We start from the raw sequence: 55,436 nt of genomic DNA on the forward strand, positions 1-55,436 counted from the left end.
GATTCCTGCGCCGCTGGCGAGCCGCCCACAGTGTCGCTGCAAGGGGGCATCAAGCCCGCGGTCCACCGGCAGTCTATCGGTAGGCTGCCGACATGACCGAAACCTCACCTCAGGACGCCTCGCCACCCCCTGCCATCGAGCAGGGTCCTGAGGGTGATTCCGGACACCAGGATTCGGTCGCCTTCGAGGATCCGGCCTACCGCGCTGCCGCGGTCGACCTGCTCGGAGCGATCACCTACGGGGAGATCTCCGCCTTCGAGCGGCTCGCCGACGACGCCAAGCTGGCGGTGGAGCTCCCCGACAAGCTGGCGCTCGCCAAGATGGCCACCGTCCAGTTCGGCCACGTGGAGCCGCTCCTGGAGCGGATCGCCTGGCTCGGCGCCGACCCGCTGGAGGCGATGGCGCCGTTCGTGAAGCCGTTCGACGTCTTCCACGCCGCCACCGCGCCCAGCGACTGGCTCGAGGGCCTGGTCAAGGCCTACGTGGGGGACGGGCTGGCGGCCGACTTCTACGTGGAGATCGCGGCGTTCCTCGACTCCGGCACCCGCGAGCTGATCGTGGACTCGCTCGCCGACGCCGGCCACGCGGACTTCGTGGTGGCCCGGGTACGCCGGGCGATCGAGCTCGACCACCGGGTCAGCGGCCGGCTCGCGCTGTGGGGGCGCCGCCTGATGGGGGAGGCGCTCTCCCAGGCCCAGCGGGTGGCCGCGGAGCGCGACTCCCTGGCGGCCCTGCTCGCCGGCGGGGTGGACCGGCCGGGGATGGACTTCACCGCGCTGGCCCGGATGTTCGCCCGGCTCACCGAGAACCACACCCACCGGATGGCCGAGCTCGGCCTCGCCTCCTGAACCGCCGCTGACCGCCCGCTGATCCGCCCGGCCGATCTCGGGCCGATGTCGAGCCGTGCGTGCGCCGTACACGCGTTCGCCGAGACTAGTTGCATGTATCAACCAACTAATCTAGAATGGACGCCATGTCCGGAGCCACCAGTGAGTCCACCCGCGCCGAGGCCGTGCAGGCCCTGTTCGACGGCCTGCTGCGGTTCACCCGATCGCTGCGCTCCCGCTCGGGGGCGTGGAACCGGGGCCTCGGCGACCTGAGCCGCGGGGACATCGTCACGCTCGGCGTGCTCGAGCGGCAGGGCAGCGCCCGGCCCGGGAAGATCGCCTCGAGGCTCGGTGTGGACCCCTCCGTGGTCAGCCGCCAGCTCGCCGCGCTCGAGCGGCTCGCGCTGGTCACCCGGTGCGCCGACCCCTCGGACCGGCGCGCCGAGAAGATCACCATCACCGCCGCGGGCCGGCAGCGGCTCGCGCAGAACCGCTCCGCGATGTGCGAGGTGCTGGCCGACCGTGTGACGGACTGGGACCTCGACTCGATCTCCCAGGCGGTCGCGGTCGTGGAGGACCTCGCCGCGCTGCTCAACGACCCCACCGACAACGAGAACACCACCAGCCAGAACGCCCAGGAAGCACAGGAACTACATGTCTGACTCAACGACGTCGGCCCGTCCGGTCGAGTCCCAGCCCGAGATGACCCACCGGGAGATCATCGAGGTCCTCATCGGCCTGATGTCGGCTCTCTTCGTGGCCATGGTGAGCACCACCATCGTCTCCACGGCGCTGCCCACGATCATCGGCGACCTCGAGGGCACCCAGTCGCAGTACACCTGGGTGGTCACGGCGTCGCTGCTGGCGATGACCGTCACCAGCCCGATCTGGAGCAAGCTCTCCGACCTCTACAACAAGAAGACGCTCGTGCTCGTCGCGATCGGCATCTTCCTGATCGGCTCCCTGGCCGCGGGCGCGGTGCAGAACGTGCCCCAGCTGCTGGGGGCCCGCGCGGTCCAGGGCCTCGGCATGGGTGGCCTGATCGCGCTGACCCAGTCGATCCTCGGCTCGATCATCCCGCCGCGCCAGCGGGGTCGCTACAGCGGCTACATGGCGGCAACGATGGCAGTGGCCACGGTCTCCGGACCGCTGCTCGGTGGCCTGATCGTGGACTCGATCGGCTGGCGCTGGTGCTTCTGGGTCGCGGTGCCGTTCGCCCTGGCCGGCATGGTGATGCTGCAGAAGTTCCTGCACGTGGAGACCGTCCGCCGCCCGGTGCGCCTGGACTACTGGGGCGCCCTGTTCATCACGGTCGCCGCCGCCCTGCCCCTGCTCTGGGTCTCCTTCGCCGGGGACAGCTACGCCTGGTGGTCCGTGGAGACCGCGGCGTTCCTCGGTGCCGCCCTCGTGGCCCTGGGCATCGCGGTCGTGATCGAGCGCCGGCACAGCGACCCCCTGGTCCCGCCGCGGATCGTCGCCGACCGGGTCACCACGCTCTCGATCATCGGCAGCCTGGCCGTGGGCATCTCGCAGTTCGGCGCCTCGGTGTTCCTGGCGCAGTACTTCCAGGTCGCCCGCAACCACACGCCCACCGAGGCGGGGCTGCTGATGCTCCCGCTGATCCTTGGCAACATGGTCGGCGCCACCGTGTCGGGCCTGCTGATCACCCGCACGGGACGCTGGAAGCGGCTGATGATCGGCGGCGGCGTGCTCCTGGTGATCGGCCTGTGCCTGATGGGCACGATCGACCACCACACCCCCCTGTGGCACCTGAGCGTCTACATGGTCGTGATGGGCCTCGGCACCGGCGTACTGATGCAGAACCTCGTGCTGGTCGTGCAGAACACCGTGGACGTGACCGACGTCGGCGCGGCAAGCGGTGTGGTCACCTTCTTCCGCTCCCTGGGCGGCACCATCGGTGTCGCGGCCCTGGGTGCGGTGCTGGCGGCGCACGTGGCCGACAAGATCGCCGCGGGCCTCGCCAAGGCGGGCATCCCCGTCACCAGTGGCGGCGCGGGCTCCCTGGACCTCGACCAGATGCCGCCCGCGGTCGCAACGATCGTGCGCACGGCGTACGCCGACGCGACCGGCCGGATCTTCCTGATCGCCGGGCTGATCGCGATCGTGACCGTGATCGCCGTGGCCCTGATGCCCGTCACCGAGCTCCGCACCACCATCCACAAGGAGGAGGACGAGCCGGTCAAGGACGCCAGGGAGGACGTCCTGGCCTAACCGCCGAGACGTCGCACCTGAAAGCTCAGAAACCGCCGAGACGTCGCATCTGAAAGGCCCAGGCCTTTCAGATGCGACGTCTCGCGGGGTTCAGGAGCGGAAGCCGACCTGCCCGGTGACGCTGGTGGAGATGTCCACGTAGGCGAGCTTGGCACCGGGTACGACGACGCGCCGTCCCTTGGCGTCGGTCAGCGAGAGCACGCCGCCATCACCCAGGGCCTCGGACACGGCCTTCTCGACCCCGTCGGCGTCGAGGGTGGTGTCGATGGTCAGCTCGCGGGAGACGTTCTGGACGCCGATCTTGACCTCCATGGGAGGACCTCCTAGTTGGCGGGGATCTTGCTCGGGACAAACTCTGTCAGGCACCGCCGTACGCCGCACGCCGGGTCGGTCGATGGACCGGTCGCTCAGCGGTGCTCGTCGGTGCGCGGGTAGCCGCCGATGCCCCGCCAGGCGAGGCCGGCCACCAGCGAGGCGGCGTCCTGCTGGCTGATGGAGCCACGCTCGGTCAGCCAGAAGCGGGCGCTCACCTGGCCCATCCCCACCAGCGAGACGGCCAGCAGCTGGGACTGCTCGGGCGGCAGCCCGGTGTCGTCGGAGATCACGTGGGCGATCAGCTTGGCGCACTCGACGGTGACGCGGTCGACGCGGGCGCGCACGGCGGGCTCGTTGGTCAGGTCGGACTCGAAGACCAGCCGGAAGGCTCCCTCGGCGCTGGCGACGTAGTCGTAGAACGCGTGCATCGCGGCCTTGACCCGCAGCTTGTTGTCCTCGGTGGACTCCAGCGCCTTCGCGCAGCTGGAGATGATCGTGTCGCAGGACTGGTCGAGCAGCGCGAGGTAGAGCTCCAGCTTGCCAGGGAAGTGCTGGTAGAGCACCGGCTTGGACACCCCGGCCCGCTCGGCGATGTCGTCCATGGCCGCAGCGTGGTAGCCCTGGGCGACGAAGACCTCCAGCGCCGCGGTGAGCAGCTGGGCCCGTCGCGCTCGGCGGGGGAGACGGACGCTCCTGGCGGTGGAGGCACGGCCGGTGCCCTCACCGGGTTCCACGGACCCGAGCTCGCGTGACTCCTCGTACGTACTCACGTCCGCAGCCTACAAGCAGGACTCCGTCTCACTGTCCGGATGGCGGGGCCTCGGGAGGGCCGCTGGAGAGGACTGGGAACATGGGGGCGAACGATGGTGTTCCCCAGGGGACCCACCGGGTCGTTCGTCCACACTTGTTCTGACGAGGAGTCGTTGTCGTGTCCCTTCCCGCACTGGTCGAGCCGGCCGCCGAGCTGACCATCGACGAGGTCCGCCGCTACAGCCGGCACCTGATCATCCCCGACGTCGGCATGACCGGCCAGAAGCGGCTGAAGAACGCCAAGGTCCTGGTCATCGGCGCCGGTGGTCTCGGCAGCCCCGCGCTGCTCTACCTCGCCGCCGCAGGCGTGGGCACGCTGGGGATCGCGGAGTTCGACGAGGTCGACGAGTCCAACCTGCAGCGCCAGATCATCCACGGCCAGTCCGACGTGGGGAAGCCCAAGGCGATCTCGGCGCAGGAGTCCATCGCGGAGACCAACCCGCTGGTGAACGTGATCGTGCACAACGAGCGCCTCGACAACGACAACGTGCTCGAGATCTTCAAGGGCTACGACCTCATCGTCGACGGCACCGACAACTTCGCGACCCGCTACATGGTCAACGACGCGGCGTACTTCCTGAACATCCCCTACGTCTGGGGCTCGATCTACCGCTTCGACGGCCAGGCCAGCGTGTTCTGGCCGACGCTGACCAAGGAGGACGGCTCCAGCGCGGACGCGCCGTGCTACCGCTGCCTCTACCCCGAGCCGCCGCCGCCCGGGATGGTGCCGAGCTGCGCCGAGGGCGGTGTGCTGGGCGTGCTGTGCGCCAGCATCGGCTCGATCCAGGTCAACGAGGCGATCAAGCTGCTCGCCGGCATCGGTGAGCCCGCCGTCGGCAAGCTCGTCATCTACGACGCACTCGAGCTGGAGTGGCGCACCCTGAAGGTCCGCAAGGACCCCAACTGCGCGCTGTGCGGCGAGAACGCCACCGTGACCGAGCTGATCGACTACGACGCCTTCTGCGGCGCCGTCTCGGAGGAGGCCAGCGAGGCCGCCGCCGGTTCCACGATCTCGGTGACCACGCTGGAGTCGATGCTCAAGGAGCGCGCCGAGGGCACCCGCGACTTCACCCTCGTCGACGTGCGCGAGCAGAACGAGTTCGAGATCAACCGGATCCCGGGCTCGGTGCTGATCCCCAAGGGCGAGTTCCTCAACGGCAACGCCTTCGAGCAGCTCCCGCAGGACAAGCCCGTCGTGCTGCACTGCAAGTCCGGGGTGCGGTCCGCCGAGGCGCTGGCGGTGCTCAAGGGCGCCGGGTACGCCGACGCGGTGCACGTCGGTGGCGGCGTGGTGGCCTGGGTCGACCAGATCGACCCCTCGCAGCCGACGTACTGAGCCTCCAGCATTCGGGACGCGCGCCCCGGATCGGTCCGAAAAGGGACCGGCCCGGGGCGTAACCGGTCCGGGAACGTGTCGTTGGACACAGCGACCGCTCCCGCGACCGAAGGGCCCACCCGATGCGTCTTTCCCGACCACTGCTGGCCGCAGCCGCCGCCACGGTGCTGGCCGTCACCGGCCTGGCCGTCACCACGACCTCGGCGCAGGCTGCGCCCACGTGGGCGCCCGCGGGCTCCGCGGTGATCCACCCCGGCACGATGATGTACACCGCAGGCGGCCAGTGCACCGCCAACTTCGTCTTCACCGACTCCTCCGGCGGGGTCTACCTCGGGTACGCCGCCCACTGCGCCGGCAAGGGCGAAGCCACCGACACCAACGGGTGCAACCAGGACTCGGTGCCGCTCGGCACCAGGGTGACCTTCACCAACGACGGCAACCTGCTCTCCGAGGGCACGCCCGTCGGGCAAGGCAAGCTGGCCTACAGCTCCTGGATCACTGAGAACAAGCTCGGCACCACGGACGCGAACACCTGCGCCTACAACGACTTCGCGCTGGTCAAGGTGGACGCCGCCGACGTCGGCAAGGTCAACCCGTCGGTGCCCTTCTGGGGCGGGCCGACCGGCATCGACACCGATGGCACCAAGCTCGGCGACCGGGTGTGGACCTACGGCAACTCCAGCCTGCGGGCCGGCCTGACCGTGCTCGCGCCGCACACCGGGATCAGCCTGGGTGACAGCGCCGCCGACGGTGGCTGGAGCCACCCGCTCTACACCGTGACCCCCGGCGTCCCCGGGGACTCCGGCTCGGGCTTCCTCTCCGCCGGTGGCAAGGCCGTGGGCACCCTGTCCACCCTCGGCCTGCTCCCGCTGCCCGCCTCGAACAACATCGGCGACCTGGCCAAGGAGCTCGCCTTCGCCAAGGCCCACTCCGGCATCGCCGGACTGGAGCTGGTGAAGGGCACCGAGCCGTTCAGGCCCATCCTCTAGCCGGACGGGAGCCGGGGGGCCGGGGGGCCGCGGGGTCGTGGGGGCCCCGCAGCCCGCCGGCCGGGCCCCACAAATGTCGGGTTGTGACGTTCGTCTGAGGCAGATGGACGTCCCGATCCCACATTTGTGGGGTCGCGGCGCGCCCCACCGGCCTCAGCTGATCAGGTGGTCGATCGAGGAGAAGTGGTCGGCGTTGCCGGAGCGGACCACGCTGCGGCGGCCGTCGAGGGAGACGGGGATGTCGCCGGCGACGGTGATCCGGCGCATCTCGCGGGGCTGCTCGTCGAAGTCGGCCACCGCGTAGTGCTGGGTGGCGCGGTTGTCCCACATCGCGACGTCGCCGTGCTCCCAGGTCCAGCGCACGGTGTTCTCCAGCTTGGTGATCCGGTCCTGGAGCACCTTGAACAGGGCGGAGGACTCGGAGCTGTTCAGGCCGACGAACTTCTTCACGAAGTGGCCGAGCACCAGTGAGCGCTCGCCGGTCTCGGGGTGGACCCGCACGACCGGGTGCTCGGTCTCGTAGTGGATCGACTCGAACTCCTCCCGCTTGAAGTCGGAGTCGGCGTCCTCCTCGCCCGTCTCGGTCTCGCGCGCGTAGTCGTAGGCGTTGGTGTGCACGGCCCACAGGTTCTCCACGAGCGCCTGGAGCGGCCGCGGGAGGTTCTCGTAGGCGGAGACGGTGTTGGCCCAGTTTGTGGTCCCGCCGTACGCCGGGAGGGTGACGCCGCGCAGCACGGAGATCGCCGGGACGCGGTCGACGAAGGTGACGTCGGTGTGCCAGGAGTTCGCCGCCATGCCCCGGTCGGCCTTGACGCTGAGCACGCGGGCGCTGCCGGTGTTCACCGTGGGGTGCGCGGTGGTGAGCGGTCCCAGCAGCTCGGCGAACGCGATCTGGGCGTCGTCGTCGAGGTGGTGCTGGCCGCGGAAGAAGAGCACCTTGTGCTCCAGCAGGGCGGCCCGGACCTGGGCGACGACAGAGGCGTCGAGGTCGCCGCCGAGGCGGACACCCTCCACGACCGCGCCGATCCGGCCCCCGACCTTGCGGACCCGCACCGGGCTGCCCGCAGCGGGAGGCGAGACGTGCTCGGTGTGTGCGTCGAACTGGATCGTCATGCGCTCGCCCCTCTCGTGCGTGGACAGGATCACCTGTTGATTCAACTTAGTCTATCAAACTACTTGGATTTGTGGGTGAGCCCCGCTTCCGGGGCAGTTTGCGAGCATGTGCGCGTGGAGTTCGAGGAGTACGTCGAGGAGGTGCTCGTCGTCGTGGAACAGGTCCCCCCGGGACGGGTGACCACCTACGGCGCGATCGCCGACCGCGTCGGTGGTGGCGGTCCCCGCCGGGTCGGCCGGGTGCTGTCCCAGTTCGGGGGGCCGGTGCCGTGGTGGCGGGTGGTCCGCGCGGACGGTTCCCTGCCGCCCAGCCACGACGACGAGGCCCGGGCGCGCTACCTCGACGAGGGCACCCCGATGCGGCCGTCGGGCCGGGTGCACATGGTGCAGGCCTTCTGGCAGCCGTGACCCGGTCCGGGGAGAGGACTCGCGCCGAGACCTGGAATGGGCGGTTGTCGGTCCCGGATGTTTGGCTGTCCCCGTGAGACACCCAGCCGCCCAGCCGGCCACCCAGCCGGCGTACACGCTGGTGCGCCGCGAGCACGGCCCCGGCCCGGCGCCGATCCTCGACGAGACGCAGCAGGCAGTCGTCGACCACGAGGGCGGCCCGCTGCTCGTGCTCGCGGGCCCGGGCACCGGGAAGACCACCACCCTGGTCGAGGCGATCGTGGACCGGATCGAGAACCGCGGCGCCGCCCCGGAGTCGGTGCTGGCGCTGACCTTCAGCCGCAAGGCGGCCGAGCAGCTGCGCGACCGGGTCGCCGCGCGTCTGGGCCGGACCACCTCGACGACGATGTGCTCGACCTTCCACTCCTTCGCCTACGGCCTGATTCGCAAGTACTCCCCGCCCGAGCTCTACGCCGGCCCGCTGCGGCTGCTCAGCGCCCCGGAGCAGGACGTGGTGCTGCGCCAGCTGATGGATGACAACCCCGAGGCCGTGCGGTGGCCGGAGTCGCTCCAGCGGGCCTCGCGGACCCGCGGCTTCGCCCACGAGGTCGCCGCGGTGCTCGGGCGCGCCCGCGAGAAGGGCCTCGAGCCTGAGTCGCTGCGGCGGCTGGGGGAGGAGAACGACCTTCCCGAGTTCGTGGCCGCGGGCTGGTTCCTGGAGCAGTACCTCCAGAACCTCGACGACCAGAGCGCCACGGACTACGCCGACCTGATCCGCCGCGCGGTGATCGAGGCGGTCGACCACCAGGCCGACCTGCGCGCGCAGTTCAAGCACGTGTTCGTCGACGAGTACCAGGACACCGACCCCGGCCAGGTCAGGCTGCTGCGGGCGCTGGCCGGCGACGGCGCCGACCTCACGGTGGTCGGCGACCCGCACCAGTCCATCTACGCGTTCCGCGGCGCCGAGGTGCGCGGCATCCTCGACTTCCCGGCACAGTTCCGCCACCGTGACGGCAGGCCGGGCGACGTGCTCGCGCTCTCTCGCGTACGCCGCTTCGGGCCCCGGATGCTCCTGGCCAGCCAGCGGGTCGCCGCGCGGATCCCGCTGACCGGCGGCATCGACGCGCAGGCCAGGGCCGCGTTCACCAGTCCCGAGTCGACCGTGACCGGCGGGCGGGACCGGGTCGAGGTGGTCACCTACGACACCGAGCGGGCCGAGGTCGAGCGCGTGGCCGACCTGCTGCGCCGGGCCCACCTCGAGGACGACGTCCCGTGGTCGGAGATGGCGGTGCTGGTGCGTTCGGGGCGGGGGTCGATCCCCGCGCTGCGCCGTGGGCTGACCGGCGCCGGCGTCCCGGTGGAGGTGGCCAGCGACGAGACGCCGCTGGGCCAGGAGCCCGCCGTACGCCCGCTGCTGGACGCCCTGCGAGCCGTGGTGAACCTCGACAACGAGGACCCGCACGACCCCGACTACCTCGACCCGATCGCGGCCGAGGGCCTGCTGGTCTCGCCGATGGTCGGCCTCGACGCGACCGACGTGCGCGCCCTGTCCCGGTTCCTGCGCGAGCGCGACAAGCGGCTCGCCGCCGAGGAGGGACGCCCTGCCCGGCCCTCGCCGTACCTCCTGCGCGAAGCGGTCCTCGGCGCCGGCCTGACCGGTCAGAGCGGTTCCGCGGCCGAGGAGCGTGCCCTGGACCCGGTGGTGAAGCGGGTGCGGGCCCTCAGTGACCTGCTGCGCACCGCCCGAGAGGTGCTCGACGGCTCGGGCACGGTCGAGCAGGTGCTCTGGACCCTGTGGTCAGGCACCGCCTGGCCCGAGCACCTGCGTGTCCGGACCGGGCGAGGTGGCGCGACGGCACGGCTGGCCAACCGGGACCTCGACGCGATCTGCGCCCTGTTCGAGACCGCAGCCAGGGCGGAGGAGAAGGTCGGCCACAAGCCGGTCGGGGAGTTCCTCGCCACCATCGAGGCGCAGGAGATCCCCGCGGACACCCTGGCGGACAGGGGGATCCACGGGGAGTCGGTGCGCCTGCTGACCGCGCACCGCTCCAAGGGGCTGGAGTGGCGCCTCGTCGTGGTCGCGCACGTGCAGGAGACGGCCTGGCCGGACCTGCGACGCCGCGCCACCCTGCTCCAGGCCGACCGGATCGGCGCCGAGCGGTACTCCGTGCCGGTCATCGAGCCCGAGACCACCACCCGCGAGCTGCTCGCCGAGGAGCGGCGGCTGTTCTACGTCGCCTGCACCCGCGCGCGCGAACGGCTGGTGGTCACCGCTGTCGCCTCGCCCGACGACGAGGGCGAGCAGCCCTCGCGGTTCCTCACCGAGCTCGGGGTCGAGGTCCGGCACCAGCAGGGTCGTCCGCCACGGCCGTTGTCCCTGCTCGGACTGGTCAGCGAGCTGCGCCGTACGGCCTCGGACCCCGAGACCACCCCGACCCTGAGGGCGGCCGCGGTGCAGCGGCTGGCGCGGCTCGCCGCCGAGCGCCGCCCCGACGGCCGCCACCTCGTCCCTGCCGCCGACCCCGCCAACTGGTGGGGCACCCGCGACCTCACCCACGCCGAGCAGCCGGTGCGACCGGACGACGCGCCGGTCGAGCTCACCGCCAGCGCGCTCGCCGGGCTGGTCGAGTGCCCCGCGAAGTGGTTCCTCGAGCGCGAGGCCGGGGGAGCGGCGAAGTCCAGCCAGGCGCAAGGCTTCGGCAACCTCGTCCACGCGATCGCGGACCGGGTCGCCAAGGGAGAGCTCGGGACCGGGCCAGGGGCCGTGGAGGAGCTGATGACGCACGTGGACGAGGTGTGGGACCAGCTCGGCTTCCGCACCCCCTGGTCGCGCGGGCGGGAGCACGAGGAGGTCCGCAAGGCGTTGAGCCGCTTCCTGGACTGGCACGGCAGGCCGGGTGCCCGCACGGTGCTGGCCACCGAGAAGGACCTCCGGGCGCAGGTGACGCTGCCAGACGGGCAGCAGGTGGTCCTGCGGGGGTACGCCGACCGGCTCGAGTTCGACGAGGACGGGCGGGTGGTGGTCGTCGACCTGAAGACCGGGAAGTACCCGCCGACCAAGATCGAGGAGAACCCGCAGCTCGGTCTCTACCAGCACGCCGTCGACCACGGGGCCGTCGACGACCTCGTCGAGGGTGCCGCCTCGGGTGGCGCCGAGCTCTGGCAGCTGCGCAAGGAGACCAAGGGCGAGCTGAAGGTCCAGGGCCAGCGTCCCCAGCAGCCCGACGACGAGGGGGTCCGCCCGGTGGAGCGCCAGCTGATGCAGGCCGCCTCGGCGCTGCGACTCGAGCAGTTCCCGGCACGGCCCGAGCGGACGCGCTGCGACCGGTGCCAGTTCGTGGCGTTCTGCCCGGCCCAGGTCGCGGGATCGGTGCTGTCATGAGCACGCCGCTCCTCAGCGAGGCCGGCCCCGGGATCCGGCTGGAGAGTCCCGCCGACCTCCAGCGCCTGATGGGCACGCCCTACCAGGTCAGCGACCAGCAGTGGGCGGCGATCAGCGCGCCGCTGGAGCCGGCGGTGGTGATCGCCGGTGCCGGCTCGGGCAAGACCTCGGTGATGGCCGCCCGGGTGGTCTACCTGGTCGCCACCGGGCAGGTCCAGGCCGACCAGGTCCTCGGGCTCACCTTCACCACCAAGGCCACCGCCGAGCTCGCCGCCCGCGTCCGGGAGGCGCTGTCCGCGGCCGGGCTCGACGAGGGAGTCGCGTCCGCCCCGCAGCCCGGTGACGAGCCCGGCGAGCTGCCGGAGCGGGTGGAGCCGATGGTGGTCACCTACAACGCCTACGCCGCGGCGCTGCTCACCGAGCACGGCCTGCGGATCGGTCACGAGCCCGACACCCGGGTGATGGCCGACGCCTCGCGCTACCAGGTGGCGGCGCGGGCCATCGAGCGCCACACCGGTGCCGTCGAGCTGCTCAGCGAGCACCCGAAGACCGCGATCGAGTACCTCCTCGCCCTTGACGCCGAGCTCAACGAGCACCTGGTCACGGTCGCGCAGGTCCGTGCGTTCCACGCCCGCACCCGGCCCGGTTTCGAGGAGGCGCTGGCCACCTCCCGGGCGAAGGCCGACATCACCAAGGCGATCGCCAAGATGGCCGAGCGCGAGGAGGTGCTCGACCTCGTCGAGGGCTACCGGGCCCTCAAGGCGCAGCTCGGGCTGATGGACTTCTCCGACCAGGTGGCCCTCGCCGCGGAGCTGGCCGGGAGCCAGCCGGAGGTCGGGCGGGTGGAGCGCGCCAAGTACCGCGTGGTGCTGCTCGACGAGTACCAGGACACCTCGGTCGCCCAGGCCCAGCTGCTCAGCGCCCTGTTCTCCGGGCCCGACGTCGCCTCGGGTCGTGGGCACGCGGTGACGGCGGTCGGGGACCCCAACCAGGCGATCTACGGGTGGCGCGGCGCCTCGGTCTCCAACATCCTCGGGTTCGGGTCGTTCTTCCCCTCCGCGGACGGTGCCGCGGTCCCGTCGTACGCCCTGACGGTGAACCGGCGCTCCGACGCCCGCATCCTCGAGGTCGCCAACGCCCTGGCCAAGCCGCTCTACGACGAGTTCGACCAGGTGGAGCCGCTGCGCGCCAAGGACGGCGCCGCGCAGGGAGCGGTGCACGCGGTGCTGCACGAGACCTACCCCGAGGAGCTGGCCTGGCTGGCCGACCAGGTCCTCGCCAGCCACGCCGCGATGCCCGAGCCGCTGTGGAGCGAGATCGGCGTGCTCACCCGGGACAACTCCCACGCCGCCGACGTGTTCGACGCCCTCACCAGCCGGGGGATCCCGGTGGAGATCGTGGGTCTGAAGGGCCTGATGCGCCTGCCGGAGGTCTCCGAGGTCGTCTCCACCCTCGCGCTGCTCCAGGACCTCACCGCCAACGCCGACCTGCTGAACCTGCTCAACGGGCCGCGGTGGGCGATCGGGCCCCGCGACCTCGCCCTGCTCGGCAAGCGGGCGCGCGCCCTGACCGGCGTGAAGCTGCGCGAGGAGGGGATCTCGGTCGGCGAGGAGCTCCAGCGCGCGGTCGAGGGCGCCGACCCCACCGAGGTGCTCTCCCTCAACGACGCCCTGGCCGACCCGGGGGACCTGCCGTACTCGCCCCAGGCACTGGCCCGGTTCGCGCTGCTCTCCGAGGAGCTGCGCCAGCTGCGGGCCCACGCCGGGGAGCCGCTGCTGGACCTGGTGCGGCGGATCGTCGACGTGACCGGCATCGACGTCGAGCTGGCCTCCTCGGTCTCGCTGGCGGCCTCCGCCCGTCGCGACAACCTCGACCTGTTCGTCAAGGCGGTGGCCGACTTCCAGGCGATCGACGGGAGGGTGAGCCTCGCGTCCCTGCTGGCGTGGCTCGACGCGGAGGACGAGATGGGCAGCGGCCTCGACCAGGCGACGCCGTCGGAGGCGGACTCGGTCAAGCTGCTCACCGTCCACCGCGCCAAAGGGCTGGAGTGGTCCTCGGTGTTCCTCGTCGGGGTGTGCGCCGAGAAGTTCCCGGTGACCACCGCCCGCAGCCAGTGGACGACCGTGTCCAAGGTGCTCCCGGCGCCGCTGCGCGGCGACGCCGCGGACGTGCCCCAGCTCCGCGGGCACGACAAGGCGGCGATCGAGGAGCTCAAGGCCGCAGCCAAGGCCCACCAGGGGCTCGAGGAGCTGCGGCTCGGCTACGTCGCCCTGACCAGGGCCAAGCACGAGCTGTGGGTCTCGGCCTACCAGTGGAGCCCCACCCGGCAGAAGCCGCTGGCACCCTCTCCCTACCTGGAGACGGTGCGGGAGGTGATGGCCGGCTGGGGGACCGAGCCGGCGTCGTGGCCAGAGCTGCCCGAGGTCGGCACCCCCAACCCGTTGCAGGAGAACCCGCCCTCGACCCCGTGGCCGGACCTGACCCGCACCGAGGAGCACGACCGGCGGCTGGCCTCGGCCGCGCTGGTGCGCGAGGCGATGGCCTCCGGGGACGACGGCTCCGCGGCGCCCGAGCTCGACCTCGTCGAGAGCTCGACCCTCGCGCAGTGGGACGAGGAGCTCGAGCGCCTGCTGCGCGAGGCCCGGGCCGACCGCTCCGGGGTGGTCCAGGTGCCGATGCCGACGAGCCTCTCGGCCACCTCGCTGGCACGGTTGCGCGAGGATCCCGAGCAGTTCGCCAGCGAGCTGGCCCGACCGATGCCCCGACAGCCGTCCCCGGCCGCCCGGTTCGGCACCCGGTTCCACGCGTGGGTCGAGGCCCGGTTCGGCCAGCAGTCGCTGCTCGATCCCGACGAGCTGTCCGGCCGCGCCGACCTCGGCCTCGACGACGAGGACGAGCTGCGCGAGCTGATCGGCAGCTTCGAGTCGGGTCCCTTCGGTGACCGGGTCCCGTACGCCGTGGAGGCGCCGTTCGCGCTGGTCCTCGCCGGGCAGGTGGTCCGGGGCCGGATCGACGCGGTGTACGCCGAGCCGGACGGCAGCTGGCTGGTCGTGGACTGGAAGACCAACCGGCAGCAGAACGCCGAGGCCCTGCAGCTCGCGCTGTACCGGCTGGCCTGGGCCGAGCTGATGGGGGTCGAGCTCGACCAGGTGCGCGCGGCCTTCCACTACGTCCGCTCGGGGGAGACCGTGGCGCCGGACGAATTGCCCCCGCGTCAAGACCTGGAGCGAATCCTCTCGCCGGACGAACCCCCACAGACCGGTCCGGTGTAGACCAGTTCCGGGCAATACGCCACTAACAGGTGCATATCACCCAGGTTGCCCCAAGATCTTCTCAGAGGCGTCGCAGGCAGCGATGCGAGGGGGCTGAGATGTTCGGATCAACGATGTTGCTCACGATCGGGCAGGCGCTCGACCGGGCCAAGGACGACCAGCTTGCCGTCCGGATGCACGTCGGCGGCGACTGGATCACCGGCCGCGTCCTGAACAGCGACGGTCACGGGGTCGCGGTCCTCGAGGACAACGGCGACCTGTGCGTCGTACGCCAGGACACGATCACCTGCGTGCGGCTCCCCTCGCGCACCAACGAGCCCTTCGTCGCGCCGCAGCCCCAGGAGGCCCAGGAGGCCCAGCACGACCGGCACGTCCCTGAGCAGTCGACCCGCGCCCTGCAGCACTCGGCGAGCCCGGCCTACGCCTGAACGGAGCTACGACGCCCCGGCCGTCACGGTGCCGGCCGTCACGGTGCTGGTCGTCACGTGGCCGGACGCCGCGAGCGCCGCCGCCAGGGCGATCTCCACCATCGGTCGGTAGGTCTGCTCCCGTTCCTGGGAGGTGGCCTCCTCGCCGGTGACCATGTGGTCGCTGACCGTGCACACGGCCAGGGCCTGGCGACCGTAGGAGGCCGCGAGCGTGTACAGCGCGCTCGCCTCCATCTCCACCGCCAGCACGCCGTGGGCGACCATCGGGTCGGTCAGCTCCGGGCGCGGGTGGTAGAACGCGTCGCCGGAGAGGATCAGGCCCACGTGGGCGGTGACGTCGTCCCGAGCGCTCGCGGCGTCGTGGGCCGCGCGGAGCAGATCGAAGTCGGCGACGGGTGCGTAGTCGAGGCCGTGGAAGCGCAGCCGGTTCATCGCCGAGTCGGTGCACGCACCCGAGGCGATCACGACGTCGCGCAAGGCCACCCGCTCGGTCAGTGCCCCGCAGGAGCCGACCCGCACGATGCGGCGTACGTCGTAGTCGGCGAACAGCTCGTTGACGTAGATCGACATCGAGGGCTGTCCCATCCCCGAACCCTGCACCGAGACGGGCTGCCCCTGCCAGGTCCCGGTGTAGCCGTACATCCCGCGGACCTCGCTGTGGCACACGGCGTCCTCGAGGAAGGTCTCCGCGATCCAGCGTGCTCGCAAGGGGTCGCCGGGCAGCAGGACGGTGGGTGCGATCTGACCTGGGTGCGCGCCGATGTGGGTGCTCATGGCGGCACAGCCTAGGACTAGCCTCGCAGGCATGGATGCGACCGCCCCGCTGCAGCCCCTCACGATGCCCAGCGAGCCCGGGGGCTGGCTCGACTGGGTCGAGCGGCGCGCGGCCGACGGCCTCCGCGACGCCGGCACCGAGGTGGCCGCGCTGAAGAGTGCTCCCAGCGGCGACGGCGCGATCCTGCAGCTGTGGAACGACGTCCACATCGCGCTCGCCGGGGTGTTCGCGCTCAGCTCGCTGGCCGCCGCGGTGCATCCCGATCCGGCAGTGATGGAGGCGGCGGAGGCCTTCGAGATCGAGGCCCAGCGGTTCAGCACCGACCTCTACCTCGACGAGGCCGTCTTCGCCCAGCTGTCCTCGGTCGACGTCGCCGGGCTCGACGAGCCGGCCCGGCGGATGCTCGAGGACGCGCTGCGTTCCTTCCGGCGCGCCGGGGTCGACCTGGACGAGGACATCCGTGCCCGGTTGCGAGAGCTCGATCGCCGGGGGAGCGAACTTTCGCAGACCTTCACCCGCAGGATCCGCGACGGCCGTCGTACGACGTCGGTGCCCGTCTCGGCGCTCGCGGGTCTGCCGCAGGACTACCTCGCCGAGCACCCGCCCGGCGCCGACGGCCTGGTGGAGATCAGCACGGACGCCCCCGACACGATGCCGGTGCTGACCCATGCCGAGGACCCGGAGACCCGTCGCCGCGTGGCGCACGCGTTCCTCAACATCGGCTGGCCCGAGAACGACCCGGTCCTCGCCGAGCTGCTCGAGGTCCGCGAGGAGAAGGCCAAGCTGCTGGGGTACGACGACTGGCCCAGCTACGACGCCGAGGTGAAGATGATCGGCGAGGGGCCGCGGATCCCGAGGTTCATCGACGAGATCGCCGCTGCCTCCGAGGCGGCCGGGCGCGAGGAGATCGAGCAGCTGCTGCTCTACGCCGTGGCCGAGGGCGAGGACGTGATCGACTTCAGCAACTGGCGCCACCACCTCGAGGCGCTCAAACGGGACCGCTACGGCGTGAGCGCCCAGGAGGTCCGCCGCTACTTCGGCTTCGCCAAGGTCCGCCAGGGGCTCCTCGACGTGACCGGCCGGCTGTTCGGGCTCACCTACACCGAGGTCGACGCGCCGGCCTGGCACCCCGAGGTGACCTCCTACGACGTGACCCTGGCCGAGAACGGTCAGCTGCTCGGGCGGATCCACCTCGACCTGCACCCGCGCGCCCGCAAGTACAACCACGCGGCGCAGTTCACCCTCGTCCCCGGGGTGCTGGGCCGCCAGCTGCCCGAGGGCGTCCTGGTGTGCAACTTCTCCCGCGGGCTGATGGAGCCTGCCCACGTGGTCACCCTGTTCCACGAGTTCGGTCACCTGATGCACCACGTGCTGGCCGGCAGGCACGAGTGGGTGCGCTTCTCCGGGGTGGCCACCGAGTGGGACTTCGTGGAGGCCCCCTCGCAGCTGCTGGAGGAGTGGGCCCGCGACGCCGACGTGCTGCGGGGGTTCGCCACCGACTCCGAGGGCACGCCGATCCCCGAGGACCTGGTGCTCCGGATCCGGGCGGCCGACGAGTTCGGCAAGGCGTTCCTGGCCCGCACCCAGATGGCGTACGCCGCGATCTCGTACTGGTTCCACCACGACCGCCCGGCCCACCTGACGACCGGGCTCCAGGACCTGATGGAGCGCTACAGCCTGGTCGCGATGCTGCCCGACACCCACTTCCACGCGGGTTTCGGCCACCTCGACGGGTACTCCTCGGCGTACTACACCTACATGTGGAGCCTGGTGATCGCGAAGGACCTGTTCTCGGCGTTCGACCCCGAGGACCTGTTCGCGCCGGAGGTGGCCCACCGCTACCGCGACACCGTCCTCGCCCCCGGCGGGTCCCGCGACGCCGCCGACCTCGTCGAGGACTTCCTGGGCCGGCCCTACGACAACCGCGCCTTCACCGAGTGGCTGGGCAGACCGCCCGGAGCGCTCCCGGACAGCTCCGGCGAGACCACGCCGTGACGCCGGCGACTCCCGGCGGCCGACGGCTGCCACACGTGGCGCTCTCCGAGCACGCACACGACCGGCACGGGCTGCACCGCACCGACGACTCCTGGCTCGAGGAGCGGTGGGCCGAGCCGGCGACCAGGGTGCTGGTCATCGCCGGCTCGCGGCTGCGCCCGGTCGGCGGCCGGATCACCTGGGTCAGTCCCCAGGAGGCTCCCGACGGGATCCGGATCCTGCTGGGCGAGCGTGACGGCGTGCAGCACTTCGCCGTCATCGTCGAGCCCGCGCAGGCGCCGGGGGACCCGGAGGAATGGGTGGTGCTGCGCACGATCGTGCAGTCACTGGCCGACAGCGACCTCGAGGACGCCCCGCTGGTGCTGCACGCGATCGGCCTCGCGGAGTGGCACTGGTCGACCCGGCACTGCCCCAGGTGCGGCGGCCGGCTGGAGTCGCGCCAGTCCGGTCACGTGCTGCGCTGCACGTCGTGCGGCAAGGACCAGTTCCCGCGCTCGGACCCGGCGGTGATCATGCTGGTCACCGACGGGGAGCCCGGGAGTGACGAGGAACGGGCCCTGCTCGGTCGGAGCCCGGCCTGGCCCCAGGGTCGCTTCTCCACCCTCGCCGGGTTCGTCGAGCCGGGCGAGACGATGGAGGACGCCGTACGCCGTGAGGTGTTCGAGGAGACCGGCGTCATCGTCGGGGACGTCGCCTACTTCGGCAGCCAGCCCTGGCCGCTGCCGGCGAGCCTGATGATCGGCTTCACCGGCCGCGCCACCGGCTCCGAGATCGACGTCGACGGCTCGGAGATCGAGGAGGCCCAGTGGTTCACCCGTGCAGAGCTGCACGCCGGAGCCACCTCCGGCGACCTCGTCCTACCAGGCGGCGTCTCGATCTCCCGCTCCCTGATCGAGAGCTGGTACGGCGGCCCGCTGCCGGGTCGCTGGTAAACGGATAGTCCGAGACGTTTCCGTCGTACAAGTGGCGGACTGACGACGGAAACGTCTCGGACTATCCGGATCCGAACTCAGAGGCTGGCGATCTTCTCCTTGACCTGGGCCAGGGACGGGTTGGTCTGGGCGGTCCCGTCGGTGAAGACCAGGGTGGGGACGGTCTGGTTGCCGTTGTTGGCCGACATCACGATCTCGACCGCGGTGGGGTCCTGCTCGATGTCGACGACGCTGTAGCTGATCCCCTCGCGGTCCAGCTGGCTGCGCAGGCGGTGGCAGTATCCGCACCACGGGGTGGTGTACATGGTGAAGCTGGCCTGGTTCTCCACGGCTGTGGACTCCTGGGTCACTGAGTGTCCTCTCTCGCGTCTACGCTCGACATCGGCCACAACGCAGAAGGGACGGAGAACATTTCCGATGCATGCCGATGAGCTCCTGAGCGCGCTCGACCCCGAGCAGCGGGAGGTGGCCACCGCTCTGCGCGGCCCCGTGCGGGTCCTGGCGGGGGCGGGCACCGGGAAGACCCGGGCGATCACGCACCGGATCGCCTACGGCGTGGCCTCGGGGGTCTACAACCCGATGGAGGTCCTCGCGGTGACCTTCACCACCCGCGCGGCCGGGGAGATGCGCACGCGCCTGCGCTCGATGGGCGCCTCAGCGGTCCAGGCGCGCACGTTCCACTCCGCGGCGCTGCGCCAGGTGCGCTACTTCTGGCCCAAGGTGTACGGCGGCCAGCCGCCCGAGCTGACCGTCTCCAAGATCCCGACCATCGCCGCAGCCGCGCGCAGCAACCGGGTCGAGGTCAACCAGGCGGCCCTGCGCGACCTGGCCAGCGAGATCGAGTGGTCCAAGGTGAGCAACGTGCGCCCCGACGACTACGAGCGAGTGGCCCCGGGACGGGGGCGGGAGGTCGCCGGTCTCGACCACGCGACCGTGGCCCGCGTCTTCGGCAGCTACGAGGAGCTCAAGCGCGACCAGGGCCGGATGGACATGGAGGACGTGCTCCTGATCGGCGCCGCTCTGCTCAGCGAGGACGAGCGGGTCGCCGCCGAGGTGCGCCGCCAGTACCGCTGGTTCACCGTCGACGAGTTCCAGGACGTCAGCCCGATCCAGTCGACCCTGCTCGACCTGTGGCTCGGGGGCCGCGACGAGATCTGCGTCGTGGGAGATCCCGCCCAGACGATCTACTCCTTCGCCGGTGCCCGGGCCAGCTACCTGACCGAGTTCCCGGTCAAGTTCCCAGGCGCGACCAACGTGGAGCTGGTGCGCAACTACCGCTCGACGCCGCAGGTGATCGGGGCCGCCAACGCGCTGCTCAAGGACTCCGCCACCACCAGCGTGATGCTCCGGTCCCAGCGCGAGGCCGGACCGGAGGTGACCTGGCGCGAGGCGCCCGACGAGGTCGCCGAGGCCGAGGCCGTCGCCAAGCAGGTGAGCAAGCTGATGGACCAGGGCGTGCCGCTGAGCGAGATGGCGGTGCTGTTCCGGATCAACGCCCAGTCCGAGGCGTTCGAGGAGGCGCTCACCGAGCGGGGGATTGCCTACGTCGTCCGTGGAGCAGCCAGGTTCTTCGAGCGCCAGGAGGTGCGCCAGGCGCTGGCGCTGATGCGCGGGCAGCTGCGCGCCGGCGCGGAGGAGTCAGACGAGCTCGTCGACCAGGTCCGCGCGGTGCTCACCGGCATGGGCTGGTCGACCGAGGCGCCGACCGCCCGGGGCCAGGCGCGCGACCGGTGGGAGTCGCTGCAGGCGCTGGTCTCGCAGGCCTCGGTGCACGTCGCGAGCGAGACCGCCGCCGAGCGCGTCCCCACCCTGGCCAGCTTCGTCGCCGAGCTCGACCGCCGGGCCCACGAGCAGCACGCCCCGGTCGCGGAGGGGGTGACCCTCGCGACCCTGCACGCCGCCAAGGGCCTGGAGTGGGACGCGGTCTTCCTGTGCGGGATGCAGGAGGGGTCGATGCCGATCACATACGCCGACACCCCCGCGGCAGTGGAGGAGGAGCGGCGGCTGCTCTACGTCGGTGTGACCCGGGCCCGCGTCCACCTGTGGGTGTCCTGGGCGCTGGCACGCAACCCCGGGGGCCAGGCCAGGCGCAGGCCCTCGCGCTTCCTGGCAGGACTCCGGCCCGCCTCAGCAACAGACCAGGAGACCGACCGCGCCGGGGGAGCGCGATCCGCCCCGGGGTCTCGTCACCGCGCGAAGAAGGCGGCCGCGTGCAAGCAGTGCCAGCGACCGCTCGCCAGCTCGCGCGAACGCAACCGCGGCTACTGCCAGGACTGCCCCGTCCCCTACGACGAGGAGCTGTTCGAGCTGCTCCGCTCCTGGCGCAAGGAGCAGGCCGAGGCGGAGAGCGTGCCGGCCTTCGTGGTGTTCTCCGACGCGACCCTCGAGGCGCTCGCCGAGGTCAAGCCCACCGACCGTCGCGGGCTGCAGTCGATCAACGGCATCGGCAAGTCCAAGCTCGACAAGTACGCCGAGGAGCTGCTCGAGATCCTCGGCTGAAAGGCGCCCGCGAGGGCAGTGGGAAAGATGCGCGCAATAAATCGATTGCGCGGCGGATCGGGGTCGGCGTAGCGTCGCTCCTGTTCATTCGGGCTGTCCGCCCTGACCGACCACGAAGGAGGTGCGACATGAAGCTGCACAACCAGACCCCGGCCACTACGTGGGCCGCGTTCGTCGCGCCCACCCTCGGTGGTTCCGTCGCCGGAGCCTGCCCGCAGGTGCGCTTCCGCCACGCGAACGACGCCGCCATGGCCATGGGTTGCCGCCCCTGGAGTCCGCTGATCACCTGAGCCCACGCTCACCCTCAGCTGCCTCCAGGCCGCGGAACCCACCACGGGATCCGCGGCCTTCGTGTTGTCCCAGGACGCCGGCGGATCCCACCACCAGCCCCAGCCCACCAGAACGACACCCTCATGAGGAGGTGATCCGGATGCGCACCAGCGCTGTCCGGACAGCACGCATCGACGAGGCGGACCTGCCCTGCCGCAACGAGGACCCGGAGCTCTACTTCGCCGAGTCGCCCACCGACGTGGAGGCGGCGAAGGCGCTGTGCCAGCTCTGCCCGATCCGCACGCAGTGCCTGGCGAGTGCCCTCGAGCGCCGCGAGCCGTGGGGCGTGTGGGGCGGCGAGCTCGTCATCGCCGGCGTGGTCGTCCCGCGCAAGCGTCCGCGGGGCCGCCCCCGCAAGAACCAGGCCGAGGCTCCCATCCCGGTCTCCACCGACGTTCGAAGGTCAGTCGTGACGGCTGCCTGAGCACACATCACCAGAACGGAGCACGACGATGAACGACCTCTTCGTCGACCTGGCCCGCGCCGAGCACGAGGCGCGCCTGGCCGACGCCGAGCGCCGTCGCCGGGCCCGGCGGGCAGCGGTCGTGGACCGGCTGCAGCGCAGGGCCCGGCGGCTGGCGCGGAAGTCCGCGCGGGCCTCGCGGCGGGCCGAGCTGGCTGCCAGCCGGGCACGGCTCGCCCTGGCCCGGGCGATCTGACCGGGCGATCTGAGCGGGCGATCTGAGCGGCGCTCAGCTGATGTAACCGGGAAACGAGTCGCGCAGCACCTGGCGGAACGGCACCTTGGCCTCGAGCTGGCTGAGCACCGCGATGCCTCCGGCGAACGTGCGATGGATCAGCATGTACGCCGGAGGCAGGTTCAGCCTCAGCATGGCGGAGTACGCGTCGCCACGAGGATCGTTGAGCCGGCGGAACTGCTCCTGCATCCAGGAGCGGGAGAACTGGAACTCCTCCACGCTCGCGGGCTCGATGAACGGGCCGAGGTAGGCGCGCAGCTGCTCGGCGTCGACGCGCACGCGCTCGCGGATGAAGCCCTCGTCGCGCAACGCGGTCACCAGCTGCTCGTAGTCCTCCATCGTGGCGATCCGGATCAGCGCCCCCAGGGAGCGGGGCAGGCGCCGCTCGGGCAGTCGCGCGACGGCGCCGAAGTCGAGCACGCCCAGCCGGCCGGGGCTGCCGTCCTCATTCGGCAGCAGCCGGAAGTTGCCGGGGTGCGGATCGGCGTGCAGCATGCCGGTCCGGCTCGGGGCGCCGAACATGAACCGCAGCAGGTGGTAGCCGTAGTGGTCGCGCTCCTCCTGCGTCCCCTCCCGGATGACGCGCGCCAGGGAGTCGGTGCTCTCCATCCACTCGGTGACCAGCACCGTCCCGGCCGAGGCGACGACGTCGGGGACCACGATGTCAGGGTCGTCGCGGTAGGCGAGCGCGAACGTGCGCTGGGCCTGCGCCTCGAGCTGGTAGTCGAGCTCCTCGACCGCCCGCTCCTGCAGCTCGGCGATCAGCGGCTTCACGTCCAGGCCGGGCACCAGCGGCCCGATGCCTCGCGCGACCCGGGCGATCTGGCGCAGGTCGGCGGTCAGCGCCTCGGCCGAACCGGGGTACTGCACCTTCAGCGCCACGTCCCTGCCGTCGGCCCACCGGCCCCGGTGGACCTGTCCGATCGACGCGGCGGCTGCCGGCACCGGGTCGAGCTCGACCAGCTGCTTCTTCCAGTCCGGGCCCAGCTCACGGCCGAGGATCTCGCGCACCGTGATCGTCGGCATCGGGGGAGCGGCGTCCTGCAGCCGGGTCAGCTGGTCGCGGTACGGCGCCGCCAGCTCGTCGGGCAGGGCGGCCTCGAAGATCGACATCGCCTGACCGAACTTCATCGCCCCGCCCTTGAGGTCCCCGAGGGTGCGGAAGAGCTGCTCGGCGGTGCGCTGCTGCACGTCGGTGAGCACGGACTCCGCCGAGGCGCCGCCGATGCGCCTGCCGAGTCCGAGCGCGGTGCGACCCGCGTAGCCCAGCGGCAGTGCCGCGAGCTTGGCGGTGCGGGCGACTGCCCGGCGGGGGAGCTCGCTCACTCGCGACCCCGATCCTCGGTGTGGGTCATCACCCCATGGTGCCCGACACAGGCGAATCCGCCGACCAGCAGCAGCCACATCCCGGATGTCGCAGCCATTCCTGCTCACGCTGCCGGGCCGGTTCGGCCGCCAGGACGATCGTTCGCGACCAGGTCGAGGGTTCGTGCCCGTCGAGGTGGGCGGTCACGTCACGGGCTGCCCAGGCCCGCGCGAGCGAGACCAGCGTGGGGTCGAGGTCGGGCACCCCGTCGGGCCGGGGCAGGGCCGAGGCGCGCACGTACCTCGCGGTCACGGCGACGTGGTCGGGGTCGGCGACAGCCTGGTGGGCGTCGATGCAGCGCAGGCACGGCGTGGTCCCGGGCACCACGAACGGGCCCAGCACGGCGTCGCCGTCGACGAGGCGAACGACGAGGTGCGTCCTGGCGTCACGGACCAGGGGGTCGAGCCGCTCGCGGTCGAGCTCACCCCAGCTGGCCACGACGACCACGTCGGCTCCCACCGCCGACGTGGTGGTGCGCAGGCCGGCTGTCCCGAACAGCTCGGCGAGCCCGGGCACCCCGGGGACCGGGGCGTCGCCGAGCACGGCCACGGTCGCGGGGGCTCGTCCTCGTTCGCGTCCCCAGGCCAGGCACCCGTTGCGCTGCAGGCGTTCGAGCACCTCGGCGAGGCCGGGATCCGTCGCCAGCGTGGCGACGTCGAACCGTCGTTCGAGCAGCAGCGTCAGTGCGCGTTGCACGACCTCGGTGCGGGGCAGCAGCACGCGGCGCCCGTCGTGCAGGCCGACCTGGAGGTGGTGCAGCCCGCGGCGTACGACGCGCAGCCCCGGCGCGAGGGACGGGGACGGCTGGGGGGTCGGCATGGCCGGGACGCTAGGTGGGCCGGCGGCGAGGGCGAAACCTCAATCCACAGGCGCCGGGAACAGCAACGGCGGGACCCCTCCGAGGAGGGGTCCCGCCGTGTGTCTCGCAGGCTGAGTCGTGTGGTGCTCAGGCCTTGCCGAGGATGCGGTTCAGGTTGGTGCCGCAGACGGGGCAGACAGCCTTGGCCATCCGGGTGCCCTTGTCGTTGACCCTCACCTCGCCGCTCGCCTCGCGCTTCTCCTTGCACTTCACGCAGTAGAACTCGCCGCTCCAGGTTTCCGCCATGACGGCCTCCTCATTGATAGTTCTGGTCGTCTCGGCGGGAGGGGTTCGGGGAAACCCGCCGGGGTTCGGTGTTTTCGAACCTCGATCGAGCGTAGACCACGCTCAGGCTCAATCCCCGCAGGGGAGGGTCAGGCGGCCGAACGTGTCCTGCGGCGGTAATCTCCGGCCATGTCGCCGAACTCCGAGCAGATCAGCCCGAACGCGCACCTCCGGCTGGAGCGGCCGGCCCCCGGGGTCGCCCGCCTGGTGCTGGACAACCCCGGCCAGCGCAACGCGATGTCGGATGCGATGACCGCCTCATGGGTGGCTGCGATCGACGAGCTCGCGGCCGACGACTCCGTGCGGGTGGTGGTGGTGACCGGCGAGGGCACGGCGTTCTGCTCAGGTGGCAACACCGGCTGGATCGCGAGCGAGCCCGAGGCCGAGGTCGACTACCTGCGGACCCGGATGATGGCCTTCTACCGTGCCTGGCTGAGCATCCGGAAGCTCGAGGTGCCCACGATCGCCGCGGTCAACGGACCCGCGATCGGCGCGGGGCTGTGCCTGGCCCTGGCCTGCGACATCCGGTACGCCGCTCGCGGGGCCCGGCTGGGGGCGCCGTTCGTCAAGCTCGGGATGCACCCGGGGATGGCCGCCACCTACCTGCTGCCCAACGTGGTGGGCGAGGCCAACGCCCGCGAGCTGCTGCTCACCGGACGCACGGTGGAGGCCGATGAGGCCCGCGAGCTCGGCCTGGTCTCCCGCGTCTTCGAGGCCGAGGAGCTCGGGGAGCGCGTCCAGGAGGTCGCGGAGGGGATCGCCGCCACCGCGCCGATCGCGAGCCGCTACACCACGCTGGCGCTGCGCGACGGCGGGCACAGCGACTTCGAGTCCTGCCTGCAGTGGGAGGCGCTGGCGCAGCCGGTCACCCTGGCCACCGCCGACCTGCAGGAAGGCATCGCGGCGGCACGGGCGAAGCGCGACCCCGTGTTCCGGGGCATCTAGCCGCCTGCCGGTCAGGCCTCAGCCGGGCCCGGCATCTTCGGCCCATCCTCGGTCCCGGCCTCGAGCAGGATCTGCTCGAGGCGGGGGAGCAGGCTGCGGACCAGGTCCGACTTCTCCAGGTAGCCGTGCGCGCCCGCGTTCAGGGCCCCCTGCCCGCCGGTGGCGAACGGGTAGCCCGAGAGCATCACGACCACCGCGTCCGGCGCCGCCTGACGGATCAGGGGCAGTGCCTGCATCCCGTCCATCACCGGCATCGCGATGTCGAGCAGCACCAGGTCCGGCTGGCGTTGCCTGGCCATGTCCACCGCCTGCTGGCCCTCCGCGGCGGTGCCGACGACCTGCCAGCCCTCGGGGTGACGTTCGATCACCATGCTGATCAGCTCACGCAGGTCGGCCGAGTCGTCGACGACCAGCACATTGACGTTCTCGGTCATCGGGGCTCCACCGCCGCCGGTGCGCTGCGCACGGCCGTCCCGGGCTGGACCTGCTGGTCCACGGCGAGCTCGCCGATCCATCGCCGGGCCTGCAGCGAGGTGCTCGCGATCGCGCGGCGTGCCGCACTGATCCGGCCCAGGTCCAGCGCCATCTCAGCGGTCACCAGGCCCTGCACGATCGTGTCGTTGACCTCCCGCGCGACCCGCTGGCGCTCGGTCCGGGCCGCGTCCTCGGCCGACTGCCGTTCGACGAGCTTCTGCATGGTGAGGTCGGTGAAGACGAGGCAGCGCACGAGGACTCCTTCCATGTCGAGGGCGGTGACGGCGACGAGCACCGGCACCTCGGAGAGGTCGGTACGGCGGATCGTGAGCTCGGTGCGCCACGTGTCCATCGCCGTGGTCTCGAGGAGCTCCAGCAGTGCGTCGCGCTGGTCCTCCTCGACGTAGTCGGTGATGTCGCGCCCGATCATCGTGGTGCGATCCACCTCGAGCAGGCTGGCCAGCTGCGGGTTGGCGAACAGGATGACGCCGCGCTCGGAGACCGTGGCGGCTCCCTCGCCCATGCGCTCGACGATGACCCGGTAGGGCCGGTCGGCGCTGGTGAGCGTGTAGACCTGCTCCTCCTGGGGACCGCCGATGACCACGGCGTCCACGCCACCGCTGCTGATCGCCGTCAGCGTCTCCTCCAGGTAGGAGATCTGGCGGCGGAGCTCGACCATGTCGTGCCCCTCGTTGTCCTCGAAGGCCTGCTCCTCGCTGACGTCGGGACTCGGTTCTCGGCTCATCGCGACTCGCCCGGGTGGGAGGACGGCGGCACGCCGTGAGTCGCCGCTCGCGGGGCGAGGTCGAGCCCGGAGCGGATCCGGACGTCGTCGGTGAGGTGGCCGACCAGGTGGCGCGGCGGCGAGGGCGCGTGCTTGACCAGGGTCGGCAGCGCCAGGACGTGGTCCCGCTCGAGGAGCTCGGGGTGCTCGAGCGCGTCGATCACGTCCAGGTCCACCAGCCCGGCCAGGTCGTCGTCACAGATGCGGCGTACGGCGTCCACGGCCTCCATCGATCGACGCGAGGCGCCGCTGATGTAGAGCGTGAGTGACCACCGGGTGGCCTGCTCGACCGTCACTGGGGACTCTGGCCCGGCGGACGCACCTGGAGACCGACGAGGACGCGGTCGGTGTCGGAGAGGTCGCCGATGATCTTGCGGATCGGCTCGGGCAGCTTGCGGACCAGTGTGGGCACGGCCACGATCTCGTCCCCGCGCGCGAGCGCGGGATTGACCAGGAGGTCGATCACCTCCACCCGGTAGCGCCCGGCGAGGTGCTCGTCGCAGACGCGGCGCAGGTTCTCCAGCGCGCGCACCGAGCGGGGCGACTGGCCGGCGACGTAGAGCCGCAGGTCGTAGGTCGCGTCGTCACCCATCGGTGTCGCGGGGGAGGCGTCCGGGTCGCTGCTCCCGGTGGTGTGGCTCATCGCTCGCCCGCCCCGGTCAGGCCCTCGTTGCCGGCGCGCTGCCGGCCCTGGGAGGCGCGGGCGGCCATGGCGGAGGCGCGGCCCTGCGCCTCGGAGGCGATGAACCGCTCGACCTCGGCGTTCTCGGCCACCAGCTGGGCCTCGAGGGCGGCCACCTGCGCCCGGAGCGCGGCCGAGCGCTGCGCCAGCTCCTGACGGCGGCGGTCGATCTCGTCCGCGCGGGTCGCCTGCGAGACCTGCTCCCAGGAGATCTGCTCGGTGCGCTCGGACCCGGTGAGGACGCCGTCGGGGCCGACGTACACGTCGAGCAGCTCGGCCCCCGAATCAGTGAGCACGAACTCACGCACCTGGTTGGAGTGGGCCGAGCCCCGGCTCTTGATCACGAACAGCTGTCGGTTGCGTTCGCCGTTGCGTTCGTCGTTGCGCAGCAGCATCCAGGTGTCGACCAGCGAGGAGACGTCGACCTCGCTGGACTCCTGGCTGGCCCCGTGGGTCAGCGTCGTCATCACGGTGGTGATCCCGCGTCCCTTCAGCAGGTCGAGGTCGCGCGAGATCGCAGACGTGGTGTCGCCGCGGGCCCCGGCGTGGGTGAGGCTGGCGACGGCGTCGAGGACCACCAGGTCGGGCTCGTGCTCGTCGAGGAGGCGGTGCAGCATGGCGAGGTGCTCCTCGAACCCGAACGCGGTGGGACGCACGGACTCCACCAGGAGCAGTCCCGAGTCGGTCCAGCGGCCCAGGTCGATGCCGATCGAGCGCATGTTGCGCACCAGCTGGGCCGGTGACTCCTCGAAGGAGAAGAACAGCGTCTTCTCGCCCCGGGCGCAGGAGGCGTCGGCCATCACGGCGCCGATGCTCGTCTTGCCGGTGCCCGCCGTGCCGCTGATCATCACCGACGACCCGCGGAAGACGCCGCCGGCGAGCATCTCGTCGAGGCGGGCGATGCCACTGGAGATCCGCTCGTCGGAGGCCTCGTAGGTCAGGCCGACCGAGGTGATCGGTACGACGACCAGCCCGTTCCCGGTGATCAGGAAGGGGTACTCGTTGGTGCCGTGCAGCGAGCCGCGGTACTTCACCACCCGCAGACGGCGGGTCGTGATCTCGTCGCGGACCCGGTGGTCGAGGCTGACCACGCAGTCCGAGACGTACTCCTCGATGCCGAACCTGGTCAGGGTGCCGGGACCGCCGCGCTCGCCGGTGATCACCACCGTGAGGCCGCGCTCCTTGAGCCAGCGGAACAGTCGGCCGAGCTCGCCGCGGATGATCGCCTCGTTGGGCAGGGCGCTGAACAGCAGCTCGATCGTGTCCAGCACGACCCGCTTGGCGCCGACGGACTCGACGGCCATGGCGAGCCGGATGAACAGGCCCTCGAGGTCGAACGCACCGGTCTCGATGATCTCGGTGGGGTCGAGCCGGAAGGTGTCGATGGCGAGCAGGCCGTCACGTTCGAGCTGCTCGACGTCGAAGCCGAGGGAGGCCACGTTGGTGACGATGTCCTCGCGGGACTCCTCGAACGCGAGCAGCACCCCGGGCTCGCCGAGGTCGCGCGCGCCGCGCACGAGGAACTCGAGGCCGAACATCGTCTTCCCCGACCCCGCGGCGCCGGTCACCAGGGTCGGGCGCCCGCGCGGCAGCCCACCGTTGGTGATCTCGTCGAACCCGGTGATGCCGGTCGCGGCCTTCTCCAGGCCGACCACCGGCCGGTCCGCCGTCGTCATCGCTCAACCCCGTCCACGGCTGCAGTGTCTCCCGCCTCGAGGTGTTTGTCGGGTGGTTCTCAGATCAACGCCACGCTGCGCGGCGCTTTGGGGGATTTCGTTACGAAGTGTGCCTCGACGGGAACGCAAAAAGCGAGGCCCTCGACGAAACTCCTGCATTTGCCTTCCCCTTGCGAATGCAGGAGGCGCTCGTCGAGGGCCCCTTGTGGGCGGTAACGCTAGCCAGCCTGGCCGCGCCGGTCAATGTGGGTCAGTCCCGAGAAGCCCACCGGTTACGCACCGGCTGTGGATAACCCTGTGGACAGTGTGTGGAGGACGGGTGCTGTGCTGTGGACGCCGGGGCCGCCACAATGAACCCGTGACTGCCGCAGACCAGAGCTACACCGCCGGGCCGGTCGCCGCCCTGCGCCGGATCGCGTTCCTGCTCGAGCGGAGCCGGGCGGAGGCCTACAAGGTCAAGGCGTTCCGCTCCGCGGCCGACACCATCCTGCCGCTGGGCGAGGAGGTCGCCGAGCGGGTCCGCGCCGGCACGCTGCGCGACCTGCCCGGGATCGGGGCCTCGACCGCGGAGGTGATCGAGGACGCCGTCGAGGGGCGTACGCCGAAACGGCTGGCCGCACTCGAGCAGGAGAGCGGCGGCCCGCTCGTGGAGGGCGGCGAGGAGCTCCGCGGCCGGTTGCGCGGCGACCTGCACTCGCACAGCGACTGGTCCGACGGCGGCTCGCCGATCGAGGAGATGGCGTTCACCGCGATGGAGCTCGGCCACGAGTACCTCGTGCTCACCGACCACTCCCCGCGGCTGCGGGTGGCCAACGGGCTCTCCGCCGTCCGGCTCGCCCGCCAGCTCGAGGTGGTCGACGCGGTCAACCAGCACCTGGGCTCGGCCGCCGACGGAGCCGGGTTCCGGCTGCTCAAGGGCATCGAGGTCGACATCCTCGACGACGGCTCCCTGGACCAGAGCGAGGAGATGCTGGACCGGCTCGAGGTGCGCGTCGCCTCGGTGCACTCCAAGCTCGCGATGGATGCCGAGGCGATGACCAGGCGGATGGTGACCGCCGTGGAGAACCCGTTCGTCAACGTCCTCGGCCACTGCACCGGCCGCCTGGTCACCGGCAACCGGGGCACGCGCGAGCAGTCGGAGTTCGATCCCGAGCGGGTCTTCACCGCCTGCCGCGAGTCCGGCACCGCCGTGGAGATCAACTCCAGGCCCGAGCGCCGCGACCCGCCCACGGACCTGCTCCGCAAGGCGATCGACCTCGGCTGCCTGTTCTCCATCGACAGCGACGCGCACGCCCCGGGGCAGCTGGACTTCCTGTCCTACGGCGCCGCTCGGGCCGCGGGGCTGGGCCTGGACCCGGAACGGATCGTGAACACCTGGCCGCTCGACCGGTTGCTCGAGTGGGCCCGGCCCGACCGGTCGGCCTGACTCGTCGCTCTGACTCGTCGGTCTGGGCGAACCGGCTAGACCTGCAGCCAGGCCAGCACGGCCGGGGTGGTGACCAGCGCGGCTGCGGTGATGGTCTCGGTGTTCGCCATCTTCACCACCCTGTCGATGCTGGAGATGAAGATGATGGGCGTCGGCCTCTCCGCGGCGATCCTCGTCGACGCCACCGTGATCCGCCTGGTGCTGCTGCCGGCGATCCTGGTGCTGCTCGGAGACCGCGCCTGGTGGCCCGCGAGGCCGAAGGGCCCGGCAGGGGACAGGGTCGAGGAGACCGATCCGGCGTACGCCTCGGCCCGAGCCGGATCGTGAACCCTGGACCGGTTCAGCCGGCCTGGTCGACGGCCAGGGCGAGGTACTGCAGCACCCGGTCCAGCACGGCCACGGCGCGACGGGTCTGCTCCGAGGCCGGTGCCGGGGTGTCCTCGAGCACGGCCCAGTGGGCGAACGTGCTCCCGGGCAGCAGGGTCTCGCTGAGCCGTGCGCACAGCCGGGCGGCGTCACGCACCACCTGGGGGTCGACGGACCAGAAGGTCTCGAACCGCCGGGAGGCGTCCTCCTCCCCGGGCTCGCCCGGACGTTCCCAGCCCACGACGCAGCCGGGGTGCTCCTCGGAGTCGCAGACCAGCACCCACTCCCGGTTCAGGGGCGAGTCGAAGGGCACCGGCACCTCGGTGGGCGCCTCAGCGGGCCGGTCGGGGGCCGCGACGCCGGGGTCGAAGTCCGCGAACACGAACGTGGCCAGCGAGGTGCGGGACAGCTCCGACCAGCGCCGGCGCGAGGCCTCGTAGAGGTCGGTGCGCTGGAAGGCCGCGAACAGCAGCGGCCGGTCCGCCTGGGCCGCGCACTCGTCCTCCACGGCCCGGCACAGGGCCAGCACTCCCGGCTTGCGGAGCAGCTGGACCCGCAGGTCGGGGTGCCGGCGCCGGAGCCCGGCGAAGACGGAGGTCTCGTCGCGCTGTGAACGGCTGCGGGCCCGTTGCACGGCCGTGGGCATGCTCAGCCCACGGGCGCGGTGGCGGAGGGTCTCGCGGACCAGCTCCACGTCCTCGGGGACGTAGCGCCGCTGCCCGCTGGCCGAGCGCGTCGGGGTGGGTACGCCGTACCGCGACTCCCAGGTGCGCAGCGTGCCGGCGGCCACCCCCGTCTGGGCCGCGAGCTCACCGATGGTCAGCGTCGGCCCGGCCTGCTCCTCGTCCGTGATCTTGCCTCCTCAGGTTGCGCAAGTATTGTTCAGCATATTGCACAACTCGGCAGCACGGTTCTGGGGAGGAGGTCCCCTTGCGTTCCCCGGTGACCCCTGATCCATGCGCGGATCCGCACTGTCGGCCCCGATCGCAGTCCGGGTCGCAGCAGGCATCGCCGGACACCGCCGCGGACCGGACGCTGGGGCGTCTTCTCGACGAGGGCACCTCCACGGCGGCCGGGATCGGCGGCGGCCACCACCGGCTCTGGCGCAGCCTGGTCTCGGCGACCGAGGGCGGGAAGCGGTTCCGGCCGGCCCTGTTCGAGGTGGGCTACCGGGCCTGGGGCGGGACCGACGACGACGCGGCCGCTGCCGTCGGGGCGGCGATCGAGCTGCTGCACACCGCGTTCGTGGTCCACGACGACGTGATCGACGGCGACGACGTACGCCGTGGGCGGCTCAACGTCTCGGGCGCCCACGTGGCGGAGGCGCTCGCCGAGGGCGTGTCCCCGGCGCGGGCCCGGTCCTACGGGACGGCCGCCGGGATCCTTGCCGGAGACCTCGCCCTCGCCGGTGCGCTGCGCGCGCTGGCGCTGTGTCCCGCCGAGCCCGGCACCGTACGCCGGCTGCTGGACCTGTTCGACCAGGTGCTGCACGCGACGGCCGCCGGTGAGCTGAGCGACGTACGGATGAGTCTGGGCACGACTCCGGGCACCGGGAGCCCGACCGTCGCGGAGGCCCTGCTGATGGCCGAGCGCAAGACCGGCGAGTACTCCTTCGCGCTGCCGCTGCAGGCCGCCGCAATCCTCGCCGGGGCGTCCGCGCACGCGGTGCACGTCGCCGGCCGGGTGGGGCGCGCGCTGGGCACGGCCTACCAGCTGACCGACGACCTCCAGGGCGTCTTCGGAGACCCCGCCCGCACCGGCAAGAGCGCCACGAGCGACCTCCGCTCGGGCAAGTCCACGCCGCTGATCGCGCACGCGCGCACCAGCGCGGCCTGGCCGACGATCGCGCCGTACGTCGGCCTGGACACGCTCACCGAGGCGGACGCCGAGGTGGTCCGGGAGCTGCTCACCACCGCGGGCTCGCGCCGCTTCGTCGAGGAGCTCGTCAGCACCCACGTCGACCTGGCCGAGAAGACGGCGCGCGGGGGCGACCTCCCCGTCGACCTCGTCACCTGGATCGAGGCGATGCGCACCGACCTGCTGAGCGGGGCGCCGTGAGCACGCTCAGGCCGGCCGGCTCGGGGTCCGGAAGCTACGACAGCGTGGCGGCGAGCAGCGCCGCCCTGGTGATCAGCGCCTACTCGACCTCGTTCGGGGCCGCGTCCAGGCTGCTGGCCAACCCCGTGCGCACCCACGTGCGCAACGTCTACGCCCTGGTCCGCATTGCCGACGAGATCGTCGACGACGCGGACGCCGGAGCCGGCGTGGCCGAGCGCGAGCAGCTGCTGGGGCGGCTGTGGGAGGACACGCTGCACGCGATGCGGCACGGCCGCAGCAGCAACCTGGTGGTGCACGCGTTCGCCACCACGGCCCGGGCGGTCGGGATCACGCCCGACCTCGTCGACCCCTTCTTCGAGTCGATGCGCACCGACCTGCACGTCACCCGGCACGACGCCGCCAGCCTGGAGCGGTACGTCTACGGCTCCGCCGAGGTGGTCGGCCTGATGTGCCTGCGCGTCTTCGTCGCCGACACCGCGGACGCGACGGCCTACGAGCGGCTCGCGCCGGGGGCCAGGAGCCTGGGTGCCGCGTTCCAGAAGGTGAACTTCCTGCGCGACCTGGCCGAGGACCAGGGCGTGCTCGGCCGCCACTACTTCCCCGGGGTCGACCTCGACACGTTCACCGACGCCCAGCGCGACGTGCTCCTCGACGACATCGACCGCGACCTGGCGAGCGCCGCCGCGGTGATCCCGCGGCTGCCGGCGAGCAGCAGGCGCGCCGTGCTCGCTGCCCATGCGTTGTTCCTCGAGCTGGCCCGCCGGCTGCGCGCGACCCCGGCGGAGGTGATCCGCGGCGGACGGGTGCGGGTCCCGGGGCCGGCCAAGGCGCAGGTCCTGCTGCGGGCGCTGCTGGTCCGGAGGATCTCGTGAGCGCGGCGGCGCGCCAGTCGCGTCGTACGCCGGCCGGCTCCGCGGTCGTCGTCGGCGGCGGGATCGCCGGCCTCGCGACGGCGGCCCTGCTCGCCCGCGACGGCTGGAGCGTCGACCTGCTCGAGCAGCGTGCGGAGCTGGGCGGGCGGATCGGGACCTGGGAGAGCCAGGGGTTCCGGTTCGACACCGGTCCGTCGTGGTACCTGATGCCGGAGGTCTTCGAGCACTTCTTCGCGCTCTTCGGCCGTGACGCCGAGGCGGAGCTGGGGCTCAGCCTGCTCGACCCCGGCTACCGGGTGTTCTACGAGGGCCACCACGAGCCGGTCGACATCCACGCCGACCGGGACACCAACGTGGCCACCTTCGAGCGGATCGAGCCGGGGGCGGGCGCGGCCCTGGAGCAGTACCTCGCCTCGGCGCAGGACGCCTACACGGTCGCGCTGCGACGGTTCCTCTACTCCAACTTCGAGACCCTGAGCGGCCAGGCGCGGTGGGACGTGGTGCTGCGGACCCCCCGCCTGCTCCGGCTGCTCACCCAGACCCTGGAGAGCTTCGTCGCGCAGCGGTTCCGCGACCGGCGGCTCCGGCAGGTGCTGGGCTACCCGGCCGTGTTCCTGGGGACCTCGCCCGACCGGGCGCCGAGCATGTACCACCTGATGAGCCGCCTCGACCTCGCCGACGGGGTGTTCTACCCCCGCGGCGGGTTCGGGCAGCTGCTGCAGGTCTTCGCCGGCGTGGCCCGCGATGCCGGGGCGAGGCTGCACACCGGGGCCACCGTCACCGCGATCACCACGCGGGCCGGCGCCGGCACCCGGAGGCGGCGAGGAGGCAGGCCGGCCGTGACCGGGGTGCGCTATCGCGACGCCGACGGGGTGGAGCACACCCTGGCCGCGGACGTGGTGGTCGGCGCCGCCGACCTGCACCACCTCGAGACCGAGCTGCTGCCCCGCGAGCAGCAGACCTACCCACAGGCCTACTGGGACGCCCGCGATCCCGGGCCGGGCGCGGTGCTGGCCTGCCTCGGCGTCGAGGGCTCCCTGCCCGAGCTCCCGCACCACTCGCTGTTCTTCACCGAGGACTGGCACACGAACTTCGACGACATCTTCGGTGAGCACCCCCGGGTCCCGGACCCCGCGTCGACCTACGTGTGCAAGCCCTCGGAGACCGACCCCACGGTCGCCCCCGAGGGCTCGGAGAACCTCTTCGTGCTGGTGCCGGTCCCGGCCGACGTCGCGATCGGCAGCGGCGGACTCGACGGCGCCGGGGACCCGCTGGTGGAGAAGGCGGCCGACGCCGCGATCGACCAGGTGGCGGCCTGGGCGGGCATCCCCGACCTGCACTCGCGGATCCGCGTGCGGCGTACGTTCGGGCCCGGCGACTTCGCCCACGACCTGAACGCCTGGTCCGGCGGTGCGCTCGGGCCGGCGCACACGTTGCGGCAGAGCGCGTTCTTCCGCACCGGCAACGTCTCCCGCAAGGTCACGGGGCTCCACTACGCCGGTGCGAGCACGGTCCCCGGGATCGGTCTCCCGATGTGCCTGATCAGCGCGGAGCTCGTCGTGAAGCGACTGCGCGGCGACCGGTCCTCCACCCCGCTGGAGCCGCGGGACACCACCGGATGACCCATCTGGCCTACCTCGCCGCGCTGATCCTGCCGCTGGGCTGCATGGCGCTGGTCGACCGCCGGTGGCGGCTGGTGCTGTGGGCCGACTGGCGGCGCGCGAGCATGGTGCTGGGTGTCGGTGTGGTCGTGTTCCTGGCCTGGGACCTGGTGGCGATCGGCCAGGACTTCTACCGTCGAGGGGGAGCGGCCCGGTGGATGACCGGCATCGAGGTCGCTCCGCACCTGCCGCTGGAGGAGGTCTTCTTCGTGCTGTTCCTGTGCTACTTCACCCTGGTGATGCACCAGGCCGTGCTCCGGTTCCTCACCGGAAGCAGGGGCGGGACCGGTGCCGGGACAAGTGCGGACACCAGCAGCAGGAACGGGGCCGAGCGATGACCTACGCGCTGCTCGGGACCGTCTTCGTCGTCGCGGGCGCGGTCCTCGCCGTGGTCGCGGCCCGTCTCGCCCGCGTCCCGCGCCGCTGGTGGGCTGCCAGCCTCCTGGTCGGGGTGCTGCTGGTGGCGCTCACGGCGGTCTTCGACACGGTGATGATCAGCGCGGACCTGTTCCGCTACGGCGAGGACGCGCTGCTGGGTCCGCGGGTGCTGCTCACCCCGGTCGAGGACTTCGCCTGGCCGGTGTTCGCCGTGCTCGCGCTGCCGGCGCTGTGGGAGCTGACCGGGATCCGCCGTGGGCGCTGAGGCCCAGATGAGCGACCAGGTGAGCGACCCGGCCCCGGGCGCGCTGCGCCAGCTGGTCGGCTCCTCGCGCCCGCTGAGCTGGGTGAACACCGCCTACCCGTTCGGCGCGGCCTACCTGCTCGGCGGCGGCGGCGTGGACCTCGCGCTGGTGCTCGGCGTCGTCTACTTCCTGGTGCCCTACAACCTGCTGATGTACGGCGTGAACGACGTCTTCGACTACGAGTCCGACCTGCGCAACCCGCGCAAGGGCGGGGTCGAGGGCGTGGTGCTCTCCGACCGGTGGCACCGGCTGACGCTCTGGTCGGCGGCGCTGACCAACCTGCCGTTCCTGGCCTACCTGGCCGTGGTCGGCTCCGTGCGCTCGAACCTCGTGCTCGCGGTGGTCGTGTTCGCCGTCGTCGCCTACTCCGCGCCCGGCCTGAGGTTCAAGGAGCGCCCGTTCCTGGACTCGATGACCTCCAGCACGCACTTCGCCGGCCCGGCGGTCTTCGGGTTCGCCCTCACCGGGGCCGAGCTCACCCTCACCGCGCTGGCGGCGTTCGTGGCGTTCTTCCTGTGGGGTGTCGCCTCCCAGGCCTTCGGTGCGGTCCAGGACATCGAGGCGGACCAGGGCGCCGGCATCGGCTCGGTCGCGACCTCGCTCGGCGCCGCCCCCACCGTCCGGTTCGCCATCACGGCGTACGCCGCCGCCGGGCTGCTGCTCCTGGTCGCGGTCAGCGGACCTGGCCGGCTCGCCGCGCTGCTGGTCGTGCCGTACGTCGTCAACATCTGGCGCTACCGGTCGCTGCCCGACCGGGACTGCGAGAGCGCGAACGCCGGGTGGCGGCGGTTCCTGGTGCTCAACTACGTCACCGGCTTCCTGGTCACCCAGCTGTTCATCTGGATCGAGCTGACCCGATGAGGGACCGGCGATGGTGATCGACCCGCACTTCCGCGTCGCCGACCTCGCCCGGCTCGCCGGGCTGGGCAGCTTCGTCTGGTGCCTGATCGACGGCCAGGGCGTGAACGCGGCGCTGTTCGCCCTGGTGCTGCTCGGGCTGGTGCTGCCCCGGTTCCTCGGCGCCTCGCCGCGCCTGGACCTGATCAGCTCCGGGGTGCTGCTGTTCGCGGCGTGGAGCGCCGTGCTCGACCTCTACCTCACCTATCCCGTGCTCGACCTGGTGGTGCACGCCGTGGCCTGCGCCCTGGTCACCGTGCTCGCCTTCCAGCTGCTGGTCGCGTTCTCGGTGCTCCCACGCGAGCGGGATCGCACCCTGCGCCGGGCCGGTGTCGGGATCGTGCTCACCACCACGGCCCTGGGCACGATGCTCGGGCTGGTCTGGGAGCTGGGGGAGTGGTTCGGGCACACCTACCTCGACGACCGCATCCAGGTGGGGTACGACGACACGCTCGGCGATCTCGTCGCAGACGGGTTCGGTGCGCTCGTGGTGGGGCTGGTGCTCGCCCTGCGCAGTCGCCCGGACCGCCGCGACCCGGTGCGCCCGGCGAGGGGCGTCGGGCCCACCGTGTCGGTGGTGATCCCGGTCAAGGACGACGCCGGCCCGCTGGCCGAGTGCCTGTCCCTGCTGCAGGCCCAGACCGTCCCGCCGTACGAAGTGGTGGTGGTCGACAACGGCTCGCTCGACGAGAGCGCGCTGGTGGCCACCGGCTTCGGGGCCAGGGTGGTGACCGAGCCGCGCCCCGGCATCCCCGTGGCCGCCGCTGCTGGCTACGACGCGGCGCGCGGCGAGGTGATCGCGCGCTGCGACGCCGACTCGAGGCCGCCCGCGGACTGGGTGGAGCAGATCACCGCCCGGATGGCCGCGGAGCCCGGTCTGGCGGCGCTGACCGGGTCGGGCCGGTTCCACGACCTGCCGCGGTGGGTCGAGCCGGTCGCGCGCTGGTCCTACCTCGGGTCGTACTACGTGCTGGTGCACGCGGCGATGGGGCAGACCACCCTGTGGGGGTCCAACATGGCGCTGCGCACCCGGACCTGGCGCGAGGTGCGCCACCTCGTGCACCTCGACCCCGAGGTGCACGACGACATGGACCTCGCGTTCTGCCTGGGCGCGGACCGTCAGGTCCGCTACGACCGGTCACTGGTGGTGGGGGTCTCCGCACGGTCGCTGCGCGGGGGACGCCAGCTCCGCCGCCGGATGGACCGGGCGGTGCGCACGCTGCGTGCCAACTGGGACGTCACGCCGCCGTGGACGAGGTGGCGTGCCCGGCTCGAGCCCAGCAGGGACCGGACCTGATCTGCGGAGGTTCGGTTGTCGGCGGGAGGCGCTATTTTTCTTCCCATGCCAGGACAGGTCGATGCCCCAGTGGAGGTGCGGCGCTCCCAGCGCCGCAAGCGCACCGTGTCCGCCTACCGCCGCGACGGCAAGGTGGTCGTGATGATCCCGGCCCGGTTCACCCGGGCCGAGGAGGCCGAGTGGGTCACCACGATGCTCGCTCGCCTGGAGCGCTCCGAGAAGCGGGGGCGCCGCTCCGACGCCCAGCTGATGCGCCGGGCCGAGGAGCTGCGCCACGAGTACCTCGAGGGCCGGGCCCAGCCCACGTCGGTGCGCTGGGTGGGCAACATGACGACGCGGTGGGGCTCGTGCACCACCACCACCGGTGAGATCCGGCTCTCCGACCGGCTGCAGAAGATGCCGGCCTGGGTGGTCGACTACGTGCTCGTGCACGAGCTCGCGCACCTGATCGAGGCCAGCCACGACCAGCGCTTCTGGCGCTGGGTCGACCGCTACCCCCGGGCCGAGCGCGCCAAGGGCTACCTCGAGGGCGTCTCGCACGCCGCCGGGCTGGGCCTGGAGCCGTGCCGTGAGCCCGAGGAGGTCTCCTAGCCGGCGCTCAGGCCGGCTGCTTCAGGGCCAGGCCGATCATCTCGGTCATGTCGGGCTCCTGCGTCGGGAGGTCGTCCACCGGCCACCAGCGCACCGCCAGTGACTCCTCGCTGGTGACGGGAACGCTCTGGCCCGCCACGACCGCGAGGAACCTCACGTCGAGGTGCTCCACGGCGCCGCGCGGGTCGCAGAACGGCACGGTGTGCCGGGACAGGTGCAGCGGCTCGGCCCGGACCACGAGGCCCTCGAGCCCGGACTCCTCGGCCGCCTCGCGCCGCGCGGCCTCGACCAGGCCGGCGTCGCCCGGCTCGAGGTGACCGCCGAAGTGGAACCAGCGACCGGCCTTGCGGTGCAGGTTCAACAAGACCTGGCTGCGGTCCTCGCTGACCACGAGCGCGCCCGCGGTCAGGTGCGCGGGGAAGCAGGAGCGCCACACCCCGTCGTCGTGCGCGGTCAGGTGCTCGACGTACGCCGACCGGAGCCGCTCCTGCTCAGGGGTCGGTGCCCGCCAGCCGGTGAGCACCTCGAGGGCGTCGGCGTGCAGCCTCACCCCTCGTCGGGCCCGGTGTCAGGCTTGGTGTCAGGCTTGGTGTCGGGCTTCTCGTCCGTCTCCGCGTCCACCTGTGGGGCGGGCTTGTCCCCGTCGGCGTCGAGGAGCTCGCCGAGCGCCTTGTCGAAGTCGTCGGAGCTGAGCTCGGCCGGCTCGGTGAGGTCCTCGCGGAAGCCCAGCGGGTCGTCGAGGTCGGCAGCGGTCGGCAGCAGGTCGGGGTGGGCCCAGACCGCGTCGCGGGCCTCCTTGCCCTGGCGCGAGCGCAGCGACCCCCACAGGGCCGAGGCGTCGCGCAGCCGGCGCGGGCGCAGCTCCAGCCCGACCAGTGCGGCGAAGGTCTCCTCCGCGGGACCACCCGCGGCACGGCGCCTCCGGATCGCCTCCTGCATCTTCCCCGAGGCCGGCATCCGCTCGGCGGTCGCCTGGCCCACCACCTCGTCGACCCAGCCCTCGACCAGCGCGAGCGTGGTCTCCAGGCGGGCCAGGGCGGCCTTCTGCTCGGGGGTCTGCTGGGGCTCGAAGAGCCCGCCCTGCAGTGCCTCCTGCATCGCCTCCATGTTGGTGGGGTCGAGCTGGCCCATCGCCTGCTCGATGCCCGAGACGTCGATGGTGACGCCGCGCCCGAAGTCCTCGACCGAGGAGATCAGGTGCTGTCGCAGCCACGGCACGTGGGCGAAGAGGCGCTGGTGCGCGGCCTCGCGCAGCGACAGGTAGAGCAGGACGTCCTCAGCGGTGACGTCGAGGCCCTCGGCGAACTCCGCGATGTTGTGGGGGAGCAGCGCCGCCTTGCCGGCCGGGCCGAGCGGCAGGCCGACGTCGCTGGCGGTGAGGACCTCGCCGGCCAGCCCGCCCAGGGCAGCGCCGACCTGGCTGCCGAACATGGCGCCGCCGGCCTTGCCGAGCATCCCGATCAGGGGCCCGGCCATCGCCTGCGCCTCCTCGGGAAGTGCCTTGCCCATCGCGGCGACGACGTGCTCGGCGACGGGCTCCACGAGGACCCGCCACACCTCGGTGGTCTGCTCGATCCACTCCGCGCGGCTCCAGGCCGCGGTGGTGGTGATCCCCGAGGGCAGCACGGTCGCGTCGTCGAGCCAGTGGTCGGCGAGCCGCAGGGCGTCCGCGACCCGGCTCTGGTCGCTGCTGGTCGGGCTGGGGTCGGGCTCCTGGGCGGCGGTCTTGCGGGCGATGTCGGTGGCGAGGGCCCAGTTCACGGGACCGTCGTACGGCGCCATCATCGCCTGGACCTGACCCATCAACCCGGACAGGTCCGGCATGTTGAAGCCGGCTGCGCCGCCCTGGCCGCCGGGACCGCCGGTGCCGCCGAGAGCGTTGAAGATCTGCTCGAAGGGGGTCCCCTTGAAGGGGTTGTTCTCGTCCGGTCGGTCGTCCATGCAACCCAAATTACCGGTTACGACCAATGTCGCACCCCTGGCGGTGCGTCTAGGCTGGGTCGGTGCCCACGAACTTCCCCGACACCGCTGGCGACACTGCTCCCGACACCGCGGGCGACGCTGCTGCTGACGCCGCTGCCGACGTGATCCGGCTGCTCGACCTGCGCGAGACGACCCTGGACCCCGCCGAGGTGCTCGCCGCGGTCGATGACCCCGCGGCAGGCGGGGTGAACCTGTTCGTCGGCGCGGTGCGCGACCACGACCAGGGCGAGTCCGTGAAGTACCTCGACTACACCGCGCACCCCTCCGCCCGGGAGCGGCTCCGCGAGGTCGCCGTCGGTGTGGCCGAGGAGTTCGACGTGGTCGCCCTCGCGGCGGTGCACCGCACCGGCCACCTCGAGATCGGCGACATCGCCGTGGTCGTGGCCGTCTCGGCGGCCCACCGCGGCCAGGCCTACGACGCCTCCCGGGCCCTGATCGACCGGCTCAAGGCCTCGGTCCCGGTCTGGAAGCACCAGGTGTTCCGTGACGGGCGCGAGGAGTGGGTGAACTCGCCCTAGCCGGGGGCAGCCGTGCCCACGTCCTGGGTCCCGAGGTGGGCCCAAGGTGTGTCGGTGTGCGGCACCGTAGGTAGCCGTCGGCATCATGGGCTGCGTGGAGATCCTGCTCTGGTGGCTGCCGCCCGCACTCGTGACCGCGATCGCGATGCTGTGGGTGAGCTGGCTCGGCCGCGCCCGGGACGTCAGCCCCGACCGGTCGGATGCTGCCCAGGAGCGGTTCGCCGCGGCGATCATGCGCGACCTGCCCGACGAGGTGGTCAGCCGGGTGAGCGCGCCGCAGCCGCTGCGCGAGCGCAGCACCGGGATCGCCGTACGCCCCTCCCAGATGCCGGTCGCCAACGTGAGCAACCTCCCGGCGCGGACCCCCGAGACCGCCGACGACTCCGCGCGCACCGCCTGACCCACCCGCGCGGGCGCGAACCGGAGGCGGCTGAGTTGCCCCCGAATGAGAGGGTGACGCCATGAGCACCCGGGATCGCCGCCGATGAGGCGCCGCACCTGGGCCGCCGTGCTCGCGGTGGTGCTGGTGGTCGGCCTCTCGGTGATCGCGGCCCGCAAGCCGGTGCCGTACGCGACCTTCTCCCCGGGCCCGACGGTCAACGTGCTCGGCAAGAGCGGCAAGGACGAGATCATCACCGTCAAGGGACGCAAGTCCTACCGCGACGACGGGGCGCTGCGCCTGACCACGATCGTCGCGAGCGGCGCCGGCGAGAAGATCAGCATCGCCCAGCTGATCACCGCGTGGATCGACCCCGACCGCGCTGTCTACCCCTACTCCGCCGTGCACGCCCCGACCGACACCCGCGAGAGCGTGCGCGAGGAGTCTGCCGTGCAGATGGTCTCCTCCCAGGACAACGCCGTCGCAGCGGCCCTGGGCGCGATGAACATCTCGTTCACCTCCGCGGTCAAGATCGCCCAGGTGACCAAGGGCGGCCCCGCCGACGGAGAGCTGGAGAACGGTGACCTCCTGGTGTCGGTCAACGGCAAGCAGGTGAACACCCTCGACGAGGTCACCGGGTCGATCCGGCCGCTGAAGGTGGGCTCGGAGGTCACGGTGAAGGTACGCCGCGCCGGCCAGAAGCTGGAGAAGAAGCTGACCACCACTGCCTCGCCGCAGGACAAGAAGCTGAGCGCGCTGCTGGTCTCGATCGCGCCGAGCTATCAATTCCCGTTCGAGGTCGACCTCAACCTCGACGACAACATCGGCGGTCCTTCGGGTGGGCTGATGTTCGCGCTCGGCATCTACGACGTGCTGACCCCCGGCTCCCTGACCGGCGGCAAGGTCATCGCCGGCAGCGGCGAGATCAACGCGGAGGGCAAGGTCGGCGGGATCGGCGGTATCCAGCAGAAGCTGGTCGGCGCCCAGGACGACGGCGCCCGGCTTTTCCTGGTCCCGGCTCAGAACTGCGCCGAGGCCCTCCAGGCAAACTACGACTCCGACACAATGCGAGTCGTGCGGGTGAACACTCTGAAGGAAGCGATCAAGGACGTGCAGGCATGGGTGAAGGACTCCGACGCGAAGATGGCGAGCTGTAGCCGATGAGCAGCACACCGGACGCAGCCAGCGCGCTGGCCGACGTCGTACGCGAGGTGGAGGCGCACGCCGCCCGCGCCGGCTGGGACCAGCCAGCCCACCTGTTCGCCCTCGTGGACACCGCCGACCTCCTCGAGCGCGAGCCGCACCTCGCCGAGCTGCTCGGGGTGGAGGCGCAGGACCAGGCGCTGACCCCGGTCGAGCAGGAGACCACGTCGGGCAGCCTCGAGGAACTGCTGGCCAGTATCCTGTGGCCGTCGGAGGTGGCGGGCTGTGCCGTCGTCCTGGAGGCACTCACGGTGCCCCCCGACGCCGAGCAGGTGCCCAGCGACCCCGAGGCTGCGGCGGCCTATGCCGCTGCCCATCCGGACCGGCAGGAAGCCCGGATCGTGGCCGGCGCCCTGCGCACCGGCGAGAGCTTCTGCGCCATCCGGCAGCGGGCACACGACGAGGACGACATGGTTCTCACCGGACCGGACCTTGTGCCGGCCCTTCTACAGTTGTTGCACACCACCCTCCAACCAGAGCCCGGAGACTTCCCAGAAGATGAGTGAATATTTCGCAGCACAACCCTCAGATGCCCCGGGTGGGGGCAAGCCGGGCGGTCGGCCGCCGGGCCCGGGGTCACGTCCGCGACGTCCGCGCCCGCTGCTGCTCACCGTCATCGTCGTCGGTGCCCTGGTCATGGGCTTCTCGCTGTTCGCGGGGATCTGGACCGACAAGCTGTGGTTCGGCAGCATCGGCTACGGCGGTGTCTTCAGCAAGCTGATCTGGACCCGGGTGCTGCTCTTCGTGGTGTTCGGCGGCCTGATGGCGCTGGTGGTCGCGCTCAACCTGTTCCTCGCCTTCCGGCTGCGGCCCGTGTTCCGGCCGCACTCGCCGGAGCAGGCCAACCTGGAGCGCTACCGCGAGGTGATCACCCCGATGCGGCGGCTGCTCCTGATCGCGGTCAGCCTCATCTTCGGCATCTTCGCCGGCATCTCCGCCACCGGGAAGTGGCGCACGTTCCTGATGTGGAACAACGGCGAGGATTTCGACAAGGCCGACCCGTACTTCGGCAAAGACATCGGCTTCTACATCTTCGACCTGCCGTGGCTGCACTTCCTGGTCGACTTCTTGATGTCGGCGGTGTTCATCGCGCTGCTGCTGGCCGCGGTGGTGCACTACCTCTACGGCGGCATCCGGCTGCAGTCGGCCAGCGACAAGGTCTCCGGCGCGGCCCTGGCCCAGCTCTCGGCCCTGGCGGGCGTGTTCCTGCTGCTCAAGGGAGCCGACTACTGGCTGGACCGCTTCGACCTCACCTCGCAGGCCGGCGGCCTGGTCACCGGGATGACCTACACCCGGGACAACGCGGTGCTCCCGTCGAAGAACATCTTGATGTTCATCGCGGTGATCTGCGCGTTGCTGTTCTTCGCCAACATCTGGCGGCGCACGTGGCTGCTGCCCGGCGTCGGCCTGGCGCTGTTCGCGATCTCGGCCGTGCTGCTCGGCGCGGTGTGGCCCGGCCTGATGCAGCGCTTCCAGGTCAAGCCCGACGAGCCGGACAAGGAAGCCTCCTACATCGGCAAGAACATCCAGGCGACACGTGCCGCGTTCGGCCTCGAGGACACCGACGTCACCGAGTACGACGCACAGACCAAGCTCTCCCGCACCCAGCTGCGCACCGACGCGGCCTCGCTGCCGGGCATCCGGCTGGTGGATCCGCAGCTGGTCTCGGACACCTTCGAGCAGCTCCAGCAGGTCCGTGGCTACTACAGCGTCCCGGGCGTGCTCGACGTCGACCGCTACCCGATCAACGGCAAGGACCGCGACGTGGTCGTGGCGGCTCGCGAGATGCACCTCGAGGGTCTGCCCGACGCGCAGAAGAAGTGGGCGAACGAGAAGACCGTCTACACCCACGGCTACGGCCTGATCGGTGCCTTCGGCAACCAGAGCGACGCCGAGGACAACCCCGTGCGCGGCGACGGCGAGCCGGTGTGGGCCGAGGAGGACCTGCCTCCCCGTGGTGCCATCTCCGACGCCCAGGGCGACAAGGGCTACCGGCCGCAGATCTACTTCGGTGAGCAGAGCCCGCCGTACTCGATCGTCGGCAAGAAGCCGGGCGGCAAGGACATCGAGCTCGACATCCCCCAGGGCTCCGGTGACCCGGGCCAGTCGAAGACCAACACCTACGACGGCAAGGACGGCGTCGGGGTCGGCAACCTGTTCCGCAAGCTGCTCTACGCGACGCACTTCGGGGACGCCAACATCGTGCTGTCCTCGCGCGTCAACGAGAACAGCAAGATCCTCTACGACCGCTCGCCGCGTGAGCGGGTCCAGAAGGTCGCCCCGTGGCTGACCGTGGACTCCGACGCGCTGCCCGCGGTGGTCGACGGCAAGATCGTCTGGATCCTCGACGGCTACACCACCAGCGACAAGTACCCGCTGGCGGAGAAGAAGTCGCTGCAGGAGATGACCTCCGACGCGATCAACCCGCGCTCGGCGTACGCCACGCTGCCGACCGACCAGATCAACTACATGCGCAACGCGGTCAAGGCGACCGTCGACGCGTACGACGGCACCGTGACCCTCTACGAGTGGGACACCTCCGACCCGATCCTCAAGGTCTGGGAGAAGACGTTCCCCGGTGTGGTGAAGAAGAAGTCGGAGATCCCCGACGGGATCCTGGAGCACATGCGCTACCCCGAGGACCTGTTCAAGGTCCAGCGGGAGATGCTCGCGTCCTACCACGTGCTGGACCCGAAGACCTTCTACGAGGGCAACGACAAGTGGGACGTCCCCCAGGACCCGGTGACCTCCACCCGCAAGCAGCCGCCGTACCGGCTCTCGGTCGCCACCACCTCCGGTGACGCCCCGGTGTTCTCGCTGACCAGCGTCTACGTGCCGCAGAAGAAGCAGAACCTCGCTTCCTACATGTCGGTGGGCGCGGACGCGGCCGACCCGGACACCTACGGCAAGTTCCAGATCCTGCGCCTGCCCGACAACACCCAGGTGCCGGGTCCCGGCCAGATCGCCAACCAGTTCCAGCGTGACGACAAGGTGGCCTCGCAGCTGCTGGCGTTCAAGCGGGCGGACGTGACGGCCAAGTACGGCAACCTGCTCACGCTGCCGGTCGGCAACGGCCTGCTCTACGTGCAGCCGCTGTACACGGTGCGTGAGGGCGGTGCCGGTAACTACCCGGGCCTGACCTTCGTGCTGGTCTCCTTCGGCAAGGAGGTCGGCATCGGACCGACGCTCTCCACCGCGCTCGACGACGTGATCTCGCGGGCCAGTGGCGGCGGTTCGACCCCGGTCGACAGTGGTGGCGGTGACTCCGGCGGCGACGCCGGCGGCGGGGACACCCAGAACCTCCCGCTGGCTGCGCTGCGACTGCTGCAGCAGGCCGACGAGAAGTTCAAGGAGGCGGACAGCGCCCTCAAGGACGGCAACCTCGAGGCCTACGCCAAGGCGGTGGGTGAGGCGCGCGCGCTCGTGGAGCGTGCCATCTCGGCCAAGCCGGCCGCCACACCGGCGGCGCCCTCCTCGGCTGAGCCGGCTCCGGAGAACTGAGCCGCACCAGCCCCGGCACCTCGACACGGCCGGTCGTCCCGAGAGGGACGGCCGGCCGTTCGGCTATCCGGGGGCCGGGCCGTCCTCGCTCATCGCGACGTTGCGGGCGCTGGTGGAGCGGCCGAGGCGGCGTACCTCCTGGTCCATCAGCCTCAGGTGGCGCTCCGCGTCGTGGTGGGCGAGCCGCTCACCGAGCGGGGAGTTGACCAGGTTGCGCCCCTGGGCGAGCACCGCGACCCAGCCGGGGACGTAGACGTGGCGCTTGCGTCCGGCGATGGCCCGGACGAAGGCCCGGGCGCAGCGCTCCACCGACGCGGTCCGGTTCATCGGGTAGGGCAGCGCCGCCACCATCGAGCCGAAGGCGCTCAGGTCGCGACTGGCGTCCTGGACCAGGGGAGTGTCGATCCAGGACATGTGCGCGACCCCGACCTCCACCCCGTGGTGGCGGACCTCGAGCCGGAGCGCGTTGCCGAAGTGCTCGACGCCGGCCTTGCTCGCGTTGTATGCCGCGAGTCCCGGCATCGCACCGAACGCGGCCAGCGAGGACACGATCAGGACGTAGCCCCGGCGCTCGATCAGCGAGGGCAGGGCGGCGCGGACGGTGTGGAACACGCCGAGCACGTTGACGTCGAGGGTGCGCCGGAACACTGCCGGGTCGACCTCCAGCACCGAGCCGTAGCTGGCGATGCCGGCGTTGGCCACCACCACGTCGATGCCGCCGAAACGACTCCGCGCGGCCTCGGCCGCGGCCTGCATCGCGGCGAGGTCGCTGACGTCCCCGGTGACCGTGAGCACCTCCGCGGTCCCCAGCTCTGCAGCCAGTGCGGTCAGCGGCTCCTCGTCGAGGTCGACCAGCACGAGCCGCGCACCGCGGGCGGCCAGCCGCCGGGCGGTCTGCGCCCCGATGCCGCGGGCGGCCCCGGTGACCAGCACGGTCTTCTCGCGCAGCGACTCGGTCATGACTCTCCTCCGGTCCGGTCGGGAACCGCGAGCACCGTCTCGGAGCTGCGGCCGCGCAGCGTGACGGTGTCATGCTTGGTCCACCTGGCCGCCTCGTCCTCCTCGGCCGCTTCGACGGAGTCCCAGGCCACGACCAGGCGACCGTCGATGTGCTTGGCGAGCTCGGTGAGCCGGGCGGCTGCGTTCACGGCGTCGCCGATCACGGTGTACTCGAAGCGGGACTCGTCGCCGACGTTGCCGGCCACTGCCTTCCCGGTGGCGATCCCGATGCCGGCCTCCAGGTCGGGGACCTCCTCGGCGAGTCGTCGGGCCATGGCGCGGCCGGCCGCGAGTGCCCTGGTCGCGTGGTCCTCGAGCTCGACCGGCGCGCCGAAGATGGCCAGGGCCGCGTCCCCGATGAACTTGTTCACGAAGCCCTGCTGCCGGTCCACCTCCTCGACGACCACTCCGAAGAACCGGTTGAGCAGGCCGACGACCTCGGCCGGGTCGCGATCTGCCGCCAGGGCGGTGGACTCGATGATGTCGACGAAGAGCACCGAGACCACCCGGGTCTCACCGCCGAGCTCGACCTCGCCGAGTGCCGCTGCCTCCGCGACGTCGCGGCCCACGTGGCGGCCGAACAGGTCGCGCAGGTGCTCCCGGTCGCGCAGTCCGCCGACCATCTGGTTGAACCCGGCCTGGAGCTGACCCAGCTCGGTGCCGTCGTAGACCTGCACCTCGGCGTCGAGGTTGCCCTCCTCGACCTGCTGCATCGCGTTGCGGACCCCGAACACGGGCGCCACCACCGCGCGGGCGTTGAGCCAGGTGACGAGGAGGCCGAAGCACAGGACGACCGCGCTGAGCACGAGCACGACGATCGCCAGCTTGGTCAGACTGATGTTGTCGCTGCCGGACAGCGCCAGGATCGCCACCACGATCAGCCCCGCGACCGGGGCGCCGGTGCCCAGCCCCCAGAACAGGATCATCCGACGCCGGATCCCGAGGCCGCGCACCCGGAGCCGATCCTCCCCGGAGAGGGCGCGGGCCGCGATCGGGCGCAGGGCGAACTCGCTGAACAGGTAGGCGATCGCGCTCACCACCAGCGACGCGATCCCCACCGTGAGGGCGGTGGTCACCGCACGGTCTGGCTGCAGCAGCGCCGCGAGCAGCGTGAAGAGCGCGGTGGCCCCGAGCCACAGGCCGGCCTGGATCCGGGTCAGGAACCAGGGCACACCCAGGGCGGCCAGCCGCTCGTCGTCGCTGGGAGTCTCGTCGTGGTAGACCCAGTGCAGCGCGCGCAGCGCCCCGGCGGTGCCCCACCCGGCGCCGATCAGGATCGCGACGGCGACGTAGACGGGCACGCCGATCGCCAGTGCCAGCAGGGTGTCGTCCTCCGGCGGGGGACTCGGGATCACCACGGTCGAGAGCACGACCACGATGCCCGCACCGACCAGGTTGGTGGCCACGAGGAGCACGGTGAGCAGCACCTGCACCCGGATCCGCAGGCGGCGAGTGCCCTGGTCCGCCGGCCCGAGCAGCGCCGAGCCGTAGACGCCGGGGTCCCAACGTGTCACGTCGTCCGCCCCTTCGTCGCGATGCTGCAGCCTCGGTAGCGGGCCAAGCCTAGGGGGTACGGCGGATCGACGGGACGGGTTCACATGGTGATCAGCGGCACTCGCGCCAGCGACCGCGCTCGCGGGTGTTCTCACGTGAGGCTGCTGAAGCTGATCGTGCCGTCGGGCAGGTCGCGGTGCCGGTAGCCGGGGTCGTGGATGCGCCGGTGGTGCCAGTGGCAGAGGGGGACTGCGTTGTCGAGGTCGGTCCGGCCGCCTGCCGACCAGGGTTCTCGGTGATGGAGCTCGCACCAGGCGTAGGGGCGATCGCAGCCGGCGGCCGCGCAGGTCTGATGCCGCAGCCCGGCGGCGATTCGTTGGCTGGCAGAGAAGAGCCGGGTCTCGCGGCCGAGGTCGAGCGCCACCGAGCCCGAGCCGAGGACGGCGGGCAGCAGGCCGGAGGTGCAGGCCAGCCGTCGGGCCTCGCCGGCGGAGAGGGCGCCTGCGGTGTCGAGCCCGGCTGCCTTGAGCGCTCCGGTGAGGGTGTGGTGGTCGATGGTGACCACGACGGTGGCAGCGGTCTTGTGGTGGAGGTGGTCGGTGGGGAGGTGTTCGAGGAGCTCGGTCAGCGCGAGTCCGCGGCGGTGGTCCCAGTCGAAGGGGCGGGGCTGGCCCGTGGCTCCGGCGGTGCGGGGGTGGGGCATCCGGCGGGGTGCGGTCATCGACTCGATGGCCTTGCGCAGGAACTCGGCGGCGAGGGTGGGCACGGTGAAGTGACCGGTGGTGGTGCCGTCACCGTTGTCGTGCAGGGTCAGCCTCGACTTGGAGCGGGCTGCTTCCTCCTCGGTGTGCAGCAGTTCGTTCTCGTGGGCGTCCACGGCTGCCTGGTCGGGTTCGATGGTCTCCAGGGCGCGGCGGGCGCGGCGGCGGAGCTGGCCGGGGTCGAAGCGTCGGGAGTCGGCGACCAGGGCCTGCTCGACCTGGCGTCGCTGGTCGGTGGTCACTCCGGCGGGCAGCCGACGCTCCGCGTCGATGATGACCGCGGCGTGGGCGGGGGAGAGCAGTCCCTGGTCCAGCGCCTCGGCGGTGGGGTCGTGGTCGCCGGTGGCCAGCTCGCGGGCGAGACCGACTTCGCGTGCGGCGTTGGTGCGGGTGACGGTGTGTGCTTGGCGACCCAGGCCTCGGTCCCGGCGTACCCGGCGGCGGCGGGCGTCCCGGCCCTGTCGGCGGCGGCGACGATCCTGAGCTTCATCGCAGCGATCCGGCGGGAGGCCCGATCGAGCTCGGCGACCGCTGCTGCGTGCTCCCGGTCGGGCAGGGGAGCGCAGGCGACGGTCTGCAGCCGGTCCAGCACCTCGTGGATCTCGGCCACCCCGGACACGACCGGGTGCGCCAGTGGGCGGCCGGTGTCGGCAGTGGCGAGGAGCTCGGTCATGGCTCCATTCTGGAACGAACGTGTGTTCGATAAAAGAGGGAAGACGAAATCTGTGGAGAACTTCTCGACGCACTCTGTGAGGCTGGGGGCATGAGCGATGAGAGCGACCTGACCCACGCGGAGTCGATCACCGTCGAGGTGCCTGCCGAGGAGCTCTACGACCTCGTCTCCGACGTGACGCGCACGGGCGAGTGGAGCCCCGTGTGCACCGGCTGCTGGTGGGACGACGAGAGCCAGGCGGGCCAGGTGGGCGCGTGGTTCACCGGGCACAACGAGACCCCGCAGCGCACCTGGGAGACGCGGTCCCAGGTGATCGTCGCCGAGCGGGGTCGTGAGTTCGCCTGGCTGGTGGGCGACGGCGGCATGGTGCGGTGGGGCTACCGCCTCGAGCCCGGCCCGGACGGCACCACCACCCTCACCGAGACCTGGCACCTGCTCCCGCGCGGGCTCGAGGTCTTCGCGCAGCGGTACGGCGACGACGCCCCCGCCCAGGTCGAGGACCGCAAATGGCACGCCCACGACGGGATCCCGAAGACCCTCGCCGCGATCAAGCGGATCGCTGAGTCGTGAAGAATGGCGAGTCGTGAAGAAGCCTGACGCCGAGCCGGTCGTCGCGCGCAACCGCAAGGCACGCCACGACTACCACCTCGAGGACACCTGGGAGGCCGGGATCGTGCTCCAGGGCAGCGAGGTGAAGGCCCTGCGAGCAGGTCGTGCCTCGCTGGTCGACGGGTTCGCCGACGTCGAGAACGGCGAGGTCTGGCTGCACAACGTGCACATCCCGGCGTACGAGCAGGCCACGTGGACCAACCACGCGTCGAGGCGCAAGCGCAAGCTGCTGCTGCACCGCGCACAGATCGACAAGATCGAGCGGCGGGTCAACGAGAGCGGCCTCACGGTGGTGCCGCTGTCGCTCTACTTCAAGGACGGCCGGGCCAAGGTGGAGATCGCACTGGCCCGGGGCAAGAAGACCTGGGACAAGCGGCACGCGCTCGCCGAGCGCCAGGCGACCCGCGAGGTGGAGCAGGCGGTCGGCCGACGGCTCAAGGGGATCCCCGACTGAGAGCCTGCCGGCCTCAGCCCAGCGCGCGGTCCAGGTTGAGCGCGGCGCTGACCAGGCTCAGATGCGTGAACGCCTGCGGGAAGTTGCCGAGCTGCTCCCCGGCCAGGCCGACCTGCTCGGCGTACAGCCCGAGGTGGTTGGCGTAGGTGAACATCTTCTCCAGCGCGAGCCGCGCGTCCTCCAGGCGACCGACGCGGGTGAGCGCCTCGACGTACCAGAACGAGCACAGCGAGAACGTCCCCTCGGTGCCGTCGATCCCGTCGCCGGAGAGGTTCACGTCGTAGCGGAAGACCAGGCTGTCGAAGACGAGCCGGTCCTCGACGGCGGCGAGCGTGGATCGGAAGCGGGGATCGTTGGGCGCGAGGAACTTCACCATCGGCATCAGCAGCACGCCGGCGTCGAGCACGTCGGAGCCGCGGTGCTGCACGAAGGCGTCGATCTCCTCGTTCCAGTGCTCGTCCATGATCCGGCGGTAGATCGCGTCGCGGGCCTCCGCCCAGCGTGAGAGCTCGCCGGGCAGGCCGCGCTGGCGGGAGATGCGCATCATCCGCTCGATCGCGACCCAGCACATCAGCAGGGAGGTGGTGTGGTGCCGTGGCTCCTCGCGGATCTCCCACATGCCGGCGTCCGGGCGGTCCCAGTTGTCCATCACCCACTCGATGGTGTGGGTGAGGTCGTCCCAGGAGTCGGCGCTGATGCCGCTGCCGTACTTGTTGAACAGGTAGACCGAGTCGATCAGCTCGCCGTAGATGTCGAGCTGAAGCTGCCCGGCGGCGCCGTTGCCGATCCGGACGGGGCGGGAGTCGCGGTAGCCGGCGAGGTGGTCGAGCTCGATCTCCTCGGGCACGTTGCCGTCGATGTCGTAGAGCACCCGCAGCGGGCCCAGCTCGCGGTCGCCGTCCTGGTGCTCGCCCATGCGCTCGGAGAGCCAGCGCATGAACGCTTCGGCCTCGTCGGTGAACCCGAGGCGCAGCAGCCCGTAGAGGCTGAACGCCGCGTCCCGGATCCAGACGTAGCGGTAGTCCCAGTTGCGCGTCCCGCCGATCGACTCCGGCAGGCTGGTCGTGGGGGAGGCGACGATGGCGCCACTGGGCTCGTGGGTGAGCAGCTTGAGCGTCAGGGCGGAGCGGTTCACCATCTCGCGCCACCGCCCCTTGTACGTCGACTGGTCGACCCAGCTGCGCCAGAACGCCGCGGTGCGCGCGAACAGGTGGCCGCTCTCCCCGCTCTCCTCCGGGTTCGGCGGCTGGTCCTCCGCGAGCACCTCCAGGACGAAGAGTCCTTCCTGCCCCTCGTCGAGCGAGAGCTCCGCGGTGACGGTGCCGTCGGTGAGCTCGAACTCGCAGGAGGCGGTCAGGCCCAGCCGCAGACCCCCACCCGTGATCAGCACGCCGCCGTAGAAGCGCTCGGTCTCCGGATGCACCCGGCCGTAGTCCGGGCGTGCGACCAGCTCCATCCGCAGGTTGGTCTTGCCGCGTACGGCGGCCACGCGGCGCACGATGCGCTGTCGGTGGTCGGGGTCGTTCGCCTGCAGCACGGGCATGAAGTCGTGGACCTCGGCGACCCCGCGCTGGGTCATGAACCGGGTGACCAGGATGTTGGAGTCCGGGAAGTAGAACTGGCTGGTGCGGACGTCGTCGTCGAGGGGCTCGATCCGCCAGAAGCCGCCCTGCTCGGTGTCCAGCAAGCTGCCGAACACGCTGGGGGAGTCGAAGCGCGGCGCGCAGAACCAGTCGATGGTGCCGTCGGTGCCGACGAGTGCGCAGCTGCGAAGGTCGCCGATGAGCCCGTGCTGCGCGATCGGCAGGGGTTCGCCGTGCGCGGGGCTCTCGGTGACGTTTTCAGTCATGCAGGTGCCAGCCCCCGGTGGGCAGCTCCAGCGCCGCGTCCGGACCCCAGGAGCCCGGTGCGTAGGGCTGCGGCTTCGGCGGTGCCTCCAGGACGGGCTGGCAGACCTCCCAGAGGCGCTCGACCTCGTCGGAGCGGGTGAACAGGGTCTGGTCGCCCTCCAGCACGTCGAGCAGCAGCCGCTCGTAGGCCTCCAGCGGCTGGTCCTCCGGTGCCGCCTCGCCCACGTCGAGGCGCATCGTGGCCCCGACCAGGTCGAGGCCGGGGCCCGGGCGCTTGGCCCGCAGGTCGACGTAGACCTTGGCGTCGTCGCTGAGCTCGAGCACCAGCTCGTTGCTCGCCCTGTCCCTGTCCGGGCCGTCCTCGAACATCGCCGAGGCCGAGGGCCGGAACCGCAGCGTGATCACCCGGTTCGACTCCGCCATCCTCTTGCCGGTGCGCAGGTGGAACGGGACGTCGCGCCAGCGGTCGTTGTCGACGTACGCCTCGATCGCGACGAAGGTCTCCACCTCGGAGTCGTCGTCGACGTCGTCCTCGTCGCGGTAGCCGTCGTACTGGCCGAAGACGACCTGCGCGGGGTCGAGTGGGCGCAGGTCACGGAAGACGGCCGACTTGGCGTCCCGGACGGTCTGCTCCTCGAAGCTGCCGGGATCCTCCAGGGCCACGAAGCCGAGCAGCTGGCACAGGTGGGTGGAGATCATGTCGCGCAGGCAGCCAGTCGACTCGTAGAAGCTGCCGCGGCCCTCCATGCCGAGGTCCTCGGGTACGTCGATCTGCACCGACTCCACGCTGCGTCGGTCCCAGGCGGGTTCGAATAGGCCGTTGGCGAAGCGCAGCGCGAGGATGTTCTGCACCGCCTCCTTGCCGATGAAGTGGTCGATCCGGAAGACCTGGTCCTCCTCGACCACCTCCTTGAGGGCCGCGTCGAGGCTGCGGGCGCTCTCGAGGTCGAGGCCGAACGGCTTCTCCAGGACCAGGCGCGCCCGCTCGGTGAGCTTCTCGCGACCGAGCATCGCGACCATGTCCTCCATCACCGACGGTGGGACAGAGAGGTACACGAGCCGCCGGGGGTCCTCGCCGAGGTCCTCCTCGGCGGCGCGGACCTTCGCTGCGAGGTCGCTCCCGTCGTCTGCGCTCGAGGTCTGGAACGACACCCGCTCGAGCAGGCCGGACAGCACGTCCTCGTCGAGGTCGTCGACCGAGTCCTCCAGGGCTTCACGGACCTGGTCCCGGAACTCCTCGTCGGTGCCGGGGGAGTGCCGGCCGCTGCCGATGACGGCGTACTCCTCGGGCAGCCGGCCCGCTGCCGCGAGCTGGTAGAGCCCCGGGAAGAGCTTGCGCTTGGCGAGGTCCCCGGTCGCGCCGAAGAGGAGGAGCACGTGCGGCGCGAGCTCGGTGGACTCGCTGGTGGACTCGGGGGTGGTGGCAGACAAGGCCTGTCCTTCGAGGTGGGGGTCGGCGCCTCGGCGCGCGGTGGGTTCGGCGGACTCGTACCCGTCCCGGCTGCCTGCCACACTGCCCGGATGGACACGTTGCGCACTCCGGACAGCCGTTTCTCCGTGATCGAGGGCTTCGACCACGAACCGCGGTACGTGCAGATCGCCGACGGTGAGGGTGGTGAGCTCCGGATCGCGTACGTCGATGCCGGCCCGGTCGACGGGCCGGTCGTGCTGCTGCTGCACGGTGAGCCGACGTGGTCCTACCTGTACCGCGAGGTCATCGACTCCCTCACCCAGAGCGGCATCCGGTCGATCGCGGTCGACCTCGTCGGG

Annotated in this window: 55 protein-coding genes and 1 pseudogene (1 of these 56 running past the window's edge); 34 read left to right on the plus strand and 22 right to left on the minus strand. The window is 71.5% G+C overall.

Annotation, left to right across the window (positions count from 1 at the left end; genetic code table 11):
- The first annotated feature begins 92 nt into the window (after nt 1-92).
- The 3 genes from AC4BGB_RS15290 (at nt 93) to AC4BGB_RS15300 (ending at nt 3,059) form a co-directional block, all read left to right on the plus strand.
- Nucleotides 93-848 (plus strand): ferritin-like fold-containing protein, encoded by a 756-nt coding sequence (locus AC4BGB_RS15290; RefSeq protein ID WP_490547735.1) that lies wholly within the window; start codon nt 93-95, stop codon nt 846-848.
- A 125-nt stretch (nt 849-973) separates the two neighbouring features.
- Nucleotides 974-1,489, plus strand: a complete 516-nt coding sequence (locus tag AC4BGB_RS15295; protein ID WP_490547736.1) for a MarR family winged helix-turn-helix transcriptional regulator — start codon at nt 974-976, stop codon at nt 1,487-1,489.
- A complete protein-coding gene (locus AC4BGB_RS15300) occupies nt 1,482-3,059 on the plus strand; it encodes an MDR family MFS transporter (RefSeq protein ID WP_490547737.1) in 1,578 nt (525 codons plus the stop codon). Before AC4BGB_RS15295 ends, AC4BGB_RS15300 begins: the two co-directional genes overlap by 8 nt.
- Nucleotides 3,060-3,149: 90 nt before the next feature.
- Here the strand turns inward: AC4BGB_RS15300 and AC4BGB_RS15305 are convergent, their stop codons facing one another.
- Together AC4BGB_RS15305 and AC4BGB_RS15310 are read right to left on the minus strand one after the other, a co-directional pair.
- Nucleotides 3,150-3,371: a DUF3107 domain-containing protein gene (locus tag AC4BGB_RS15305; RefSeq protein ID WP_490547738.1), complete on the minus strand. Its 222-nt coding sequence runs from the start codon at nt 3,369-3,371 to the stop codon at nt 3,150-3,152.
- A 95-nt stretch (nt 3,372-3,466) separates the two neighbouring features.
- The gene (locus AC4BGB_RS15310) at nt 3,467-4,144 is read right to left on the minus strand and encodes a TetR/AcrR family transcriptional regulator (protein WP_490547739.1); all 678 of its coding nucleotides are present in this window, start codon (nt 4,142-4,144) and stop codon (nt 3,467-3,469) included.
- 158 nt (nt 4,145-4,302) lie between these two features.
- Here AC4BGB_RS15310 and moeZ point away from each other — a divergent pair, with 158 nt between their 5' ends.
- Entirely contained in the window at nt 4,303-5,520 is a 1,218-nt protein-coding gene (gene moeZ / locus AC4BGB_RS15315; RefSeq protein WP_490547740.1) for an adenylyltransferase/sulfurtransferase MoeZ, read from the plus strand.
- Nucleotides 5,521-5,642: 122 nt separating this feature from the next.
- Nucleotides 5,643-6,509 (plus strand): chymotrypsin family serine protease, encoded by an 867-nt coding sequence (locus AC4BGB_RS15320; RefSeq protein WP_490547741.1) that lies wholly within the window; start codon nt 5,643-5,645, stop codon nt 6,507-6,509.
- A 153-nt stretch (nt 6,510-6,662) separates the two neighbouring features.
- Here the strand turns inward: AC4BGB_RS15320 and AC4BGB_RS15325 are convergent, their stop codons facing one another.
- A complete protein-coding gene (locus tag AC4BGB_RS15325) occupies nt 6,663-7,622 on the minus strand; it encodes a TauD/TfdA dioxygenase family protein (protein WP_490547742.1) in 960 nt (319 codons plus the stop codon).
- A 114-nt stretch (nt 7,623-7,736) separates the two neighbouring features.
- Here AC4BGB_RS15325 and AC4BGB_RS15330 point away from each other — a divergent pair, with 114 nt between their 5' ends.
- From AC4BGB_RS15330 to AC4BGB_RS15345, 4 genes are all read left to right on the plus strand, one after another.
- Nucleotides 7,737-8,030 (plus strand): MGMT family protein, encoded by a 294-nt coding sequence (locus AC4BGB_RS15330; RefSeq protein ID WP_490547743.1) that lies wholly within the window; start codon nt 7,737-7,739, stop codon nt 8,028-8,030.
- A 73-nt stretch (nt 8,031-8,103) separates the two neighbouring features.
- Complete coding sequence (locus AC4BGB_RS15335; RefSeq protein WP_490547744.1) at nt 8,104-11,391, plus strand: ATP-dependent helicase; 3,288 nt, start codon at nt 8,104-8,106, stop codon at nt 11,389-11,391.
- On the plus strand, nt 11,388-14,663 hold the full coding sequence (locus AC4BGB_RS15340; RefSeq protein WP_490547745.1) for an ATP-dependent helicase: 3,276 nt from the start codon (nt 11,388-11,390) through the stop codon (nt 14,661-14,663). Before AC4BGB_RS15335 ends, AC4BGB_RS15340 begins: the two co-directional genes overlap by 4 nt.
- A 113-nt stretch (nt 14,664-14,776) precedes the next feature.
- Nucleotides 14,777-15,091: a hypothetical protein gene (locus tag AC4BGB_RS15345; protein WP_490547746.1), complete on the plus strand. Its 315-nt coding sequence runs from the start codon at nt 14,777-14,779 to the stop codon at nt 15,089-15,091.
- 6 nt (nt 15,092-15,097) lie between these two features.
- Here the strand turns inward: AC4BGB_RS15345 and deoD are convergent, their stop codons facing one another.
- Nucleotides 15,098-15,865: a purine-nucleoside phosphorylase gene (gene deoD / locus AC4BGB_RS15350; RefSeq protein WP_490547747.1), complete on the minus strand. Its 768-nt coding sequence runs from the start codon at nt 15,863-15,865 to the stop codon at nt 15,098-15,100.
- A 31-nt stretch (nt 15,866-15,896) separates the two neighbouring features.
- On the opposite strand from deoD, the gene AC4BGB_RS15355 reads away from it, so the two are divergent.
- Both AC4BGB_RS15355 and nudC read left to right on the plus strand, forming a co-directional pair.
- Nucleotides 15,897-17,861, plus strand: coding sequence for a M3 family metallopeptidase (locus AC4BGB_RS15355; protein WP_490547748.1), 1,965 nt, complete (start codon nt 15,897-15,899; stop codon nt 17,859-17,861).
- Entirely contained in the window at nt 17,858-18,793 is a 936-nt protein-coding gene (gene nudC, locus AC4BGB_RS15360; protein WP_490547749.1) for an NAD(+) diphosphatase, read from the plus strand. Before AC4BGB_RS15355 ends, nudC begins: the two co-directional genes overlap by 4 nt.
- A 77-nt stretch (nt 18,794-18,870) precedes the next feature.
- Here nudC and AC4BGB_RS15365 read toward each other — a convergent pair whose 3' ends face one another.
- Nucleotides 18,871-19,098 carry a mycoredoxin gene (locus AC4BGB_RS15365; RefSeq protein ID WP_490548452.1) on the minus strand — a complete coding sequence of 76 codons (228 nt, stop codon included), beginning with the start codon at nt 19,096-19,098 and terminating at the stop codon, nt 18,871-18,873.
- Nucleotides 19,099-19,210: 112 nt separating this feature from the next.
- Between AC4BGB_RS15365 and AC4BGB_RS15370 the strand changes: the two genes are divergently transcribed.
- From AC4BGB_RS15370 to AC4BGB_RS15385, 4 genes are all read left to right on the plus strand, one after another.
- Nucleotides 19,211-21,292: an ATP-dependent DNA helicase UvrD2 gene (locus tag AC4BGB_RS15370; protein WP_490547750.1), complete on the plus strand. Its 2,082-nt coding sequence runs from the start codon at nt 19,211-19,213 to the stop codon at nt 21,290-21,292.
- A 128-nt stretch (nt 21,293-21,420) separates the two neighbouring features.
- A complete protein-coding gene (locus AC4BGB_RS15375; protein ID WP_490547751.1) occupies nt 21,421-21,582 on the plus strand; it encodes a hypothetical protein in 162 nt (53 codons plus the stop codon).
- A gap of 140 nt (nt 21,583-21,722) precedes the next feature.
- On the plus strand, nt 21,723-22,046 hold the full coding sequence (locus AC4BGB_RS15380) for a WhiB family transcriptional regulator (protein ID WP_490547752.1): 324 nt from the start codon (nt 21,723-21,725) through the stop codon (nt 22,044-22,046).
- Nucleotides 22,047-22,074: 28 nt separating this feature from the next.
- Nucleotides 22,075-22,281 (plus strand): hypothetical protein, encoded by a 207-nt coding sequence (locus tag AC4BGB_RS15385; protein ID WP_490547753.1) that lies wholly within the window; start codon nt 22,075-22,077, stop codon nt 22,279-22,281.
- A 33-nt stretch (nt 22,282-22,314) separates the two neighbouring features.
- On the opposite strand, the gene AC4BGB_RS15390 is transcribed toward AC4BGB_RS15385, so the two are convergent.
- The 3 genes from AC4BGB_RS15390 to AC4BGB_RS15400 all read right to left on the minus strand — a co-directional run bounded on the left by AC4BGB_RS15390 (nt 22,315) and on the right by AC4BGB_RS15400 (nt 24,791).
- The gene (locus AC4BGB_RS15390; RefSeq protein WP_490547754.1) at nt 22,315-23,646 is read right to left on the minus strand and encodes an ABC1 kinase family protein; all 1,332 of its coding nucleotides are present in this window, start codon (nt 23,644-23,646) and stop codon (nt 22,315-22,317) included.
- Nucleotides 23,647-23,674: 28 nt separating this feature from the next.
- Complete coding sequence (locus AC4BGB_RS15395; protein ID WP_490547755.1) at nt 23,675-24,505, minus strand: TOMM precursor leader peptide-binding protein; 831 nt, start codon at nt 24,503-24,505, stop codon at nt 23,675-23,677.
- Between the two features lie 127 nt (nt 24,506-24,632).
- A complete protein-coding gene (locus tag AC4BGB_RS15400; protein WP_196804019.1) occupies nt 24,633-24,791 on the minus strand; it encodes a DUF5679 domain-containing protein in 159 nt (52 codons plus the stop codon).
- A gap of 168 nt (nt 24,792-24,959) precedes the next feature.
- Between AC4BGB_RS15400 and AC4BGB_RS15405 the strand changes: the two genes are divergently transcribed.
- The gene (locus AC4BGB_RS15405) at nt 24,960-25,775 is read left to right on the plus strand and encodes an enoyl-CoA hydratase/isomerase family protein (protein WP_490547756.1); all 816 of its coding nucleotides are present in this window, start codon (nt 24,960-24,962) and stop codon (nt 25,773-25,775) included.
- An 11-nt stretch (nt 25,776-25,786) separates the two neighbouring features.
- Here the strand turns inward: AC4BGB_RS15405 and AC4BGB_RS15410 are convergent, their stop codons facing one another.
- Genes AC4BGB_RS15410 through kaiC form a run of 5 tightly spaced genes read right to left on the minus strand, consistent with a single transcriptional unit; the run spans nt 25,787 to nt 29,391 of the window.
- Nucleotides 25,787-26,209 (minus strand): response regulator transcription factor, encoded by a 423-nt coding sequence (locus AC4BGB_RS15410; RefSeq protein WP_490547757.1) that lies wholly within the window; start codon nt 26,207-26,209, stop codon nt 25,787-25,789.
- On the minus strand, nt 26,206-26,994 hold the full coding sequence (locus tag AC4BGB_RS15415) for a DUF8755 domain-containing protein (RefSeq protein ID WP_490547758.1): 789 nt from the start codon (nt 26,992-26,994) through the stop codon (nt 26,206-26,208). The genes AC4BGB_RS15410 and AC4BGB_RS15415 overlap by 4 nt, the downstream gene beginning before the upstream one ends.
- A complete protein-coding gene (locus AC4BGB_RS15420) occupies nt 26,991-27,329 on the minus strand; it encodes a circadian clock KaiB family protein (protein ID WP_490547759.1) in 339 nt (112 codons plus the stop codon). The genes AC4BGB_RS15415 and AC4BGB_RS15420 overlap by 4 nt, the downstream gene beginning before the upstream one ends.
- Complete coding sequence (locus AC4BGB_RS15425) at nt 27,326-27,676, minus strand: circadian clock KaiB family protein (protein WP_490547760.1); 351 nt, start codon at nt 27,674-27,676, stop codon at nt 27,326-27,328. Before AC4BGB_RS15425 ends, AC4BGB_RS15420 begins: the two co-directional genes overlap by 4 nt.
- Entirely contained in the window at nt 27,673-29,391 is a 1,719-nt protein-coding gene (kaiC, locus tag AC4BGB_RS15430; RefSeq protein ID WP_490547761.1) for a circadian clock protein KaiC, read from the minus strand. Before kaiC ends, AC4BGB_RS15425 begins: the two co-directional genes overlap by 4 nt.
- Before the next feature lie 358 nt (nt 29,392-29,749).
- Here kaiC and AC4BGB_RS15435 point away from each other — a divergent pair, with 358 nt between their 5' ends.
- Entirely contained in the window at nt 29,750-30,817 is a 1,068-nt protein-coding gene (locus AC4BGB_RS15435; RefSeq protein WP_490547762.1) for a PHP domain-containing protein, read from the plus strand.
- 63 nt (nt 30,818-30,880) lie between these two features.
- Nucleotides 30,881-31,144: pseudogene (locus AC4BGB_RS15440) on the plus strand (MMPL family transporter); the annotation flags it as partial.
- 13 nt (nt 31,145-31,157) lie between these two features.
- Here the strand turns inward: AC4BGB_RS15440 and AC4BGB_RS15445 are convergent.
- A complete protein-coding gene (locus tag AC4BGB_RS15445) occupies nt 31,158-32,036 on the minus strand; it encodes a DICT sensory domain-containing protein (protein WP_490548453.1) in 879 nt (292 codons plus the stop codon).
- A gap of 89 nt (nt 32,037-32,125) precedes the next feature.
- Between AC4BGB_RS15445 and AC4BGB_RS15450 the strand changes: the two genes are divergently transcribed.
- From AC4BGB_RS15450 to AC4BGB_RS15485, 8 genes are read left to right on the plus strand one after another with little or no spacing between them, the layout of a single operon-like run.
- The gene (locus AC4BGB_RS15450) at nt 32,126-33,241 is read left to right on the plus strand and encodes a polyprenyl synthetase family protein (RefSeq protein WP_490547763.1); all 1,116 of its coding nucleotides are present in this window, start codon (nt 32,126-32,128) and stop codon (nt 33,239-33,241) included.
- Nucleotides 33,238-34,113 carry a phytoene/squalene synthase family protein gene (locus AC4BGB_RS15455; protein ID WP_490547764.1) on the plus strand — a complete coding sequence of 292 codons (876 nt, stop codon included), beginning with the start codon at nt 33,238-33,240 and terminating at the stop codon, nt 34,111-34,113. Before AC4BGB_RS15450 ends, AC4BGB_RS15455 begins: the two co-directional genes overlap by 4 nt.
- Nucleotides 34,110-35,735: a phytoene desaturase family protein gene (crtI, locus tag AC4BGB_RS15460; protein WP_490547765.1), complete on the plus strand. Its 1,626-nt coding sequence runs from the start codon at nt 34,110-34,112 to the stop codon at nt 35,733-35,735. The genes AC4BGB_RS15455 and crtI overlap by 4 nt, the downstream gene beginning before the upstream one ends.
- Nucleotides 35,732-36,112 (plus strand): lycopene cyclase domain-containing protein, encoded by a 381-nt coding sequence (locus AC4BGB_RS15465; protein ID WP_490547766.1) that lies wholly within the window; start codon nt 35,732-35,734, stop codon nt 36,110-36,112. Before crtI ends, AC4BGB_RS15465 begins: the two co-directional genes overlap by 4 nt.
- A complete protein-coding gene (locus AC4BGB_RS15470; RefSeq protein WP_490547767.1) occupies nt 36,109-36,417 on the plus strand; it encodes a lycopene cyclase domain-containing protein in 309 nt (102 codons plus the stop codon). Before AC4BGB_RS15465 ends, AC4BGB_RS15470 begins: the two co-directional genes overlap by 4 nt.
- 7 nt (nt 36,418-36,424) lie before the next feature.
- Nucleotides 36,425-37,318, plus strand: a complete 894-nt coding sequence (locus AC4BGB_RS15475) for a prenyltransferase (protein WP_490547768.1) — start codon at nt 36,425-36,427, stop codon at nt 37,316-37,318.
- A 10-nt stretch (nt 37,319-37,328) separates the two neighbouring features.
- A complete protein-coding gene (locus AC4BGB_RS15480) occupies nt 37,329-38,651 on the plus strand; it encodes a glycosyltransferase family 2 protein (protein ID WP_490547769.1) in 1,323 nt (440 codons plus the stop codon).
- 45 nt (nt 38,652-38,696) lie between these two features.
- Nucleotides 38,697-39,242, plus strand: a complete 546-nt coding sequence (locus tag AC4BGB_RS15485; RefSeq protein ID WP_490547770.1) for a M48 metallopeptidase family protein — start codon at nt 38,697-38,699, stop codon at nt 39,240-39,242.
- 7 nt (nt 39,243-39,249) lie between these two features.
- Here AC4BGB_RS15485 and AC4BGB_RS15490 read toward each other — a convergent pair whose 3' ends face one another.
- Nucleotides 39,250-39,792: an NUDIX hydrolase gene (locus AC4BGB_RS15490; RefSeq protein WP_490547771.1), complete on the minus strand. Its 543-nt coding sequence runs from the start codon at nt 39,790-39,792 to the stop codon at nt 39,250-39,252.
- The gene (locus AC4BGB_RS15495; RefSeq protein ID WP_490547772.1) at nt 39,789-41,183 is read right to left on the minus strand and encodes a zinc-dependent metalloprotease; all 1,395 of its coding nucleotides are present in this window, start codon (nt 41,181-41,183) and stop codon (nt 39,789-39,791) included. Before AC4BGB_RS15495 ends, AC4BGB_RS15490 begins: the two co-directional genes overlap by 4 nt.
- A 62-nt stretch (nt 41,184-41,245) precedes the next feature.
- Here AC4BGB_RS15495 and AC4BGB_RS15500 point away from each other — a divergent pair, with 62 nt between their 5' ends.
- The 5 genes from AC4BGB_RS15500 (at nt 41,246) to AC4BGB_RS15520 (ending at nt 46,826) form a co-directional block, all read left to right on the plus strand.
- A complete protein-coding gene (locus AC4BGB_RS15500) occupies nt 41,246-41,743 on the plus strand; it encodes a molybdenum cofactor biosynthesis protein MoaE (RefSeq protein ID WP_490547773.1) in 498 nt (165 codons plus the stop codon).
- A gap of 94 nt (nt 41,744-41,837) precedes the next feature.
- Nucleotides 41,838-42,143, plus strand: a complete 306-nt coding sequence (locus AC4BGB_RS15505) for a hypothetical protein (RefSeq protein ID WP_490547774.1) — start codon at nt 41,838-41,840, stop codon at nt 42,141-42,143.
- Nucleotides 42,144-42,227: 84 nt separating this feature from the next.
- A complete protein-coding gene (locus tag AC4BGB_RS15510; RefSeq protein WP_490547775.1) occupies nt 42,228-43,286 on the plus strand; it encodes a YlbL family protein in 1,059 nt (352 codons plus the stop codon).
- Nucleotides 43,283-43,831, plus strand: coding sequence for a PPA1309 family protein (locus AC4BGB_RS15515; RefSeq protein ID WP_490547776.1), 549 nt, complete (start codon nt 43,283-43,285; stop codon nt 43,829-43,831). Before AC4BGB_RS15510 ends, AC4BGB_RS15515 begins: the two co-directional genes overlap by 4 nt.
- Nucleotides 43,824-46,826, plus strand: coding sequence for a UPF0182 family membrane protein (locus AC4BGB_RS15520; protein WP_490547777.1), 3,003 nt, complete (start codon nt 43,824-43,826; stop codon nt 46,824-46,826). Before AC4BGB_RS15515 ends, AC4BGB_RS15520 begins: the two co-directional genes overlap by 8 nt.
- A gap of 63 nt (nt 46,827-46,889) precedes the next feature.
- On the opposite strand, the gene AC4BGB_RS15525 is transcribed toward AC4BGB_RS15520, so the two are convergent.
- The 4 genes from AC4BGB_RS15525 to AC4BGB_RS15540 all read right to left on the minus strand — a co-directional run bounded on the left by AC4BGB_RS15525 (nt 46,890) and on the right by AC4BGB_RS15540 (nt 50,753).
- Nucleotides 46,890-47,786, minus strand: coding sequence for an SDR family oxidoreductase (locus AC4BGB_RS15525; RefSeq protein ID WP_490547778.1), 897 nt, complete (start codon nt 47,784-47,786; stop codon nt 46,890-46,892).
- Nucleotides 47,783-49,339: an adenylate/guanylate cyclase domain-containing protein gene (locus AC4BGB_RS15530; protein WP_490547779.1), complete on the minus strand. Its 1,557-nt coding sequence runs from the start codon at nt 49,337-49,339 to the stop codon at nt 47,783-47,785. Before AC4BGB_RS15530 ends, AC4BGB_RS15525 begins: the two co-directional genes overlap by 4 nt.
- 131 nt (nt 49,340-49,470) lie before the next feature.
- Nucleotides 49,471-50,430, minus strand: coding sequence for an HNH endonuclease signature motif containing protein (locus AC4BGB_RS15535; protein ID WP_490548454.1), 960 nt, complete (start codon nt 50,428-50,430; stop codon nt 49,471-49,473).
- Nucleotides 50,319-50,753, minus strand: a complete 435-nt coding sequence (locus AC4BGB_RS15540; RefSeq protein WP_490548469.1) for a hypothetical protein — start codon at nt 50,751-50,753, stop codon at nt 50,319-50,321. Before AC4BGB_RS15540 ends, AC4BGB_RS15535 begins: the two co-directional genes overlap by 112 nt.
- A 90-nt stretch (nt 50,754-50,843) precedes the next feature.
- Here AC4BGB_RS15540 and AC4BGB_RS15545 point away from each other — a divergent pair, with 90 nt between their 5' ends.
- Both AC4BGB_RS15545 and smpB read left to right on the plus strand, forming a co-directional pair.
- The gene (locus AC4BGB_RS15545) at nt 50,844-51,323 is read left to right on the plus strand and encodes an SRPBCC family protein (protein WP_490547780.1); all 480 of its coding nucleotides are present in this window, start codon (nt 50,844-50,846) and stop codon (nt 51,321-51,323) included.
- 13 nt (nt 51,324-51,336) lie between these two features.
- Nucleotides 51,337-51,816, plus strand: coding sequence for an SsrA-binding protein SmpB (gene smpB, locus AC4BGB_RS15550; protein ID WP_490547781.1), 480 nt, complete (start codon nt 51,337-51,339; stop codon nt 51,814-51,816).
- A gap of 13 nt (nt 51,817-51,829) precedes the next feature.
- Here smpB and AC4BGB_RS15555 read toward each other — a convergent pair whose 3' ends face one another.
- Complete coding sequence (locus AC4BGB_RS15555) at nt 51,830-53,665, minus strand: glycoside hydrolase family 15 protein (protein WP_490547782.1); 1,836 nt, start codon at nt 53,663-53,665, stop codon at nt 51,830-51,832.
- Nucleotides 53,658-55,097 carry a glucose-6-phosphate dehydrogenase gene (gene zwf / locus AC4BGB_RS15560; protein WP_490547783.1) on the minus strand — a complete coding sequence of 480 codons (1,440 nt, stop codon included), beginning with the start codon at nt 55,095-55,097 and terminating at the stop codon, nt 53,658-53,660. The genes AC4BGB_RS15555 and zwf overlap by 8 nt, the downstream gene beginning before the upstream one ends.
- 90 nt (nt 55,098-55,187) lie before the next feature.
- Between zwf and AC4BGB_RS15565 the strand changes: the two genes are divergently transcribed.
- Nucleotides 55,188-55,436, plus strand: partial view of a haloalkane dehalogenase gene (locus AC4BGB_RS15565; protein ID WP_490547784.1) — the 5' end (the start) only. The gene runs 675 nt beyond the window's last position; only the first 249 of its 924 coding nucleotides appear in the window; the start codon lies at nt 55,188-55,190; its stop codon lies beyond the right edge, outside the window.

The sequence above is a fragment of the Nocardioides sp. Z30_9 genome, from assembly GCF_058215735.1.

Bases quoted from the DNA above. Each gene is read 5' to 3' on its own strand.
- AC4BGB_RS15290 (WP_490547735.1), top strand. From the start codon at position 93: ATGACCGAAACCTCACCTCAGGACGCCTCGCCACCCCCTGCCATCGAG.
- AC4BGB_RS15295 (WP_490547736.1), top strand. From the start codon at position 974: ATGTCCGGAGCCACCAGTGAGTCCACCCGCGCCGAGGCCGTGCAGGCC.
- AC4BGB_RS15300 (WP_490547737.1), top strand. From the start codon at position 1,482: ATGTCTGACTCAACGACGTCGGCCCGTCCGGTCGAGTCCCAGCCCGAG.
- AC4BGB_RS15305 (WP_490547738.1), bottom strand. From the start codon at position 3,371: ATGGAGGTCAAGATCGGCGTCCAGAACGTCTCCCGCGAGCTGACCATC.
- AC4BGB_RS15320 (WP_490547741.1), top strand. From the start codon at position 5,643: ATGCGTCTTTCCCGACCACTGCTGGCCGCAGCCGCCGCCACGGTGCTG.
- AC4BGB_RS15325 (WP_490547742.1), bottom strand. From the start codon at position 7,622: ATGACGATCCAGTTCGACGCACACACCGAGCACGTCTCGCCTCCCGCT.
- AC4BGB_RS15340 (WP_490547745.1), top strand. From the start codon at position 11,388: ATGAGCACGCCGCTCCTCAGCGAGGCCGGCCCCGGGATCCGGCTGGAG.
- AC4BGB_RS15345 (WP_490547746.1), top strand. From the start codon at position 14,777: ATGTTGCTCACGATCGGGCAGGCGCTCGACCGGGCCAAGGACGACCAG.
- deoD (WP_490547747.1), bottom strand. From the start codon at position 15,865: ATGAGCACCCACATCGGCGCGCACCCAGGTCAGATCGCACCCACCGTC.
- AC4BGB_RS15355 (WP_490547748.1), top strand. From the start codon at position 15,897: ATGGATGCGACCGCCCCGCTGCAGCCCCTCACGATGCCCAGCGAGCCC.
- AC4BGB_RS15365 (WP_490548452.1), bottom strand. From the start codon at position 19,098: ATGTACACCACCCCGTGGTGCGGATACTGCCACCGCCTGCGCAGCCAG.
- AC4BGB_RS15370 (WP_490547750.1), top strand. From the start codon at position 19,211: ATGCATGCCGATGAGCTCCTGAGCGCGCTCGACCCCGAGCAGCGGGAG.
- AC4BGB_RS15375 (WP_490547751.1), top strand. From the start codon at position 21,421: ATGAAGCTGCACAACCAGACCCCGGCCACTACGTGGGCCGCGTTCGTC.
- AC4BGB_RS15380 (WP_490547752.1), top strand. From the start codon at position 21,723: ATGCGCACCAGCGCTGTCCGGACAGCACGCATCGACGAGGCGGACCTG.
- AC4BGB_RS15385 (WP_490547753.1), top strand. From the start codon at position 22,075: ATGAACGACCTCTTCGTCGACCTGGCCCGCGCCGAGCACGAGGCGCGC.
- AC4BGB_RS15395 (WP_490547755.1), bottom strand. From the start codon at position 24,505: ATGCCGACCCCCCAGCCGTCCCCGTCCCTCGCGCCGGGGCTGCGCGTC.
- AC4BGB_RS15400 (WP_196804019.1), bottom strand. From the start codon at position 24,791: ATGGCGGAAACCTGGAGCGGCGAGTTCTACTGCGTGAAGTGCAAGGAG.
- AC4BGB_RS15405 (WP_490547756.1), top strand. From the start codon at position 24,960: ATGTCGCCGAACTCCGAGCAGATCAGCCCGAACGCGCACCTCCGGCTG.
- AC4BGB_RS15410 (WP_490547757.1), bottom strand. From the start codon at position 26,209: ATGACCGAGAACGTCAATGTGCTGGTCGTCGACGACTCGGCCGACCTG.
- AC4BGB_RS15415 (WP_490547758.1), bottom strand. From the start codon at position 26,994: ATGAGCCGAGAACCGAGTCCCGACGTCAGCGAGGAGCAGGCCTTCGAG.
- AC4BGB_RS15425 (WP_490547760.1), bottom strand. From the start codon at position 27,676: ATGAGCCACACCACCGGGAGCAGCGACCCGGACGCCTCCCCCGCGACA.
- kaiC (WP_490547761.1), bottom strand. From the start codon at position 29,391: ATGACGACGGCGGACCGGCCGGTGGTCGGCCTGGAGAAGGCCGCGACC.
- AC4BGB_RS15465 (WP_490547766.1), top strand. From the start codon at position 35,732: ATGACCCATCTGGCCTACCTCGCCGCGCTGATCCTGCCGCTGGGCTGC.
- AC4BGB_RS15470 (WP_490547767.1), top strand. From the start codon at position 36,109: ATGACCTACGCGCTGCTCGGGACCGTCTTCGTCGTCGCGGGCGCGGTC.
- AC4BGB_RS15475 (WP_490547768.1), top strand. From the start codon at position 36,425: ATGAGCGACCAGGTGAGCGACCCGGCCCCGGGCGCGCTGCGCCAGCTG.
- AC4BGB_RS15480 (WP_490547769.1), top strand. From the start codon at position 37,329: ATGGTGATCGACCCGCACTTCCGCGTCGCCGACCTCGCCCGGCTCGCC.
- AC4BGB_RS15485 (WP_490547770.1), top strand. From the start codon at position 38,697: ATGCCAGGACAGGTCGATGCCCCAGTGGAGGTGCGGCGCTCCCAGCGC.
- AC4BGB_RS15495 (WP_490547772.1), bottom strand. From the start codon at position 41,183: ATGGACGACCGACCGGACGAGAACAACCCCTTCAAGGGGACCCCCTTC.
- AC4BGB_RS15510 (WP_490547775.1), top strand. From the start codon at position 42,228: ATGAGGCGCCGCACCTGGGCCGCCGTGCTCGCGGTGGTGCTGGTGGTC.
- AC4BGB_RS15515 (WP_490547776.1), top strand. From the start codon at position 43,283: ATGAGCAGCACACCGGACGCAGCCAGCGCGCTGGCCGACGTCGTACGC.
- AC4BGB_RS15520 (WP_490547777.1), top strand. From the start codon at position 43,824: ATGAGTGAATATTTCGCAGCACAACCCTCAGATGCCCCGGGTGGGGGC.
- AC4BGB_RS15525 (WP_490547778.1), bottom strand. From the start codon at position 47,786: ATGACCGAGTCGCTGCGCGAGAAGACCGTGCTGGTCACCGGGGCCGCC.
- AC4BGB_RS15540 (WP_490548469.1), bottom strand. From the start codon at position 50,753: ATGACCGAGCTCCTCGCCACTGCCGACACCGGCCGCCCACTGGCGCAC.
- AC4BGB_RS15545 (WP_490547780.1), top strand. From the start codon at position 50,844: ATGAGCGATGAGAGCGACCTGACCCACGCGGAGTCGATCACCGTCGAG.
- AC4BGB_RS15555 (WP_490547782.1), bottom strand. From the start codon at position 53,665: ATGACTGAAAACGTCACCGAGAGCCCCGCGCACGGCGAACCCCTGCCG.